Source organism: Nocardia sp. CC227C (genome assembly GCF_030767025.1).
Taxonomy (GTDB): domain Bacteria; phylum Actinomycetota; class Actinomycetes; order Mycobacteriales; family Mycobacteriaceae; genus Nocardia.
The window spans coordinates 346030-403700 of sequence record NZ_JASITE010000003.1; the positions used below are offsets into that span (position 1 = coordinate 346030).

Genomic DNA, 57671 nt, shown 5'->3' on the forward strand with positions numbered 1-57671 from the left:
GCGCGCGTGCTCGCCATCTGCAATACCAATGGCGCGCAGATTCCCCGGGAGTCCGACGCCGTGCTCTACACCCGCACCGGGCCGGAGATCGGCGTCGCCTCCACCAAGGCGTTCCTGGCGCAGATCACCGCCAACTACCTGGTGGGCCTGGCGCTGGCGCAGGCGCGCGGCACCAAGTACCCGGACGAGGTGGCGCGGGAGTTCGAAGAGCTCGAGGCCATGCCCAAGCTCGTCGACCGGGTCCTGGAGACCGCCCCGCAGGTGCGCGCCATCGCTCGCCAGCTGGCCGGGGAGTCGACGGTGCTGTTCCTCGGCCGCCACGTCGGATATCCCGTGGCGCTCGAAGGCGCTTTGAAGCTCAAGGAATTGGCGTACATCCACGCCGAGGGCTTCGCCGCGGGCGAACTCAAGCACGGCCCCATCGCCCTGATCGAGGAGGGGCTGCCGGTAATCGTCATCATGCCCTCGCCCAAGGGGCGAGCGGTGCTGCACGCCAAGCTGCTCAGCAATATCCGCGAGATCCAGGCGCGCGGCGCGCGCACCATCGTGATCGCCGAGGAGGGGGACGACACGGTGCGGCCGTTCGCCGACCACCTCATCGAGATCCCTTCCGCGCCAACGCTGTACCAGCCACTGCTGGCCACCGTCCCGCTGCAGGTGTTCGCCGCCGAGATCGCCATGGCGCGCGGCTACGACGTGGACAAGCCCCGCAACCTCGCCAAGTCGGTCACCGTCGAATAGGGCCGGTCTACCGGACGGTCACGGTGCCCTTCATCTCCGGATGCAGCGGGCACAGGTAGCGGTAGGTGCCGGGCACGGTGAAGGTGTAGCTCCACTCACCCTTGGTGAGGATCGGGCTGTTGATGCCCATGGCGGCGTCGCCGATGCCCTGCACCGAATGCGGTACGCGGTCGGAGAATTTCCAGGTGACGGTGTCGCCCGCCGTGATGGTGATGTCGGCGGGGGAGAACCGCATATCCGTGACGGTCACGATTGTGTCGGCGGGCGTCCGCGGCCCGGACGTGGTCGGGGCTGCCGAGTTCGACACGGTGGACGTCGGCGTGCCGTCGGCGTTCTCGCCGTCCGCGCCGCACCCGGCGGCAACCAGCGCACCCGCCACGGCGAACATGCTGATCAGGACACGCACGGACCTACCTCGGGAACCAGTCGACATGTCCGCCAGCCTAGACTCCGCCGGTAGCGGACCATTCGCGGCCGCCCCCGGGCCCGCCTCCGTGCGGAGGCGTCGGCCCCGGCGAAGAGACCCCATCCCGGTGTCTCCGTCTCGGACGCCTGATCGCGGGGAACCGGGTGGCGGCATCGTGCGAATGGTCGACGCCGTGAATTCCCCTCGTGGGTGACCGCCTGTGGGGTGACGGGCGGTGGCTGCGGGGCGGGCGGATTATCGTGGGGCGGGACGGTGGCTCGAGCGGGGATCGGAGGCGACCTGTGCGCGGATATTTCACGGCCGACGAGGTGCGGGCGGCGGAGGCGGAGTTGTTCACCCGGGTGCCCGCCGGAATGCCGATGCGGCGTGCCGCGTTCGGGCTCGCCGACGTGGTCGCGGGGGAATTGCGGGAGCGGACCGGTGGGGTCGCGGGGCGGACCGTGACACTGCTCGTCGGATCCGGGGACAATGGCGGCGACGCGCTGTGGGCCGGATCCATGCTGCGGCGACGCGGCGTGGCGGTGCACGCGGTACTGCTGTCTCCGGAAAGGGTGCATCGGGAAGGGCTTGCCGCGCTGCGGCGCACCGGCGGCCGGGTGCGCGAGGATCTGGGGACGCCGGATCTGGTGGTCGACGGCATCGTCGGCATCTCCGGCAGGGGGTCGCTGCGTCCCCGTGCGGCGGAACTCGTTGCCGCCGTGCAGGTTCCGATTATCGCCGCGGATCTTCCCAGCGGGGTGGACCCGGACACCGGAGCGGTCTCCGGCCCGGCGGTCCGCGCCGATGTGACGGTGACCTTCGGTGCGTACAAGCCGGTGCACGCGCTCGCGACCTCCCGGTGTGGCCGAATCGTGCTGGTGCCCATCGGATTACGTTTGCCGAAGCCGAATCTCGCGGCGCTGGAACCGGAATCGGTGGGAGCGGAGTGGCCGGTGCCCGGGGCGGCCGACGACAAGTACACACAGGGCGTGACCGGTGTCTGCGCGGGCAGCGCGACCTATCCGGGGGCGGCCGTGCTGTGCACGGGGGCCGCGGTCGCCGCCACCTCGGGCATGGTGCGCTACGCCGGCACCGGAGGCGAGCAGGTGCTCGCGCACTATCCGGAGGTGATCGCGGCCCCCTCGGTCAAGGAGACCGGGCGGGTGCAGTCCTGGGTGTTCGGTCCCGGTGCGGGCACCGACGCCGCCGCCCGCGACCGGCTCGCCGAGATCCTCGCCACCGATCTGCCGGTGGTGGTCGACGCCGACGGCCTCACCCTGCTCGCCCAGGACCCGAGCCTGGTCACCGGCCGCACGGCCCCCACCGTGCTCACCCCGCACGCGGGAGAATTCGCCCGGCTCACCGGCGCGGACCCGGCGCCCGACCGGGTCGCCGCCGTCCGGGAACTCGCCGATTCCTGGCAGGTCACCGTCCTGCTCAAGGGCCGCGCCACCCTCGTCGCCACCCCCGGCCGCCCGGTCCTGGTCAACGAGGCGGGCGGTTCCTGGGCGGCCACCGCCGGTTCCGGCGACGTGCTCTCCGGCATCATCGGCGCACTCCTCGCCGCGGGCCGCGACCCCTCCTGGTCCGCCGCCGCGGCCGCCCGCGCCCATTCCCTCGCCGCCAACCTCGCCGCCCATGCCCCGGCCACCGCCGGAACCCCCATCTCCGCCTCCCCCCTCCTCGCCCACCTCCGCCCCGCCATCGGCACTCTGCGCGACCTGGCCGCCCGCTGACGCCCGGCCACGGAGATCGGCGCGGCTTCGGGTTGGTGCCCGCGTGCCGCGTGACCCGGTGGTGCCGCCCGGCGACTTCAGGTTTGGGAGATCGGCGCGGCTTCGGGTTGGTGCCCGCGTGCCGCGAGACTCGGGCGGTACCGCCCGAGTCTCCCGGTGCGAGCAGCGTGCCGACGGACTGACGAGCGGCGGGTGTGAGCGGAAACGCAGCGGGCGGGATGGCAGGATCGAGGCCGTGAGTACGCCCGAACCGCAGGTGGAGACCGTCATCGATCTGGATGCCATCGCACACAATGTGCGCATCCTGGCCGAGCGTGCCGGGGACGCCGCCGTCATGGCGGTGGTCAAGGCCGACGGATACAACCACGGCGCGGTCGAGGTGGCGCGCACCGCGCTGGCCGCGGGGGCGCGGGAGCTCGGGGTGACCACGGTCGCCGAGGCGGTGACGCTGCGGGAGGCGGGGATCACCGCGCCGATCCTGTGCTGGCTCAATACCTCCGATACCGATTTCGCGCCCGCGGTGGCCGCCGATATCGAGATCGGGGTGTCGTCGGTGCGGCATCTGGAGGCCGTCGCCGACGCCGCGCGGCGGGTCGGGAAGACCGCGACGGTCACCCTGAAGGTGGATACGGGGCTCAACCGCAATGGCGTCTCGGTGTCGGAGTACCCCGAGGTACTGCGGCGGCTGCGGGAACTGGTGGACGCGGAGGTCGTGCGCTTCCGAGCGATATTCTCCCATCTGGCCCTCGCCGATCAACCCGACCACCCGGCCAACGACAGCCAGCGCGAACGCTTCCTGGAATACATCGCGGCCGCGAAAGAGCAAGGGCTGCAACCGGAACTGGTGCACATCGCCAATGCCGCCGCCACCCTCACCCGGCCCGACCTCGCCTTCGACATGGTGCGTCCCGGCATCGCCGTCTACGGACTGTCCCCGATTCCCGAACTCGGCGACTTCGGGCTGCGCCCCGCCATGACGTTGCGCGCCCGCGTCATCCTGGTGAAGAAGGTCGCTGCCGGAGAAGGCGTTTCGTACGGGCACGAATGGATCGCCGACCGCGACACCACCGTCGCGCTCATCCCCGCCGGCTACGCCGACGGCATCTGGCGACCGCTCGGCGGGCGGTTCGACGTCCTGCTCGGCGGCCGCCGCCGACCCAATATCGGCCGCATCTGCATGGACCAGTTCGTGGTCGACCTCGGTGACAATGCCGAAGGCGTCCGCGAAGGCGATATCGCGGTGCTCTTCGGCGGCGGCCCCGGCGAACCGCACGCCCAGGAATGGGCGGACGCGCTCGGCACCATCCACTACGAGGTGGTGTGCTCACCGCGCGGCCGCGTCGCCCGCCGCTACATCGGAGGAACCGCGCATGCATGACGCCCGTGGACACCGCACCCTACCCACGGTAAAGGACACCGAGGCGCTGGGGCGCGAACTCGCCGCACAGCTGCACGCCGGAGACCTCGTGGTGCTCGACGGTCCGCTGGGCGCGGGTAAAACCGCCCTCACCCGCGGCATCGCCGCCGGGCTCGGTGTGCAGGGCCGCGTGAGTTCCCCCACGTTCATCATCGCCCGCCAGCATCGCGCCGGCGCCGCACCGGGTGCGGTCGGCCTGGTGCACGTGGACGCCTACCGCCTCGGCGGCGACCTCGACGAACTCGATGCCCTCGACCTCGACACCGAACTCGATGACGCCGTCGTCGTGGTGGAATGGGGTCTCGGTGTGGTCGAGCACCTGGCCGAACGCCACCTGCGCGTGCTGCTGCGCCGCGAACCCGAATCCGACACCCGCACCGCCGAATGGGAATGGGTGGGGTAGGCACCGGCCCGCGCCCGCAGCAGCAGCTCTGCCACCACTCCGCTGGTTCGCGGCGCGTCCCGGTTCTGGACTGAGTGGAGCGGGGGAGCGAAGCGGAGGAGCGGAGGGAGGGAAGAATCGGGACCTTCAGCGCCGCGAACCCGCCGGAGCGAAGCGGAGGCAATTGAACACAGTACAGTTGGATCAATCATGTTGGTACTGGCTGTCGACACCGCGACTCCCGCCGTCACGGCGGGACTGGTGGAACTGGATCCGGCGGAGGCCGGTAGCACACCTCGAACAACCACGGTCGCCACTCGGGTGACCGTGGACGCCCGCGCGCACAACGAGGTGCTGACCCCGCAGATCCTCGCCTGCCTCGCCGAATCCGGGCGGGCCCGCGGCGATATCGGCGCGGTCGTGGTCGGGGTCGGCCCCGGACCGTTCACCGGGCTGCGGGTCGGCATGGCCACCGCCGCCGCGTTCGGGGACGCGCTCGGCGTACCGGTGCACGGGGTGTGCAGCCTGGACGCCATCGCCGCCGACACCGAGAGCTATCTCGCCGAGGCGCAGGATCCGGTCGAACTGCTGGTCGTCACCGATGCCCGCCGCCGCGAGGTGTACTGGGCCCGCTACCGCGCCCTGTCGGCGGAGAATCCGCGCGGCCGCGTCACCGGGCCGGAGGTGTGCAAACCCGCCGACCTGGACACCAGCGGCGCCACCGTGATCGCCGGATCGGCCTCGCATGTGGACTACTTCGATCTGCCGGTGCTACCGGTGGAGACGCCCTCCCCGGCCGGGCTGGTGCGCTGCGCCGCCCGCGACCTGCTCTCCGGAGCGGCACCGGAACCGCTCACCCCGCTCTACCTGCGTCGGCCCGATGCGGTGGAACGCAGCTACGCGCAGGTGGGTCGATGATCCGCGTCGAACCGATGCGGCCCTCCGATATCCCCCGCTGCGTCGAACTGGAACACCTGCTGTTCCCCGAGGACGACCCGTGGCACGAGGTGGCCTTCCGCTCCGAGCTCGCCGGACCGCACAACCGCTACATCGTCGCCCGTGACGGCGACGGCCGCATGGTCGGCTACGCGGGCATCGCCCTGCTCGGCAACCGGGAATACCCGGAGGCCGAGGTGCACACCATCGGCGTCGACCCCGGACAGCAGGGGTTCGGCATCGGCACCGCACTGCTGGAGGCCCTGCTCGGAGAGGCCGGGCGGCGCGGCGGACCGGTCTTCCTGGAGGTGCGCACCGACAACGCCGCCGCCATCGCGCTGTACGAGAAGCACGGTTTCCACATCATCGGCCTGCGCAAGAACTACTACCAGCCCAGTGGCGCGGACGCGTACACCATGCGTCGCCCCGCCATGACCGGCTTCCCGCAGCCGCAGGACACAGAGGTCTTCTCATGATCGTGATGGGTATCGAAAGCTCCTGTGACGAAACGGGAGTCGGCATCGTGCGCTGGCTGCCCGACGGGAGCTGCGAACTGCTCGCCGACGAGGTGGCCTCCAGTGTCGACCAGCACGCGCGCTTCGGCGGCGTGGTGCCGGAGATCGCGTCACGCGCCCATCTCGAGGCCATCGTGCCCGCCATGCGCCGGGCGCTGGCGGCCGCCGGTGTGGACCGGCCGGACGCCCTCGCGGTGACCATCGGCCCCGGCCTCGCCGGTGCGCTGCTGGTCGGGGTCGCGGCCGCGAAAGCCTATGCGGCGGCGTGGGATATCCCCTTCTACGCGCTCAACCACCTCGGCGGGCACGTCGCCGTGGACACCCTCGAGCACGGCCCCATGCCGCCGTGCGTGGCGCTGCTCGTCTCCGGCGGGCACACCCACCTGCTGCACGTGACCGACCTGGCCGCGCCCATCGCGGAACTCGGCAGCACCGTCGACGACGCCGCCGGGGAGGCATTCGACAAGGTGGCGCGACTGCTCGGCCTCGGCTATCCGGGCGGTCCGGTGCTGGATCGCATTGCGGCGGAAGGTGATCCGCACGCCATCGGCTTTCCGCGCGGCATGACGGGGCCGCGCGACCCGCGCTACGACTTCTCGTTCTCCGGACTGAAGACCGCCGTCGCGCGCTATGTCGAAGCGGCGCAACGGGAGAACCGCGAACTGCCGATACCCGATATCGCCGCCTCCTTCCAGGAGGCCGTGGCCGATGTGCTCACCATGAAGGCCGTGCGCGCCGCCCAGGATGTCGGCGTCGACACCATCGTGCTCGGCGGTGGCGCGACCGCCAACTCCCGCATCCGCTCGCTCGCCGAAGAGCGTTGCACCGCCGCCGGTCTCACGCTCCGCGTACCCAAGCCGCGATTGTGCACCGACAACGGTGTCATGATCGCCACCCTGGGCGCGCACGTGATCGCCGGCGGCGCGCGGCCCTCCGAGCTCACCGTGGCCACCGACCCGGGCTTGTCGGTCGCGACCAGCCAACTCTGACGGTCCGCCTGCCCCCAGTCATCTGGGCAGGGGATCTGCTGTCTGGGAGCGTGATTCCGGCACCGATACCGTGCGACCTACGTGGGTACCGAGGTGTCTGGAGTCGGGATGTGGTTCAAACGTGTGGTGGCCGCCGTGCTGGCGGGTGGGGCGCTCGCGCTGCCGGGATTGCTGGGGTCGCCGACCGCGCCCGGTGACACACCGGTCGAGCGGGACGCGGTGGTGGAGATTCGGATCGGGCGGTGAAGCGGTCGCGTCGGGACCCGGCGACCAGGTGATCGCCGCTGTCGACTGCCGCGTTCAGTGACCGGTTTCGAGCGGGGCGTTGACGCTGCCCGCGCCCGCGGAGCCCGAGTTGGATCGCGGGATTCGCGGCGCGGCGGGCGTGGTGGGGGCCGTCGTGCCCGGGCTCGTGGTGCTCGGGCCGGTCGTGTTCGGGGTCGTCTCGTTCGGGTCTGGTTCGTCCGTCGGGCTGACGGGGGTGCCGAGGAACGGGCCGAAAATGCGGGGGAGCTCGGCCGGGAAGGGAATCTGCGGTAGACCGGGATCCGGGCGCAGCGGCGGGGGCGATTGCGCGGGCGTGGTGGGCGTCGGCCGCGGACCGGTGGAGGTGGCGGGGTCGTCGTCCGCATCCGGTGTGGTCGCCGGTGTGCCCGTGGTGGGCCGGGTGTCGTCGCGGTTCTGGGTCATGGGGGCGGTGCCCGGTGCGGTGGTCGTCGGCGTGGTGGGGTCCAGCTGTTCGCCGCTGGTGGTGCCGACGGGGGAGTAGTCGCGGTCCTCGGGGACGAGTTCCTTGACGCCGTAGCCGACGACCAGGCCGACCACCACGATCGCCCCGGCCAGCGTGCCCGCCAGTTTGGTGAAGGTGCCGACCGACGCGTCGGTGCCGCGGCCGATCACGGTGAGCGCCGTCGGCTGCGCCGAATCCGCCACCAGCGCGGCGCCTTTCGCGATGGCCGCCTCCGGCTCCGGCACGGTGCACACCGGCACGTCGAGCTGGCCTTCGAGCTCCCGCACCACGGCCGGGACATTCGCGCCGCCGCCGATCACCGCCACGCACTGCGGGAACTTCGGGGCCCGCGCGAAGACGCCGCGCGCGAACACCGCGAGCTCCCGCAGCAGATCGGCGATGAGTTCGTCGAAATCCTTGCGGGTGAGCTTGAGCGGCTGCCCGGCCACATGGTCGATGGTCACGGCCTGCGCGATGGCCAGATGCTCCTTGGCGGCCCGGCTGCGGTTGAGCAGCATGCCGCGATTGGGGCGGGTGCCGCGCCTCGCCAGATGGCAGTCCAGCAGATGCTGGAGGATCAGCTCGTCGATGGCGTTGCCGCTGATGGCGGTGGTGCGCTCGGAGCGGAGCACGGTGTCGTCGGCCTGATCGGCCACCGTGACCGTCGCCCCGGCCGCGCCGAGATCGATGATGGCGATCGTCTCGTAGCGCTCCAGCATGCCGGTGTGCCGCAGATAGGCGAGCGCCGCACCGGATTCCGGGATGAGCCGAACGTCGCGGCGCTGCCGCCCGATGGCCGAGCGAATGGTCTGCGCCTGCTCTCGGTCGCGGTAGGCCACCGCGATGTCGCCGGGCGGGGTGTGGTCGCCGTGCCGGGTGGCCGAGAGTGCCGAGGAGTGCGTGCCGACGGGATGGACGATGTCGCGGGACAGCTGATGCGTGGTCATCAACTCGATCGAGGACGCTACGAGATCGCCGAGATCGGAGTGGGCCGTATCCGCGGTGACGACGCGGTAGTCGAAGTGCAGCACGCCGTTGGGAGCGGTGGCGACCGTCGCAGAGCACACCACTTCACTCCCGGCCGAGATGCCGAGGGATGTTCGCATGTTCACCTCCCTTCGAGCGGATGGTCCTGGTGTCGCCGACCATCTCGAACGGACTGCGGAGCCGTCGCGTGGATGGCGAGCGACCCCGAGCTACGGATCCGGCGGGTCCGTGTCCGATGGGGCATCGGAACCAGCCGTCGATCACTTGCGGTCTTGCTCTCGTCTCAGGTTTCTGCGCGTTGCCGCGCAGGGGGTGAAGCACTCTGTAACTCTCGTCGGAACGCAGGATAGGGGCCGTACCGTGCCCCTCTCGAGGCCGTGCGGTGCCCTTGTCTCGCGACCGTCGTCAATAATGTCACGATCCGTTATCCGAACGTTACAGATTTTCGTTTTTCTTTGAAAGACCTCAGATTCCTCGGCCCGTGGCTCGGTGTGTCGCGTTTTCGCTGGGCTGGCGTCCAGTCGGGTTCCCGGTGTTCGGCGACCGGTAGCAGAGCCCAGCCTTGAGCGCTGGCACTCGCGTGTATAGAGTGCTAGGTGGCACTCGCGCTTGTGCTTCGAGTGTCGGCATTGACTACTGAGCAGGGGCTCCGGCACCCGCGACGACGGCGCCGTGCTCGGCGGTCAGCAACGTGACCGAAACCGTGAGTCCGGGGAACCGCCCCGGGCGAAGAAGAATCCCCTGAAAGTGGAGGGCTCAACGTGGCGAGCGTGAACATCAAGCCGCTCGAGGACAAGATCCTCGTCCAGGCCAACGAGGCCGAGACGACGACCGCCTCCGGCCTGGTCATCCCCGACACGGCGAAGGAGAAGCCCCAGGAGGGCACCGTCATCGCCGTCGGCCCGGGCCGGTGGGACGACGAGGGTGAGAAGCGGATTCCGCTGGACGTCAAGGAAGGCGACGTCGTCATCTACAGCAAGTACGGCGGCACCGAGATCAAGTACAACGGCGAGGAGTACCTGATCCTGTCGGCGCGCGATCTGCTGGCCGTCGTCACCAAGTAACGCCCAACTCTCCGGGGCCCGCAGGGGCTCGCCCTGCACCCCGAGCGTTGCCGCCCCGGTGTCGCGGCTGGTCCCCAGCCACCGACCCGGGGCGGAGTGCGTTTCTCACGACCCACCCGACTTCCCTTCGGGGGCGCGGGGGCGACGCCCCCGAATACCTCCGACCCACAGGAGTAGGAACCACATGGCAAAGCAGATCGAGTTCGACGAGAAGGCTCGTCGGGCTATGGAACGCGGCGTCGACAAGCTCGCCGACGCCGTCAAGGTCACCCTGGGCCCGCGCGGCCGGCACGTGGTGCTGGCCAAGGCGTTCGGCGGCCCGACCGTCACCAACGACGGCGTGACCATCGCCCGCGACATCGATCTCGAGGACCCGTTCGAGAACCTGGGCGCGCAGCTGGTCAAGAGCGTCGCCACCAAGACCAACGATGTCGCCGGCGACGGCACCACCACCGCCACCGTGCTGGCCCAGGCCCTCATCAAGGGCGGCCTGAAGAACATCGCCGCGGGTGCGAACCCGATGGTGCTCGGCAAGGGCATGGAGAAGGCCGCGACGGTCGTCTCCGAGGCGCTGCTGGCCGCCGCCACCCCGGTGACCGACGAGAAGTCCATCGCGCAGGTCGCCACCGTGTCCTCGCGTGACGAGGAGATCGGCGAGCTGGTCGGCAAGGCGCTCACCACCGTCGGCAAGGACGGCGTGGTCACCATCGAGGAGTCCTCCTCGCTGCAGACCGAGGTCGTCATCACCGAGGGCGTGCAGTTCGACAAGGGATACCTGTCGCCGTACTTCGCCACCGATCCGGAGACCCAGGAGACCGTCTTCGAAGACGCCTGGATCCTGCTGAACCGCGAGAAGATCAGCTCGCTGCCGGATCTGCTGCCGCTGCTGGAGAAGATCGCCGAATCCGGCAAGCCGGTCGTGATCATCGCCGAGGACGTGGAGGGCGAGGCGCTGTCCACCCTGGTGGTCAACGCGATCCGCAAGACCCTCAAGGCCGTCGCGGTCAAGGCCCCGTTCTTCGGCGACCGCCGCAAGGCGTTCCTGGACGACCTGGCCATCGTCACCGGCGGCACCGTGGTCAACCCCGAACTGGGCATCAACCTGCGTGAGGCCGGACTCGAGGTGCTGGGCAAGGCCCGGCGCGTGGTCGTCACCAAGGACGAGACCACCATCGTCGAGGGCGCGGGCGCCCAGGACGCCGTGGACGCGCGGGTCGCCCAGCTGCGCAAGGAGATCGAGCACACCGACTCCGACTGGGACCGCGAGAAGCTCGAGGAGCGGCTGGCCAAACTGGCTGGCGGCGTCGCGGTGATCCGGGTCGGCGCGGCCACCGAGACCGAGCTCAAGGAGCGCAAGTACCGCGTCGAGGACGCGGTCTCCTCCGCCAAGGCCGCGGTCGCCGAGGGCATCGTCGCCGGCGGCGGTTCGGCGCTGGTGCAGGCGTCCACCAAGCTGGTCGAGCTGAAGGACTCGCTCTCCGGTGACGAGGCGGTCGGCGTCGAGGTCGTGCGCCAGGCGCTGCTGTCCCCGCTGTACTGGATCGCCAGCAACGCGGGCGTGGACGGCGCGGTCGTGGTCGCCAAGGTCTCCGAGGGCAAGGAGGGCTTCAACGCCGCCACCCTGTCCTACGGCGATCTGGTTTCCGAGGGCGTTGTGGACCCGGTCAAGGTGACCCGTTCCGCCGTCGAGAACGCCACCTCCGTGGCGCGCATGGTGCTCACCACCGAGAGCGCCGTGGTCGAGAAGCCGGTCGAGGAAGAGGCCGAGACCGGCCACCACGGTCACGCGCACTGAGCGTGACCCGCGTGCGCTGAGCACGCGCTGACGGATCGAGGCCCCCGAGACGGAATCCGTCTCGGGGGCCTCGTCGTCATCGGCCGTGCGGGGTTGTCATCGGCCGTGCGGGCAGCAGCGCGGCCGGAGCACGGAGAGCGAACTGGGCGGGCGACCTGTTTCGCGGGCAGCCGGATCAGTCGTTGACGGCGTGGTTGTGTCCTTTGCCGTTGCGGTCTGCGGCGCGGGTCAGGGAGATGACTGTCGCGGGGGCCTGGTCGGCGGCGATCGCGTGCAGGACGCGGTCACGGAGAGCGGCGGGTGGTGCGGTGGCCGAGGCGGCTGCGAACAGCGCCAGGGCTTCGCGTGTCTGCTGCACTTCGAGGGTGAAGTCCGCGCGCAGCGCCGGGTCGCCGGCATCCAATAGCCGCTGCACTGCGCGCTGATCTTCGTCGCCGATCGATCCGAGCGCGACAGTGTGCGCGAGATCGATCTGGCTTTCGTTCATCTCACGTCACTCCCAAACTTTTCTTGAGTCTCGTCAGTCCATCCCGAATACGGGACTTAACGGTAGGTAACCCTACGCCCAGATAGGCCGCCACCTCGGCATATGTCCGTCCACCGAAGTATGCGAGGGAGATCGCCTCCCGCTGGGTCTCCGTCAGTGTGGCAAGGCCCCGCAGCACCGCCTGCTGTTCGAGCCTTCGGCCTACTTCTTCGGTGACTTCATCGAATTCGTTACCGAGGGTGCTGGTTCCGTAGGCGACCTCGCGCTGGGCATGGGCCTGTTCGGCGCGGACGCGATCGACCGCGCGACGATGGGCGAGGGTCATCAGCCAGGTAACGGCCGAACCCTTCGCCGGATCGAAATTCGCCGCCGTGCGCCAGATCTGGAGGTAGACCTCCTGTGTGGTCTCCTCGGCGTAGCCGGGATCGTGCAGCACCCGTAGGACGAGCCCGAATACCCGCGCGCTGGTGCGGTCGTACAGCTCGGCGAACGCCTGCTGATCCGACTGCCCGCAGCGTTCGAGAAGTGCGGCGAGTTCGAGGCTTTCGGCTGCGCGAGCCGTCACCGCAGAGTCCACGCTGGGTGGGACGGCGCTCTGGAAGGAGTCGCCCTCTGCGGCCGGCGGCCGCGTTGTCACAACGCTCCGTTCTGTGTCATCGGCCACTACCGTAGCGTGCCGCTATGACCTCCTCTCGGCGGGGGTGGAGGCAAAATGGCTGTCGCCCAGCGTTTTTCGGACAATTCGCCCAACTCGCACTTCAACTTTCGATGACACGCCGTGAGCGTTGAGCCCAACCCGTCCGCGCTGAGCAGTGGCCGGTTGTTTGCTAGGAATTCGAGGCACCGCGGCGCGCGGATGGGAAAGAATCCGAAGTCACACGGTGTGCACAGCCGTCACGGAGCGCTGCGTCCGCCTCACGCGACAACACGTCGCCGATTCCGGCGCGCGTGCATCTCTCGTTCCGTTTCCGACATTCCGCCCCAGATGCCGTAGGGCTCGCTGACCTTCAGGGCGTGCGAGCGGCACTGCATGAGGACCGGGCAGGCGCGGCAGATCTCCTTCGCCCGCATCTCGCGCTGGGCGCGAGCGCGGCCGCGCTCGCCGTCGGGATGGAAGAACACCGACGAATCCTGCCCGCGGCAGGATCCCCGCATCTGCCAGTCCCAGACGTCCGCGTTCGGACCAGGGAGGTGGGTCGGCATAGGCATGTGAACTCCTCAGGTGCGAGCTCGTCGGCATTGTCGAGCGGGTGCTGGTGTGGCATAGGGCCGCATCACAATTCTTCGCGCGGCGCCGATGGCGGCGATGTCGTACGTTAGGACGAACAATGAAATGGCGTCAATAGCCTCACTCGCTGTATTGGGAATACCAGCACATTCGAGAATTAACGTGCCTGCTATTTACAAAGCGCGGTCCTACGGCGATACTGATCGGTTGCCCAAGTGACCGAGGAGCGCGGGGGCGGCGTTGATGGCGGTGAAACTGCAGCTCACGGCATATTTTCCGGCACGGTGAGCAACGTTGCGGTGTCATGTGCACATGTGGCTATGGGTGATCTCAACCATTGCGGGCCGCTTTATCGGTGGGGGTGAGATGGCCGCTTCGCGGCTGTCAGGTAAATAATGCGATACGCATACGAATTCCATACGAACGTGCTGGGGGATTGCGAGCACAGATTTACCCAACGGAAACAGAGCGGGTACTTCGAATGCTGAGAGTTAGCTGTCGGATTGTGCTATGTCGGGCATCGGCGGCCGCGCTCGGCCGCACCGATAGAGTGCGGCCGTGCCTGTGCTCGAAGTGAACTCCGTACTCGCCGAATCGGCTTTCGGCGGTACTCCCGGCCGCGCTGCCACCGGGTTGCCGACCCCGGCCGACGCGACCGAATCCTGGCTGCGCGCGGTGGCGCTCGCCGGCGTCGGGCACTACGCGGCGGCCCGCACCGAACTGGCCCGCACCCGGCGGCGCAGCCGGGATCCGATCCTGCGCTCCCTCACCCTCAGCACCGAAGCCTCGTTTCTGCGCCAACTCGGCTGGCACGCCCTGGCCGCCACGCTGGACGGCCGCGCCGCCGGCCTCGTCCTGCCCGATGCGGACCCGGCCGACCGCGGCCCGGACGATCACGGTCCGGGCCACCTGGAGGGTGGCGGCGACCGCGCGCTGGCGGACGCGGCCCGCCACGAGGCGGTTTGCGACGCGTTGACCGGTTTGGCCGCGGACGCCCTCGGCACCGGCCGCCCGGAGCTCGCCGCCCGGCTGCTGCGACGTAGCCGCCGCCACCTCGACGCCCTGCCCGCCGACTACCAACCCGCCTGGCGGCCCCGTATCCGCCTGCACTGGGTCAGCGCCGAAACCGCCCTCTGCGCCCCCGGCGCGGGCCTCGTCGCCGTTCCCGGACCGGTTGCCGACATTCCGGCGGCAGTCGATCCCGCCCTGGCGCACGCCGAGGCGGCCCTGGCGCTGGCGGAGCGGTCGCCGTCGGTTCGGCACCGGGTGAAGTCGGGTCTGCTCGTGGCCGCGGCGACGGCCGCCGGGGGTGATGTCGATCGCGCTCGGGAGATGGCCGGAAATGTCGCTGAGCGGAGTCGGATCTTCGGGTTGCTGCCGCTGCGATGGGCCTGCGCAATGCTGCTGTCGGGCCTGGATTCGGCCGGTCGTGGGGCGGATGAGGCGGCGGCGTGCGCGGTGTTGCTGGCCGCACGGGGCGGGCGATTGCGAACGGCCGCCTGACATCCGAACCTCGCACGCGAGTGACCCCGATCTCGCGCCGCCCGCTATTGTTGGACCGTTCCGCCCCCTCGCGGAAGCACGCGCCCAAGGCTGACGTGCCACTTCGTAACGCCAGGAACAGCTCTGACGATGAAGAACACGGGTGAGGAGTTGGACCCCGCCGTCGTCGCTGCCGCAGCGCAGGGCGACCGGTCTGCCCTCTCCCAGGTACTGGAGAGCATCCGCCCACTGGTGGTCAAGTACTGCCGTGCGCGAATCGGAGCCGCCGAACGCGGTCAGCTTTCCGCGGACGATGTGGCTCAGGAGGTATGTCTGGCCGTCATGACCGCCCTGCCTAGGTATCAGGATCAGGGCAGACCGTTCATGGCGTTCGTGTATGGCATCGCCTCCCACAAAGTCGCCGACGCCCATCGCAACGCCGCCCGTAACAAGGCGGACGCCATGGCCGAAGTACCGGATGTCATATCCACCGACCAGGGGCCGGAGCAGCGAGCTCTCGATTCCGAAACGAGTCGCCAGATGAACAAGCTGCTGGCGACGCTTCCGGAGAAGCATCGAGAGATTCTGATCCTGCGCTTGGTCATGGGTTTGTCAGCTGAAGAAACCGCAACCGCCGTGGGCAGTACGGCGGGCGCTATACGGGTCGCCCAGCATCGGGCGCTCGCGAAACTCAAGTCGCAAGTGGCGAGGGCAGGTGAAATGTATGGCTAGGGATGGCGAGCGCGGTCGGGGCGACTGGAAGGCGCGATCTGGATCGCAGAACAGCGGTCCCTACGCCGAGGCGTCCGGTGACACCGGGCCGGTGGACATCGCGGCGGTACGCCGTGATGACGAGCTGATCGAGGCCATTGCCGGTGACGGCGCGGTCCAGACCAGCAGCACGGACGAGTATCAGCTCGCGTCGCTGCTGGCCAACTGGCGGGCCGAGATCGTCAACGAGCCGATGCCGGCCGGACCGGACCTGGATGCCATCGTCGCCGCGGTGAACAAGGAGGTCGGCGTCCGGGAGGCGCGGATCGGGGCCTCGGGCAGCAGGCGACTACGGCTGGTTCGTCCCATCGCCGGTGCGGCGGCCGCCGTCGCCCTGATCATGGGCGGTCTGACGGCGTTCTCCTACGGCGCCGAGCCGGGCGACGCGCTGTGGCCTTTCAAGGAGGTCGTGTTCTCCGAGCAGGCCCAGACCACCGTGGTGAACCGGGCCGGCAACGATATGGCGCAGGCGCAGCAGTTGATCGACGAGGGCAAGCCCGAGGCGGCCAAGGTGCTGCTCGAGCGTGCCAACGGCAATGTCGGCCAGGTCGACGACACCGGCAAGCAGAACGATCTGCGGCAGCAGTGGGAGCGGCTGGTGGTGCAGTTGCAGCAGCGGGCCCCGGAAATCGCGGAGTCGCTGCTACCCAGCACCACCAAGGCGGCCGAACCGGGCGGATCGGAGCCGACGACGAAGCCGGGTGGCGGTGTCACCACGGCGCCGGACACCTCGGTGACCACCGAACCGTCCGTGGATCCCCGGATCCTGTCCACCCAGCCGGATACCGACGGCACGACGGAGCCGAGCGATTCCGCGACGACTCCGGACGAGCCGACCACGGATCCGTCGGTGCCGAGCACGGACCCGACGGAGCCGACGGACCCGACGACGGACCCGAACGTGCCTCCGACGACGGTCCCGACGGCACAGCCCACCACCACGGTGGTGGTGCCCACCGGTCTTCCGCAGCAGCCGACACTGCCGCCCACCGGTGGCGGCATCTCGGATCTGCCGTCGGTGCCGGGCACGGAGGTGGTGCCGACGGGCGGCGGGTTCGTCCCGCCGACCCAGCTGCCCACCCCTCCGGGCGGCACTCGCTGAGCGGTCGCCGCTGACAATCCGATAGGGGATCCGAGCCGCTCGCGGTGGGGATCCGCCGATTCCGACGCCGGGCTGTCCGTCCGGCGGATCGATTACGCACCACCCGATCGCCGACCGGCGGTCGGCTTTTCGTATCCACGCCGCGCTGCTCGTGGCGACACGATGCGGACCCGCGCCGTTCCCGAGTGGGAGGCGCGGGCCTACACCTGTATCAGTCGGTCCGGTGCACGGCCGGAATGCCCGCTTCGATCGGGAGGGTCACCCGGGGCGACCGTCGATTCAGACGTCGAACCCGTCGAACCCGTCGCCGTGCAGCGCCTCGTTCATCGAGGCATCGGCGTAACCGCGGCAGTAGTCCCACGTGACGTAGGCTTCCGGGGTCGGGTCGTACGCGGGTTCGTGCGGGCGCACCGTACCGTCCACCAGTAGCTGGAGCAGGTTGGCGCGCAACATATCCCAATCGTGGTAGTGATCCTGCCGACAATCCTCGCAGCTCACCACGAGTCCGCGGATGCCGCGGTGCGCCAGCAGCGCCTCGTACACCGCGAGATCGGCGAGATCTTCCTCGACCGCTAGGCGCTCGTGAGGATCCAACGGCTCCCCCGGCTCGATGGCATCGAGCGCGGCCGACGGGTCGGAGGGATCTCCGGCGAATGGATCCGGCGGCAGGCCAGGTGGTAGATGGTCACGCACAGGTCCACGGTACGCAGAGATGGCCCTTCCGCGCCAGCGCTGACACCCATTTGCCCTTACATAACTGGTTCCATCGCGCAAATCCGGCGCTATCGACACACCCCGCTCCGCCGCCCGCGGCGCAGCGGAGGGCACATCGAGCGCGACTTTGCACGACCGATACCATGGACGGGCAGATGCCGGGTAGCGATCTTCGGTATCGAAACCAATCCATTCGTCCGCCGGGTCCTGCTCCGGTGGGCATGCCGAGGTCCAGGAGGGGTCGATCCGATGAGCAGTCCCGTGACAGGCGGCGACGATCCGAACAAGATCGCCATGCTCGGGCTGACGTTCGACGATGTGCTGCTGCTGCCTGCCGCGTCCGACCTCATCCCGAGTTCCGTCGATACCTCCAGCCGGTTGACCCGGGAGATCTCGCTGCGTACGCCGCTGGTGAGTTCGGCCATGGACACCGTCACCGAGGCGCGCATGGCCATCGCCATGGCGCGGGCGGGCGGCATGGGCGTGCTGCACCGCAATCTCTCCGTCGAGGCGCAGGCCGCCCAGGCCGAGACCGTGAAGCGGTCCGAGGCGGGCATGGTGACCGATCCGGTCACCTGCCGACCCTCCGACACCCTCGCCGACGTGGACGCCATGTGCGCGCGGTTCCGCATCTCCGGTTTGCCGGTGGTCGACGACGCCGGAATCCTGGTGGGCATTATCACCAATCGGGACATGCGCTTCGAGGTCGACCAGAACCGCGAGGTCGCCGAGGTGATGACCAAGGCCCCGCTGATCACCGCGAAGGAGGGCGTGACCGCGGAGGCCGCGCTGGGCCTGCTGCGCCGCCACAAGGTGGAGAAGCTGCCGATCGTGGACGGCAACGGCAAGCTGCGCGGACTCATCACCGTCAAGGACTTCGTCAAGACCGAGCAGTACCCCAACGCCACCAAGGACCGCGACGGTCGACTGCTCGTCGGCGCGGCCGTCGGCGTCGGCGAGGACGCCTGGTCGCGCGCCATGACGCTGGCCGACGTGGGTGTGGACGTGCTGGTAGTGGACACCGCGCACGGCCACCAGTCGGGCGTGCTGCAGATGGTGCAGAAGGTCAAGGCCGAGGTCGGCGACCGGGTGCAGATCATCGGCGGCAATATCGCCACCCGCGCCGGCGCCAAGGCGCTGGTCGAGGCCGGTGTGGACGCGGTGAAGGTGGGCGTCGGCCCCGGCTCCATCTGCACCACCCGCGTGGTCGCAGGGGTCGGCGCGCCGCAGATCACCGCCATTCTCGAGGCGAACGCCGCGTGCAAGCCGCACGGTGTGCCGGTGATCGCCGATGGCGGCGTGCAGTACTCCGGTGATATCGCCAAGGCCATCGCGGCCGGTGCGTCGACCGTGATGCTGGGCTCGCTGCTGGCCGGTACGGCCGAGTCGCCGGGCGATCTGATCCTGGTGGGCGGCAAGCAGTTCAAGAGCTACCGCGGAATGGGTTCGCTGGGCGCCATGCAGGGCCGTGGCGAGGCCAAGTCGTACTCCAAGGACCGCTACTTCCAGGACGATGTGCTGTCGGAGAAGAAGTTGGTGCCCGAGGGCATAGAGGGCCGGGTGCCGTTCCGCGGCCCGCTCGACACCGTGATCCACCAGTTGGTGGGCGGCCTGCGCGCCGCCATGGGCTACACCGGCTCGCAGTCCATCCCGGACCTGCAGGCCGCCCAGTTCGTGCAGATCACCGCGGCGGGCCTCAAGGAATCGCACCCGCACGACATCACCATGACCGTCGAAGCCCCCAACTACACCACCCGCGCCTGACGCGGAACCACCCCACCCGCCGCAATGCTCCAACCCCACGGTGCAGCAACCCCCGTGCTCCAACCCGCGGTGCACGACCTCGCGATGCACACCAACCACGCGGCGCTCCACCCCGCAGTACTCAAAGATCGACAACCCTCGGTACTTCACCCCCAGTTCCCACCCCCGCAGTACTCCACTCCCGGCCCCCAGCCGAACGCTCCCGATTCGCGGCGCGTCCCGGTTCTGGACTGACGGAGCGGGGGAGCGAAGCGGAGGAGCGGAGAAGGGAAGAACCGGGACCTCCAGCGCCGCGAATCGGGAGCGAAGCGGAGGCAAAACAAACACAGCCGCGAATCCGCCCGGAGCGCAGCGGAGGGCAATCAAACACAGGAGGAAACCGATGCGCGATATGGTCGAGATCGGCATGGGCCGGACTGCCCGGCGCACTTACGAACTGGACGATGTCGACATCGTTCCCTCGCGGCGGACCCGCTCGTCGAAGCAGGTGTCGCTGGCGTGGCAGCTCGATGCCTACCGCTTCGAGATCCCGTTCCTGACGCATCCGACCGATGCGCTGGTCTCGCCGGAGTTCGCCATCGAGCTCGGTCGCCACGGTGGTCTGGGCGTCATCAACGGTGAGGGCCTGTGGGCTCGGCACGCCGATGTGGAGGCCAAGATCCAGCAGCTGACCGAGGTGGCCGAGAAGGAGGGCACGGAGGCCGCCGTCGCGCTGCTGCAGGAGCTGCACGCCGCCCCGATGCAGCCGGATCTGCTGGCCGCCGCGGTGGCGCAGGTGCGGGCCGCCGGTGTCACGACCGCGGTGCGGGTGAGCCCGCAGAACGCGCGCACGCTGACCCCGGCGCTGGTGCAGGCCGGTATCGACCTGCTGGTGGTGCACGGCACCATTATCTCGGCCGAGCATGTGGGCGATGGTGAGCCGCTGAATCTCAAGACCTTCATCGCCGAGCTGGATGTGCCGGTGGTGGCGGGCGGTGTGAGCGATCACCGCACCGCGCTGCACCTGATGCGCACCGGCGCGGCGGGTGTCATCGTCGGCTACGGCTCCATGCAGGGCGCGACGTCGACCGGCGAGGTGCTCGGTATCGGCGTGCCGATGGCCACGGCCATCGCCGACGCCGCCGCCGCGCGCCGCGACTACCTGGACGAGACCGGCGGCCGCTACGTGCACGTCATCGCCGACGGCGACATTCTCACCTCGGGGCACGTGGCCAAGGCCATCGCCTGCGGTGCGGACGCGGTCATGCTCGGCGTTCCGCTCACCCTGGCCGCGGAATCTCCCGGCAGGGGCTGGTTCTGGCCGTCGGCCGCCGCCCACCCGTCGGTGCCGCGCGGCGCCCTGCTGCCCTACGCCATCGACGAGGAGCGCGTCCCCCTCGCCCAGGTCCTCGACGGCCCCTCCAACGACCCCTTCGGTTCCCTCAACCTGGTCGGCGGCCTCCGCCGCTCCATGGCCAAGACCGGCTACTGCGACCTGAAGGAATTCCAGAAGGTCGGCCTGAACGTCAGGGCGTGAGCCCAGCCCGCCGAGCAACAGCCGCCCGGAGCGCGACACCAGTCCCGCTCCGGCCGCACTGCACCACACCCCTTCGACCGCCGCGCGGCTACTCGCGCTGAAGTCACGGAGTGGCGGACCAGCCCAGCTGGCGGAGGAAGTTCAGGATGGCGGTGTTCACCACGTCGGGGTGGGTCATGTTGACGGTCTGGCGGGCACCTTCGATTTCCAGGTAGCGGGCGTCGGGCAGGCGGGCGGCGAGTTCACGGGCGTTGGCGCGGGAGATTCCGCTGTTGGTGGGGTGGATAACCAATGCGGGACAGGTGATTTCGGGTAGTCGGTCGAGTACCGAGTCGCGGCCGAGCAGGCATCCGGCGGCGACTTCGGTGGCGTGGTGGTCGCGGGCGAGCCAGCGTTTCACCCAGACGGCGCGATACCAGGCGTCGTCGCCGATGAGCCACTCCGCGAGATGTTCGGCGAGGGCGCGGCGGGGGCCGTCCTCGTACCATTTGTCCAGGAAGCGACGGGCATTCGTGAGTTCCAGCGTGGAGGGTTCGTGTGCCTCGGTGCTGATGAGGATGAGTGCCGCCACGCGTTCGGGGGCCAGCAGTGCGGTGCGCAGTGCGGTGAATCCGCCCTGTGAGGTGCCGCCGATGACGGATCGTCGCACGCCGAGTTGGTCCAGTACCGTCAGCAGGTCGCGGGCGCAGGTCCAGTAGGTGAAGGGCAGGCCCTCGTCCCGAGTGCGTCCATGCCCGCGCGCATCCCAGGTCACGATGCGGAACTCGGGTGTCAGTGCCGCCTGCTGTGACGCGAACATCGTTCGGTCCATGAGGAATTCGTGCCCCAGCAGCACTACCGGTCCATTGCCCCCGCTGTCCTCGTAATGGATTTCGGCATCGATCGCATGGGCGAATGGCACGAACGATAAGGATAGTCACGGCCGGTGACAGAGATCGATGCTTTTGCCCCGTGCGGGGGGCGCGGGCGGCGTGCCGAGCCACCCGATTTGTGTGTCTTGAACTGAATGTGTCGATCATGGGGCGGGCCGGTGCGCCCGACAGATGTGTGTCCTGTATCGCTCACTAGACTGATCCGGTGGCAGAAACCCAGCGACCAGTCCTTGTCGTCGACTTCGGCGCGCAGTACGCGCAGCTGATCGCGCGCCGGGTGCGCGAGTGCAGTGTCTACTCCGAGGTGATTCCGCACACCGCGACCGTCGAGGAGATCGCCGAGAAGCGGCCCGCCGCCGTGATTCTGTCCGGCGGCCCGTCGAGTGTGTACGCCGAGGGCGCGCCGCGGCTGGACGCGCGGCTGTTCGACCTGGACGTGCCGGTCTTCGGTATCTGCTACGGCTTCCAGGCCATGGCGCAGGCGCTGGGCGGCACGGTCGCGCACACCGGAACCCGTGAATACGGCCGCACCGAGATCAATATCGACGGCGGCGTGCTGCACGGCGGCCTGCCGACGCACCATCCGGTGTGGATGAGCCATGGCGACGCCGTCACCGACGCCCCCGAGGGCTTCGACGTCACCGGCACCACGCCCGGCGCGCCGGTCGCCGCGTTCGAGGACCGCGCCCGCAAGCTGGCCGGTGTGCAGTACCACCCGGAGGTGCTGCATTCGCCGCACGGTCAGCAGGTGCTGAGCCGCTTCCTGCACGAGATCGCCGGGATTCCCGCCGCGTGGACGCCCGCCAATATCGCCGAGGCGCTCGTCGCCGATGTGCGCGAGCGGATCGGCGACGGCCACGCCATCTGCGGCCTGTCCGGCGGCGTCGATTCCGCCGTCGCCGCCGCCCTGGTGCAGCGTGCCATCGGTGACCGGCTGACCTGCGTGTTCGTCGACCACGGGCTGCTGCGCGCGGGTGAGCGCGAGCAGGTGCAGCGGGATTTCGTCGCCGCGACCGGCGCCAAGCTGGTGACCGTCGACGCGGTGGAGAAGTTCCTCGGTGAGCTGAAGGGCGTCACCGACCCGGAGGAGAAGCGCAAGATCATCGGCCGGGAGTTCATCCGCGCCTTCGAGGACGCGGTCGCCGAGGTGGTGAAATCCGAAGGTGAGGCGGCGGCCTCGGGGAGCTCCGCGGGCTCCGCTCCCGCGGTCGAGTACCTGGTGCAGGGCACGCTCTACCCGGATGTGGTGGAGTCCGGCGGCGGCGCGGGCACCGCGAATATCAAGAGCCACCACAATGTCGGCGGTCTGCCCGACGACCTGGAGTTCTCCCTGGTGGAGCCGTTGCGGCTGCTGTTCAAGGACGAGGTCCGCGCCGTCGGCCGCGAGCTGGGGCTGCCCGAGGACATCGTCGCGCGCCAGCCCTTCCCGGGCCCCGGCCTGGCCATTCGCATCGTCGGCGAGGTGACCGCGGACCGTCTGGAGCTGCTGCGCCAGGCCGACGCCATCGCCCGCGAGGAGCTGACCGCCGCCGGTCTGGACGGCCAGATCTGGCAGTGCCCGGTGGTGCTGCTGGCCGATGTGCGCAGTGTCGGCGTGCAGGGTGACGGCCGCACCTACGGCCATCCGATCGTGCTGCGGCCGGTGTCCTCGGAGGACGCCATGACCGCGGACTGGACTCGCCTGCCCTATGAAGTGCTGGAACGCATTTCGACTCGGATCACCAATGAGGTGGCGGAGGTCAACCGGGTGGTGCTGGACGTGACCTCGAAGCCGCCGGGGACCATCGAATGGGAGTGAGCGCCGGGCGCTGAGCACGGTGTGGGCGGGCCCTCGATCCGATGCGGATCGAGGGCCCGCTACGTGTACGCGGCGACGCCGACGACCACCAGGACGACGAACAGCACCAGCAGCGCCGTGGCGGTGTTCCGGTGGTCGCGAGGCGCGGTCGGATGCTGGTGTGCGGCCCGGATTTCCGGCAGTTCCCGGGTCAGCAGGTCGACGCGGGCCGCGTCCACCCATCCGCGCAGCCGGGGCCACGCGCCGGGCACGATGTCGTGGGTGAATCCGACCGCATCGCCGTCCCGGCTGATCAGGCGGGCGCGGCCGAACTCCGCGAGTACGGCGGCGGCCGCATCCGGATCGGCGGTGCGGCGCAACAGGTCCGGGTGCACGGCGCGGCGGCGGATGTCGCGGGCATCGCGCCGGATGGCGACGAGTTCCGGCAGTACCGCCGCGGCGGCCGCCTGCTGCTCGGCGGTGAGCGCGTCCCAGGCGTGTTCCGCGGTCGCGGCCACCGCACCCGGAATGCCGCCGGTGCTGCGGTATCCGGCGATGGTGAGGCGGTGGCCCGAGCGGTGCCGCCAGGTCGCGGCCAGTGCATGGGAGAACAGCGGGAGCGTGCCCGGGTCGTAGCTGTGGCGGTCGTGGTGGTCGCGGACGCCGCACAGGTCGGTGATGATCAGCTCGTCGAGCCCGGGTTCCAGTTCGAGTCCGGCGAGGCGGGCGGGGCCGGTGATGGCCTGGGCCAGTTCGTCGGGTCGCATCGGGCCGAGTATGTAGCTGCGTTTCTCCAGTGCGCCTTGCAGGCTCGAATAGGTGAGGCAGTGGGCGTAGAAGTCGGCGCGCAGGGCCAGTACCACGGCGGCGGTGTGCTCGGTGGCGCAGCGGTGCAGGGCGGCGAGGAATTCCGCACGGGCGCTTTCGCTCTCGCAGGCGGTGAAGAACTCCTCGAACTGGTCGACAATGAGCAGGCGCTGCCGGTCGAGCCGCTGGGCGGTGAGCGCGGTGACGATGTCGTCGGCGGTGAGGTCGGCGTCGCCGTCGATGCCGTAGGCGGCGGCCAGGGCGGTGATCGGGTCGGGGCCGGGGACGACGGTGGTGACGTCCCAGTCGCTCACCGCGGGGATCAGTCCGGCCGCCAGCAGTGACGATTTGCCCGCCCCGCTGGCCCCGATGAGGATCACCATGCCGCTCGCGTCACCGGCCGCCTCGCGCACCAGGTCGGCGAATTCCGCTGTGGCATGGGTGCGCCCGAAGAACAGGTCGCGGTCCCGGCGCTGGTAGGGGGCGAGCCCGAGGTACGGACAGTCGAACTCGTCGGCATCGTCGGGGGTCCGGGTGGGGGCCTCGTACTCCGTCGTGGTCTCGCCGCTCACCATGTTCTGTCCTCGATCTTCCCGAGTGCCGGTTGACCGGCCGTACCGCGTCGACCGCCCCAGTGTCGCATCCGTTGTCGCCTGGAATGCGAACGGCCCCTGAACCATTCGGGTCAGGGGCCGTACTCGGTGGCGACTACTCCCGGTGTTTGCGCGGTGAGATCACCAGCAGCACGCCGACCACGATGGCGGTGAGCACCACGATCCAGCCGAAGGACAGTCCCTCGGGCCAGGAGTGCGGGCCGATGAAGGCCCAGACGCTCACCAGCAGGCCGAGGACCCCGGCGAGGAGGAGTGAGAACGACGGACGGCGGGTCTTGTTGTCAGCCATGCTGCACCTCCACGGATCCCATGCTCATGTCAACGGTCAGGTCGAGAATCGGGCCCTCGGCGGGGCCGACGATGCCGGGGGGACAGTTCGCCTCGCCCATATTCGCCGAGCAGTCGAAGCGCACCCGCAGATCGTTCGGCACGATGACGCGGATCTCACCCATCGCCCCTTCGATCCTGGTGGCGCGGTCCTCGGTGAGGCGCAGGTTGTTCAGGTCCAGGGTGGCGGAGCCGAAGGCCCACGAGTACTCCGGGGCCAGTTCGGCGGCGTCCTGCACCACCCAGACCCGCTCGCCCATCCCGCCGCGGTCGAATTCGATCGGGCCGATGAGCGAGGCCAGCAGGACGAATCCGGCCAGTGGGGCGAGCACCACCATGAGTCCGTAACCGCGCCGGGCGAACGCGCCGACGATGAGGCCCAGCGCCACCACCGCCAGCGCGGCCGCGCCGATCCGGCCCGGGGTCATCCAGTCCACCCCGGCCGCGGCGGCCGCACCCGCGGCGGCCGCGGCGAGGATGGCCAGACCGATGACGGTGGGGGTCAGGCGGGAGCGCGGCCGCTTGGGCGGGGCCTGCACCGGCATCACGTGGGATGCGTTGGGCTCCGGGAGATCCCAGGCGAGCGGGGCCACGCCGAGCGGATCCCAGCCCGGCGGGGTGGGGCCGAAGTCCGGCGAGATGGGGGCGGGGCCGTAGGCGCGGCGCTCCGGCTCGGAGGCGGCGGGAATCCGGTGCGGGGCCGGGTCGTCGCCCTGGCGCGGGCCGGGCGGGTTCGTATCCGGCGCCGGATCATCCGGGTCCGACGGCTCGTCCGTGGCGGTCGCGCGATCTTTCCGCAGGATGACCGATTCCACCACGTCACCGTCGACGCGCAGCACCTCGGTGCGCGTCTCGCTCTCGGTCGGCGCGGCCGGTGCCGGATCGCCCTCGGACACGGCCGAATCCGCGGTGGGGAGCTTCGCGGTGGGGGTGGGCTCACCCTTGGACAGCTCGACGGTCGGGGTCGGGTCGCCGTCGGTCGTCGAGGAGGTCCCGCCGCCGGACCGTTCGGACTCGGCGGGCTTCGGCAGCACTTCGGTGCGGGCGGTGGCGTTCGAATCGTTCTCGCGCATCGGTGGTTCCGCGCGCAGTTCGCTGGCGGCGGCCTGCCGCGCCGGGTCGGGCTCGTAGTGGTCGGGCAGCGTGGTGTACGGCCCGTACGGTGAGGTGGTGCCCGGGTATCCGGTCCACTGCGGTGAGCCGGGGAACGCGGTGCCCGGGTAGCCGGTGGTCGTCGGATAACCCATCGCGGCGAATCCCGAATCCAGGCTTCCCACCGGCGGTTCCGGCTGCCGCTGGTAGAGCAGCCACCAGCCGCCCAGCATGAGCGCGAAGCTGATGAGTCCGGAGCCGCCGAGTCCGGTGCCGACGGGTCCGGCGGTCATGATCGCGATGCCCAGCGCCACCATCAACACGATGGTCTTGGTGTGCGACTGCGAACTGCTTCCCTTCCCGAACAGCGATTCGGCGGCCGACGCCTCGTCGCCCTCCTGTCGCATGAGCACCCAGCTCGCCAGGTACAGGACGATGCCCGCGCCGCCGAAGAAGGCCGAGATCACGAAGGCGACCCGCACCAGCACCGGATCGACGTTGTACCGCCGACCGAATCCGGCGGCCACGCCCGCGATCGGCCCCTGCCGCGGCATTCGTACCGGCCGGGTGTGCCAGAGATGATGAAGCTGATCGCTGAAGCTGCCCCGTCCGGCGCCACTGGACCAGTCGCTCGCTGAGTTCATGCTCCCATGGTCGCGCCGCCCGCCGCCCACCCGCATCGGGGTTCACCCTGAAAAAGGGCCTGAACTCCGCCGACCAGTCGCCGGATGGGCGGTAGGGCAGCCGCCACCAACCCCGACATCGCCACCACGGCGAGTCGGCGCAGACGCGCCTTGCTCACTTGATCCTCCAGCGTCGTCGCTCGTATCGCCGACATACTTACTCGGCGGTCAGATGCCAGCTCACAGCACATGACAGCAATGCGCTATCGGCAGCCGGCCGAGCATTGCCCGGTCCGGCTGTGCATGTGCACAAGCCCCTCGGCCTCAGGGTGTGAATCCGGGTGTTACCGGATGCCGCGGTGTCGGGTGTGCGTGCCACTATCGAAGGCATGTACCCACCGGTGCCCTTCTTCGACCCTGCCCAGGGGCAGGCCGTCGCGCCCGTGCCGCGGCTGACGCGGCGCTCCGGCGGGCGGATCGTCGGGGGCGTGGCCGGTGGGCTCGCCGATCATCTCGGTGTCGACGTGTTCAAGGTGCGGATGGCCTTCGTTCTGCTGTCCGCGCTGGCCGGGGCGGGAATCCTGGCGTACGGACTGCTGTGGATCTTCACCCCGGGCGGTGGGGACGACACCCCGCCGTCGGCGCGGGAGCGGCGGCAGGGCATCGGGTTGGCGCTGCTCGGCCTGGCGCTGTCGGTGGCCATGGCGTGGGTGTTCAGCGGGACCGCCGCCCAGGTGATCGGGCCGATCATCGTGGTGGCGGTCGGCGCGGCCCTGGTGTGGCGCGAATTCGACGAGGACGGCCCGCGCTCGGTGCTCGGCCTGCCCGCCAGGGCGTCGGTGGTGACCTGGGCGCGCATCGTCGGCGGGGCCACCCTCATCGTGGTCGGTCTCGGCGTGGTGGTGCTGGCGCGCATCGACCTGAGTTCGCTCGGTTCGGCGCTGCTGGCGGTGGCGGTCACCCTGATCGGTGCGGGACTGCTCACCGTGCCGCTGTGGCTGCGCATGATGCGCGCGCTCAACGACGAGCGCTCCGCCCGCATTCGCAATGAGGAGCGTGAGGAGATCGCCTCGCATCTGCACGATTCCGTATTGCAGACCCTCGCCCTGATCCAGCGGCAGGCCGACAATCCGCAGGAGGTGGTGCGGCTGGCCCGCAGCCAGGAGCGGGAACTGCGCAAATGGCTGTTCGACGACACCGGGCCCGCGCATTCCAGTCTGGCGGCGGCGCTGCGCACCATCGCCGGTGAGGTGGAGGACCAGCACGGCGTGAAGGTCACACCGGTGACGGTCGGCGACGTCACCATGGATCTCGACGACAGCGGCAGCGGGCTGCCCAAGGAGCATTTCACCGCCATCCTGGGGGCCACCCGGGAGGCCCTGGTCAACGCCGCCAAACACGCGGGCGTGCCGTCCATCGACCTGTTCGCGGAGGTCGAACCGCATCAGGTGAGCGTATTCGTGCGCGACCGCGGCAAGGGGTTCGACCCGGACGCCGTCTCCGCCGACCGGCAGGGCCTGGCCAAATCCATTCACGGCCGGATCGAACGCCGCGGCGGCACCGTCGAGGTGAAGTCGGAACCGGGCCGCGGCACCGAGGTGCGAATCTTCATGCCGCGCAAGGACGGAGCCGAGGAGCGGCTGGTCGTTCGCACCGACGACCCCGTGTCGGGCATGGAGCCGGACGGCGAATCGGACGCCGAGGCTGCCGCTGGACCAGCGGACGACGGCCGGGTGACCGGTGACGCGACCGTGGAGGGTCGGCGCTGACCGCCGCATCGGCGCAGCGTGTGGTACGGATGTGGGTGGGTTCGATCCGCTGGCAGCGTGAGGAGATGCAGTGAGTGTCCGGGTCTTTCTCGTCGACGATCACGCCGTATTCCGGTCGGGAGTGCGCGCGGAGCTGAGCCGGGAAACCGATATGCGGGTGGTCGGTGAGGCCGGTGGGGTGGCCGAGGCGATCGCCGGGATCAAGGCCAGCACTCCGGATGTGGTGCTGCTGGATGTGCATATGCCCGACGGCGGTGGTGTCGCGGTATTGCAGGGGATCGAGGCGGGGCCGGTGTGCTTGGCGCTCAGCGTCTCCGATGCGGCCGAGGATGTGATCGCGGTGATTCGCGCGGGGGCGCGCGGCTATGTCACCAAGACCATCTCGGGGCCGGAACTGGCCGACGGTATCCGCCGGGTGGCCGGGGGCGACGCGGTGTTCAGCCCGCGGCTGGCCGGGTTCGTGCTGGATTCCTTCACCGGCCGGTCCCAGGTGCCGGAGCCGCCGCTGGATCCGGAACTGGATTCGCTCACCCCGCGTGAGCTGGAGGTGTTGCGCCTGCTGGCGCGCGGCTACACCTATCGGGAGATCGCCGAGACTCTGTTCATCTCGGTGAAGACCGTGGAGACGCACGCCTCCAATGTGCTGCGCAAGACGCAGCAGTCAAACCGCAACGCCCTCACCCGCTGGGCGCATCGTCGGCGCATCGACTGAGCGGCACGCGCCATCCTGCCCGCCGGGTCCCCTCCGCTCGGCGGGCAGGATGCTGCGCGAACCGGTGGCGCGGTGCCGCCGATCCCGCTGGACTATCTGGGTGCTGAGCCGGACGACGGCCTCCTCCAGGGTGATTCCGAGATCCTCGGCGCGGGCCGCGGCCAGTTCGAAGGCGAGCAGCACATCCTCGGGTGGCAGGTCACCGGCCGCCGCCGTGGCCAGATCGAAGTCGCCGAGAAATTCGTCGAGCGCCATTCCGCTCATCGCCTGCACCTTGGTCAGGAAGCGTTCGGGCAGCCAGCTCAGGGTCCAGCCGTTGCCGCGGGGATCGTAGATCGCGATTTCCGGGGTGAGATCGCTGGTGATCGACCAGTCGGTGATCCGGAGTGTCATGGTGCTCGCCTCCTGCACAAGGTTCTCGTGACTTGGCTTGTTGGCGTGAATGTTTCGCGGGTAGGGCCGTAACTCAATGCTAAGAGTCGCCACTTCGAGTCGTCAATAAAGCTTTAGTGACTTGTGATGATAATTGATAAGCATTTCTGCTCTAATTTAGGCAGTAGGAATAGATTTCGGCGCGAGTAGGATGATAAATGTCCGGCGGGCGGCGCGAAGCGGTGTAAGAACACCACCGAAGGCCGCGTGGGCTACCGTGCATCCCGTGTCACCCGGATCGGGGCTTATGGCGCTGTGCCGCACGAAGTTCCAGGTGAAAGGGCATAACATCCGTCACTCGACAACCGATGACACATCGTGATTAGAATGTCGCCTCGTGACACTCTGTGTGCACGCGAATTCCGGGCGACCGACAGGAGGCGCCCGATGACCCGGCCCGCGGACAACGAGCGGATTGGCGAGCTGGTACGCCGCCTGCGTATCGAACGCGGCTATACCCAGGCGTCCCTGGCGGCCAAGGCGGACTGTTCGCGCAGCCTCATCCAGCAGATCGAGAACGGCACCCGCATCCCGCCGCTACCGCTGCGGGAGCGGCTGAGTCTGGCGCTGGGAGAGGAACTTCCGATGTCGGGCCCGGCCGAGCCCGGCGAGGCCGCCGGCAGCGAGTACTACGAGCTGCGCATGCGGTTCAACGTGCTGCTCGGCAAGGACCCGCAGCTGGTGGAGCGCGCCCTCGTCATCGCCCAGCGCCTCATCGACGCGGCGGGCGCGCGCGACGACATCGAACCGCTTCGCCTCATCGCCGACCGGCAGTTGGAACGCGCGGAAGAGATTCTGGCGCAGATACCCTCACGCAGCGCCACGGTGTGGGAGTGGAACACGGTGCTGGACTGGCTCACCATTCTCGGCCAGGCCACCCACTCCGTGCGCGCCATCCACACCGCGGACCTGGGCACCATCGGCGGCGACGTCGGCGACGACTACCACCAGGCCATTCTGCGGCTCGCCGACTCCGGACGGGATGTGCGGCGGATGTACGTGCTCGACGGCATCGACGATGTGGTGCCCTACGAGGACAAGCTCTGGCGGCAGGCGCGCGCCGGCGTGGTGAGCATCCTGGTCAAGCGCGAACACGCCCGCAACGCCCAGAGCATGCTGGTGGTCGACGAACGCTATGTGGCCGTCGGCGAGTACGACTACTCCCGGCAGGCGCGCGTCGCGACCCGCTTCTCCGCGCTCAAACACGATGTGGAATTCGCGGTGAAGCGGTTCGAGAAGCTCTACGACCTCGCCCGGGACGGCTCGGCCATCACCGTCAACGGGATCGTCGCCGCGCCGGAGTTGGCACGCTACGAGCGGCTCACCGACGACGGCTGCCGCGAGCTGTTCCGCGAAGCGCTGGAACGGCAGTGGCGGGAACTGTCCGCACCCGGGGAGGCGCTGCGAGGTGATCGGTGGTGAACCACCGGTTCGAACTGGGTGCCCGTACCAGCCGCTCGGAGGAGCGCAAGCGTGAGGTGCGGCGGTATCTGGGTGCGGCGCAGTGGTTTCCGGGTACCGATGGGCGAATCTATCCGGAGGTCATCGACGCCTATCACGGGGAGACGGGGCTGGCCCCGGACGCGAAGGCCGTCGCGGCACTGGACCGGGCCTGGAACGAGCTGCTGCGACTGGAACGCCCGGCGGAGTACCGCGACGGGGTGCTGTACGACAAACGCCAGCCCATGATTCTGCGAGAGTTGGCCGCCGACAAGCTGTTCGGGCGGCTGTGGCAGCCGACGGCCGAGGTGGACGGGGTGCGGGTGCGGCCGGAGGAGGTCGTGGTCTGCCCGTATTCGAGCACGGTGCTGCTGGAGGAGGCCGTGGCAACGCTGGCCCGGCCCGGCGGGGTGATCGTCTGCCCCGAGGGGTTCTACAAGAGCTCCAGCATCCATGTGGAGAAGTACGGGCTTGCCATCGTGACCTGCCCCGCCACCGCCGACGACGCGTTCCGGATCGACCCGGAGGCGCTGGCGCGCTGCCTGGACGGCTATGCGGCGCAGGGGCGGCTGTGCGGGGTGCTGCTGACGCTGCCCGGGAATCCGGTCGTCGCCGACTATTCGGCGGAACAGCTGGGCGAGATCGCGCGGGTGCTGTTGGAACGGGACGTGCCCGTCATCTGCGATATGGCCTTCGACCGGCTGGTGGAGCACATCCCGCTGGCCGCGGTGCGCGTCGCGGGCGCCGACGGGGTGCGGCGGATGTACGACCGGGTGCTGACCGTCACCGGTAATTCCAAGGGCTACAACGCCTTCGGGCCCTGCAAGTTCGGTGCGGCCTGCACCGGTGACGCGGTGTGGCTGCGGGAGGTCAGGGATCGGCTGACCATCGCCTTCCAGCGGGAGACCACCCATCTGGTGCGCGCCACCCTCGAGCACACGGGGGAGGAGTACTTCAGGGTCAATCGGGCGCGCATGCGGGCGCAACTGGAGCGGGCGCGGGTGCGGATCGAAGGTCTCAACGCCCGGGTCGGGGTACCGGCGCTGCGACCGCTCGGCAGTCCGCAGGGCATGTTCCTCACCGTGGCCTTCGACCGCGCCATCCTGGAATCCGCCGGGGTGCACAGCAGTGCGCAGCTCGAGGATGTGCTGTTGGTCGCCGCCGGAATCGACAGCGTGGCCCTGGACCGCACCGGGTCGCCGCGGCTGGGGGTGCGGCTCAATGTGCTCGCGCCGCGCAAGGCTCCCGGCAGCGAATCCGCCGATCTGCTCGACGAATTGTTCGACCGGATCGAACGATTGGTGCTGGATATGGTGTCCGGTCTGACGTATCGGCAGGTGCTGGCCGGGCGGGGGCTGCCCGATCTGCCCGAGTTCGCGGCGGCATCGTGATCGTCGGCGTACTGCGTGAGACGGCTCCCCGGGAACGGCGGGTCGCGCTGACCCCCGGCGATATTCGGGGATTGGCGGCGGCGGGCGTCGAGGTGGTCGTGGAACGCGCGGCCGGGCTCGCGGCCGGATTCGCGGACGCCGACTACACGGCGGCGGGTGCCGGCGTCGTGGCCGACCGGCAGGTGGTATTCCGCCGCTCCGACGTGGTCGCCTGGGTGAAAAAGCCCGCGTTCGAACTGGATTCGATGCCGCTGCGCCCGGGGACGCGATTGGTCGGATTCCAGGATCCGATCGCCCGCCGCGACGAGATCGCCGCCCTGCGGGCGCGCGGCATCGACTCGGTGGCCTTCGAACTCGTCCCGCGCACCGATCCGCCCGCACCCCATGACGCGCTCTCCGCCATGAGCCGCTTCGCCGGGCGGCTCGCCTATGCCGAAGGGCGGGAACTGCTTTCGCCCCGGAACCGGCCGCTGCGTGCCCTGATCCTCGGCTGTGGGCAGGCCGGGCTGGCCGCCATCGCCGCCGCCGTCGAGTGCGGTGACGAGAAGCCGACGGTCTTCGGCAACCGCATCGAGCAGGAGCCCGCCGCATTCGCCTGCGGCGCAGGGGCCTTCGTCGCGGATACGAACCCGGACCGCATCCGCGGCCACATCGGGCGCGAAACCCCGGACCTGGTCTTCTGCGCGGCCGTGCACCGCGGTGAGCGCGCACCCTCGCTGCTCGATGCCGACGCGTTGCACGCTCTCGGTGCGGGTGCGGGTGCGGGTGCGGGTGCGGGTGCGGGTGCGGTGGTGGTCGATCTCGCGGCGAAGGCGGGCGGGAACTGCGTCGCGACCCGCGTGGACACCACGACCACCCTCGCCCATGGCGTTGTGGTCACCCACCGTTCGAACTACCCCGCCGCACAACCCCGCGCTGCCAGCGTGGCGTACGGCGCGGCCACCGCCGCCATGATGCTGCGACTCTGCGGCTCCGCCCCGTACCGCTAGGGCCTCCGCCCCGTACCGCTAGGGCCGGTTGCCGGATGCTCGGCCGCAGTGGATACCGCCGCGGTGGATACCGCCGCCCCGGCGCATGCCGTGTGACCGAGGCGCGGACCCGGGCACGCCCGTGGTGCGGGGCGGCTACATCACCGCCACGAGGATCACGATGATGATCAGCAGGCCGATGAGCAGGCCGATGGCCACCGCGAGCGGGCCCGCATTGGGGCCGAGGCTGGCGAAGTCGATGCCCTTCGGCTTGCGCTGTGCCGCTGCGGGAGCGGCGGTTTGGGCGCGGGGCGGGCGGGGGAGCGGGGTGGAGTGCGGGCTGCGCAGACCCGCGGCGGAATTGCGGGCCGCCCAGGCGGGGATGGTGCCGTCCTCGGTGCGCACGGGTGCGCCGAGGATGTAGGGGGCGGTGCCGGGACCGAATGCGGCGGTGAGGATCTCGTTGCGGGCCTCGGTCATGGTGGGGCGGCGCTGCGGGGCCGGTTCCATCATGTGCAGCAGGGCCTGGGTGAGCGGCCCGGTGCGCTCCGGCGGAATGATCTGCGCCATGGCGGCTCGCTGCACCACCGCGTCGCTGTCGTCGGAGAAGCCGTAGGGCGGCTGCCCCTCGATGGCGGTGTACAGCGTCGCGCCGAGCGAGAACACATCGCTGGCGCTGGTCGGCTGCGCCCCGCGCGCCACCTCCGGCGGCAGATAGGCGGGGGTGCCGGTGATGACATCGGGATCGTCCATGCCGTCGCCGACGCCGCGGGAGATGCCGAAGTCGCTGAGCTTCACCATGCCCACCTCGTCGCCGCGGTCGGCGACGAGGATATTGCCGGGCTTGATATCGCGGTGCGTGATCCCGGCGGCGTGCGCGGCCGCGAGCGCGTCGGCCACCTGCGCGCCGATCTGCGCCACCTCGATGGGGGAGAGCCGGTCCACCAGCGCCAGCGCCTTGGCCACACTGCGCGAGGGCAGGTACTCCATGACCAGCCACGGCTCGCCGGCCTCGAGCACCACGTCGTACACGGCGATGGCGTGCTCGTGCGAGAGCTTGGCCGCCACCCGGCCCTCGTGGACGATCTGGTTGCGCACCGCCTCGGCCTGTTCCTCGCTCAGTCCGGCGGTGGTGAGCACCTGTTTGATGGCGACGTCGCGGTGGAGTAGGCGGTCGGTTGCCAGCCACACCGCGCCCATGCCGCCGCCGCCGATTTTGGACTGCAGACGGTAGCGGCCGGCCACCAGGTAATCGGGGCCGACGATGGGACGGGCGCGTTCGGTCACGGGTGCAGGGTAGCGGAAAACCATCCCGACGGGCCTGCTTCGAAACTCGTCGTGTGCGCCACTCCCCCTTGACGTGACCGAGGTGTCGGGTTCTACTGGATTGAACTCGAACGTATATTCGAATTTTGTGGGTAGCTGGATCGGTGCTGGGTATGGGATCCGGTAGCGGCGGATCCATCGGTGGGAGAGGTGGACGATGATGGGTTCGGCTGGGCAGGTGCGGGGGCAGCAGCTCGAGCAGCTGCGGCGGCGGATGGCCGCGATCCCGGCCCGCGGCGCGGACCCGGCCGGACGTGTCCCGGTTTCCGGTGCGCCGCGGCGGGAGGCGCTGCCCGTCCCGCCCGCGCTGGCAGGCCTGCTGCCCGAGGGCGGGTTGGCCAAGGGGTCGGTGGTCGCCTACACCGGCGCCAGCTCCCTGCTCTCCGGTTTGCTGGCCGCCGTGACCGGTGCCGGTGGGCATGCCGCCGCGGTCGGGCTGCCCCGTCTCGGCCTGCTGGCCGCCGCCGAAATGGGAGCCCAGCTGGGTCGGCTGGCCGTGGTGGCGGATCCCGGCCCCGACCGCCTGGAGGTGGCCTCGGTACTGCTGGACGGTCTGGACCTGGTCGTCCTCGGCCTCGACGGAGCCTCCGTCCCCCCGTCGCGGGCCCGCGTGCTCTCCGCCCGCGCCCGCAGCCGGAGTTCCACCCTCGTGGTCACGGGCGGCTCCTGGTCCGGCCCCTCCCTGCGCATCGACACCAAGGTCACCGGCTACGACGGCCTCGGCCGCGGCTGTGGCCGCCTGCGCACCGTCCGCCTCGACGTCGCCGTCCGCGGCCGATCCCTCCCGCCCCGCCACGGCAGTCTCGCCACCTTCCCCCGCAACGGCCGCGTCGAATGGGAGCACGCACCGGTCGAAACCCTCCGCCCCGCCCACCCCGAACCCGCCCGCCCCACCGGCACCGCCGCGGAATCCCTCCGCGCCCCGGCCGATCCGACCGCGCGCCATGCGGCTTCGTGAACGGGAGCGCACCGGCGCGGGAATGCGCGCGCCGAATTGCCGGCGGTTGTCCCGGGATGTCGGCGCTGCGGGCTGTTCGCGCCGGACCGGCACGGCCGCGGTGCTTTTCGCCGTGATGGGGGTCGGAGTGCTCGGATGGCCGGGGTGAGTGGGCGGGCTGCGTCTCGGGTGCTGGCGGTGTGGTGCCCGGATTGGCCCGCGGTGGCGGCGGCGGCCGTGGCGGGGGTGCCGGTGACTCGGCCGGTGGGGGTGTTCTCGGCGAATCGGGTGGTGGCCTGTACGGCGGTGGCTCGGGCCGAGGGGGTGCGGCGCGGGTTGCGGCGACGGGAAGCGCAGGCTCGGTGCCCGGAACTGTTCGTGGTGCAGGATGATCCGGATCGGGATGCGCGGGCGTTCGAGCCGGTGGTCGCGGCCGTGGATGCGACGGTGCCGGGGGTGGAGGTGCTGCGGCCGGGGCTGCTGGTGTCGGCGGCGCGGGGCGCGGCGCGGTATTTCGGGTCGGAGGAGGCGGCGGCGGAGCGGCTGGTGGACGCGGTGGCGGCGATCGGGGCGGAATGCCAGATCGGGATCGCCGACGAGCTGTCGACGGCGGTGTTCGCCGCGCGGCGCGCCACCCTGGTGCCGCCCGGACGCGGCGCGGACTTCCTCGCACCGCTGCCGGTGGGCGAACTCGCGGTGGAACCCGCCCTGTCCGGCCCGGGCCGCGCGGATCTGGTGGATCTGCTGCACCGCTTGGGATTGCGCCGCATCGGCGACTTCGCGGCGCTCGCGCCCGCCGAGGTGTCCTCCCGCTTCGGCGCGGATGCCATTGCCGCACACCGCTGTGCGCGCGCCCGTCCCGAACGCCGCCCGGGCGCCCGGCCGCCCGCCGCCGACCTCACCGTGGCATACCGCTGCGATCCGCCCATCGACCGCGTGGACGCCGCCGCCTTCGCGGGCCGCATGCTCGCCGCCCGGCTGCACGAGCGCCTCGCCGCCGCCGGGGTGGCCTGCACTCGCCTGACCATCCAAGCGGAAACCGCTGCCGGAGAACGCCTCTCCCGCACCTGGCGCTGCGCCGAACCCCTCACCCCCGACAGCACCGCCGACCGCATCCGCTGGCAACTCGACGGCTGGCTCACCCATCGCGCCCATGGCGGCGACCCGGCGGACCCGCCCGCGGACGCGTGGTCCCGCCCGATCGGCCGTGGTGCACAGGCGATACCGCACGCCGCCGGACGCGATACACCGGCCGCACCCGAGCAGCCCGCGGATGCGGTCGCGCGTGATCGGTTCCCCGAGACCGCTGGGCGCGGGTGGCCTTCCGATACGGCTGCGCCGGGGCAGTCCGTGTCGGGAGTGAGGGGGCGGTCCGAGCAGCACCCGTACGGTACGCACGATGCTCGGTCCGGACGAGGTGCGGCACGGGCGCGGTTCGCTTCCGGTGCAAGCGATGCCGCAGCCGGGCGTGGTCCGGATGCGCCGCGTGCGGGAGTGGGGAAGTCCGGGCCGGTCGATACCCCTTTCGGACGTGGTCGGGATGCGCCGCGTGCGGGAGTGGAGAAGTCCGGGCCGGTCGATACCCCTTTCGGGTGCGGTCCGGATGCGTCGCGTACGGGCGCGGAGGACGCCGGGCCGGTCGATGCGCGCGGGCGCACCCCACGTGCGGGGCGGCGCGGTGCCCGGCGGGAGGCCGCGCCCACCGCCCCCATCACCCTGTTGCGCCTGGAACCCGTCGAGGTGGTGTCGGTGGGTGCGCTGCAACTCGGCCTGTGGGGCGGGGTCGGGGAAGAGGAGGCGCGGGCACGCCGGGCGCTGGCCCGTGTGCAGGGACTGCTGGGCGGGGAGGCGGTGCGGGTGGGGGTGCTCAGCGGCGGCCGCGGCCCCGAGGAGCGGATCACCATGGTGACCCTCGGCGAGGAACCGGTGCCCGCGGCCGATCCGGCGCAACCGTGGCCGGGTCGGCTGCCCGAGCCCGCCCCCGCCGTCATCCTGGCCCATCGCCCGCGGGTCCGGCTGGAGGCGGCCGACGGTACCCCGGTCTGGGTCACCGACCGCGGCCTCTTCACCACCGATCCGGCCCACCTGCACTGGGGTTCCCGCAGCTGGAGGTTGCTCGGCTGGGCCGGACCCTGGCCCCTCGACGACCGCTGGTGGACCCACCGGTCCCAGCACGGCTACGTGGCCCGCGCCCAGGTGCTGCTGGACGGCGACACCCGCGCCCTGCTCCTGCTCGCCTACGACCACGCCTGGCATGTGGAGGGCCTCTACGAGTGACTCGGACCCGCTCACGCCGAACGCGGCGGATCGAGCACGACCTCGTCGCCCATGTAGATCCCGGCTTGCCCATATAGATCCCGGACTGGGCGAGGTATATCCCGGACTCGACGAGCCGTGCCGCGACCGTGGACACCGCGTACAGCATGGTGAGCGTGGCGAGCACCAGGCGGACTCCCGCCGTCACCACGCGGACTTCCGCCGTGAACTCGATGCCGTCCATCCGGTGGGTCCGGAGCGTCGCGCCGATGGTCACCGCGACCAGGGTCAGGCCGAGGACGGTGTTGCCGAGCACGCCGAATCGGGGTCGGGTGAGGGCGTTGTCGGGCCGGTATTCCGCCGGTAGCGGCACGGTTCTCCGCATATCCGGAATCCGGGCAGGGATATGGTGCCGCACACAACCGGCGGCGCGGTGCGAGCGTGCCCCGTAGGCTGGCTGATCGTGGAGTCGACGGTCACCCGGGTCGCGTTCGAGGACGTGCTGATCGCCTATCGGGATTCCGGGGCGGCGTGGTCCGCGAATTCGGCCCTCGACGCATCGCCCGGCCGGACTGACAACGGTTCGGCGAGCGAGGTGCCGGTGGTGCTGGTGCACGGCATGGGCGGCGACGGCCACACCTGGGATCGGTTCGCGCGGCAGTTGGCGCGGCGCGGGCGGCGGGTGATCGTTCCGGATCTGCGCGGCCACGGGCGCAGTGCGCACGCCGACTCGTATCTGTTCGCCGAATTCGGTGGCGACCTGCTGCGGCTGTGTGACCGGATCGGTCTCGAATCGGCGGATTTCGTGGGTCATTCACTGGGCGGCTACGCGGTGTCGTGGCTGGCCATGCAGCGCCCGGAACTGGTGCGCCGCTTGGTGATCGAGGAGCAGCCGCTGCCGCTGCGCTCCGGTGACGAACAGGTGACGCTGACCCGGCGGCTGCCCTCGGTGCCGGAGCTGTGGCACGCCACCACCAGCCTGCTGCGCCATCCGCGCGCCGTGCTCGCCTTCGACCGGTCCATGACCCGCACCGCCCTGGAACAGTTCCGCAAGCCGTATCCGGAATGGTGGGAGGGTCTCGCGGAGATCACCGCCCCGACGCTGTTCCTGCGCGGCGGCCCCGGCGGCATGGTCGACCCGGACAAGGTCGAGCAGCTGCGCGCCGGCATCCCCGACTGCACCGTGCACACCTTCCGCTGCGGGCACAGCATCCACCGCGACCGCTACCACGAGTTCGAGGCGGCGGTGTTGCCGTTCCTCCGGCACTGACCACGAGTGGGCGGCTCGCTCGACGGCATCGGCCACTGTTCCCCCGGCGTCGACCGGGATCGTGCGAGCGCGTCCGATTTCCGCCGGTGCTGCGCTGTCCGGGGCGGGACGGGTGGCCCGTTCGCGCCATGTGTCGGCGGCGTTTTCTACAGTGAGGTCGTGTCCGCATCAGATCGCCCGATCCTGTTCTTCGCCGGGGAGGCGGAGTTCCGGGAATGGCTGATGGCCAATCACGCCGCGATGGACGGGGTCTGGCTGAAATTCGCGAAGCGGGGCACCGGCCACATATCGCTCGACTATGCCGGTGCGCTGCGGCAGGCGCTGTGCTTCGGCTGGATCGACGGGCAGGCGCGGCGGCTCGACGACGAGTTCTATCTGCAGAGCTTCACGCCGCGGCGGCCGCGCAGCCCGTGGTCGCAGCGCAATGTGGGCTATGCCGAGGAATTGATCGAACAGGGGCTCATGCATCCGGCCGGGCAGGCCGAGATAGACCGCGCCAAATCCGACGGCCGCTGGGACAATGCCTACGGCCGGGAGCTGCCCCAGGACTTCCTGGACGAGCTGGCGAGGCATCCGGAGGCGGCGGCGTTCTTCGAGACGCTGCCCGATCAGATCAGCGTCGAGATCGGCCAGCAGCTCGGGAGCGCGGTGCGGCCGGAGACCCGGGCGCGGCGGTTGGACCAGATGATTCGCAAACTCATCGACGGGCAGCCGCTGTGACCGCATTCGAGGGCCTGCCGTGTACGACGGCGGCGTGGGAGGTGCCGCTGCCCGGCAGCGCCACCCATGTCACCGGCTGGCTGTGCGTGGAGCAGCCCGGGGCGTGGGGGCGCGATGTGATCGGCGACGAGGTGCTCGGCCCCGACATCACCGCCGAACTGGCCGCCCGCACCAAGGCGGCCCATGTGCGTCCGACGCTCATCCGCAGGCCGGGCCGCCGCGAGTTCACCGGTGTCCGAACGGTATTGATCGCCAGCTCGCGTCCGGAGCACTCCTGGTGCGAGCGTTTCGAGATCACCGACCTGAAGCAGCTGCTCGACTTCGACCCGCATCTGCTCAACGGGCCGCCCCCGGGAATCGGTGTGCCCGTTGCCGATCCGCCGGTGCTGGTCTGCGCCCACGGCAAACGCGACCAGTGCTGTGCCCGCCTCGGCCGTCCCGTCGCCGCCCGCCTGGCCGCCGCCCACCCCGGCCGCGTCTGGGAGTGCTCCCACACCGGCGGCCACCGCTTCGCCCCCGCCGTGGTGCTGCTCCCCTCCGGCCTCACCTACGGCCGCCTGACCGCCGCCGACGCCCTCGAAACGCTCGCCGCCGCCGACCGGAACATGCTGTCCCTGAACGGCTTCCGCGGCCGCAGCGGCCACACCCCGGTGCAGCAGGTGGCCGAGATCGCGGTCCGCGAACACCTGCTGGACACGGGCGACGACACCGCCGCGGCACTGGACGCCCTCACCGTGGCGACCGTTCCGGACCCGGAAGCGGTCGCCGCCCGCACCGGGGCATCCGGCCCGATGACGGCGGACGCCGACCACTCGATACCGCGGTGGCGCACCGCCGAAGCGGCCGACCCCGCCACCTTCGCGGGCGCGGCGCAGGTCGTCCACCGTGACGGCCGTCGTTGGCTGGTCACCGTCCACACCTCCGCCTACGCCCCACGTCAGGCCAGCTGCGGAGCCGCCCCCAAACCGGTCAGAGCACTACACGCCGCCGAGATCCACCGGCTGGTGTGAGCCTCACCCCGGGCGCCACGACGACCTGTGCCGCACCGCTGCCGGTGCACCCGCTCACCGGATGGGCCGCCCCCGCACCTCGCGCCGGGACGGCCGCCCCCACCGGTTCCCCTCGCCGGGCTACCAGTGGGTGCCGGGGACGAGGCGGGCGGCGCGGCGCAGGGCGGTGCCGGTGGCGCGGACGGCGGGGGGCACTTCGCGGCGGTGGCGTTTCGGGGGCAGGATTTCCAGTTCCGTCGACTCCTCCGCTTGTTCGCCCTTGGCGGCGGGGGAGTCGGGCAGGGCGCGGTAGTAGCGGTGGAGAATGCGGTCCTTGATGCGCGGGGTGATGAGGGTGCCGTATTCGGCGAGGGTGCCCAGGGGGACGTCGATGCGCTTGGGGCGGTCGGTGAGGGCGCGGACGATGGTGGCGGCGGCCCATTCGGGGGATTCCGAGGGGCCCTGCTTGCCGCTCGGGGCGATCATGGGGGTGCGCACCAGGGGCATGTGGATGGTGGTGAAAGTGATGTTGTCGGCCAGCATTTCGGCCGCGGTCACCTCGGCGAACTTGTCGAGGGCGGCCTTGGAGGCCAGGTAGGCGGCGAAGCGCGGCGTGGCGACCTGCACTCCGGCGCTGGAGATGTTCACGATGTGGCCGAACTTGCGCTCGCGCATCCGCGGCAGCAGGGCCAGCGTCATGCGTACCGCGCCGAAGTAGTTGACCGCCATGGTGCGCTCGAAGTCGTGCATGCGGTCGGTGGAGCGGTGCACGGCCCGGCGGATGGAGCGCCCGGCATTGTTGACCAGCATGTCCACGTGGTCGTGCGTGTCGAGGATCTGGGTGACCGCTTTCTCGACGGAGTCCTCGTCGGTGACATCGCACCGGTAGGCGTAGGCGTCGCCGCCCTCGGCCCGGATCTTCTCGACCACCGCGGCCAACTCCTCGGCGCGGCGGGCGAGCAGGAAGACCGTCGCCCCCTTCTCGGCCACCGCGAAGGCGGCCGCGCGGCCGATGCCGGAGGACGCGCCGGTGATGATGACGTGTCTGCCGGACAGGTCCCGGCGAGCGCGTCGACGGGCCCGGTAGCCGTCACCTGTCGTTTCGCTCATGACGCCCCCTCGCTGGCGCTCGGCGGCGTCACGAGCGAGCGCTCGGCGGTGTCTTCTGGTCGCTCGCTTCGCTCGCTCATGACTGCTCCTTTGCAAGTCGGTTGGCTCGAACTTACTTCAAAGTAAGTTCTGATGCCAGGGCGAATTCCGAGGTTGGCGCAATGGGCTCGAGTTAATACAAACCGCCCGGTTGGAATGCGTGTACAGTCGCTGATCATCGAACACAAGTTCGATTTCTGGAGGCTGTGCGGAGGAGGTGTCGTGGGCTGGCACAACGGGCCGCCGACCTGGTCGGAGCTGGAGCGGGTGCTCTCCGGTCGGCCCAACCGAGCCGTCCCGGCAGGCGATGGCGGCGACGGCCCGGCCTGGTCCCGCAAGCGCGAGCCCTACCGCGCCGCACCGCTGCGCCGCCCCGACTCCACCGTCCCCTACGCCGAACTGCACGCCCATTCCGCCTACAGCTTCCTCGACGGCGCCAGCCAGCCGGAGGAACTGGTCGAGGAGGCCGTCCGTCTCGGCCTCGAGGCCCTCGCGCTCACCGACCACGACGGCTTCTACGGCGTCGTGCGCTTCGCCGAGGCGGCCCGCGAATGGGGTATGCCCACCGTCTTCGGCGCGGAACTCTCCCTCGGCAGTGCCGCCCGACCCGGCGCACACCTCGCCCCGCGCGGCGGGAGTGGTTCGCGCCCAGGCCATACCGCAACGGCGCACGATTCCGAACCGCGCACGGGCGCACCCGATCCGGCCGGACCGCATCTGCTGATCCTGGCGCGCGGACAGGAAGGGTACCGGCGGCTGTCCCGGGAGATGGCGGCGGCGCACATGGTGGCGGGGGAGAAGGGCATTCTGCGCTACGACCTGGACCGGCTCACCGAGGCGGCGGGCGGGCACTGGCAGGTGCTGACCGGCTGCCGGAAAGGGCAGGTGCGCCAAGCCCTGCAGCGCGGCGACGCGGAAGCCGAAGCGGCACTGCGGGATCTGCTGGAACGGTTCGGGCGGGACCGGGTGAGCGTGGAGCTCACCCACCACGGCATACCGGAGGACGACGAGCGCAATGCCCGCCTGCTCGCCCTCGCCGACCGGCTGGGCCTGCCGGTGATCGCCTCCACCGGAGCGCATTTCGCCGCCCCGCCGCAGCGTCGCCGTGCCATGGCACTGGCCGCCGTCCGGGCACGGCGGAGTCTGGACGAGATGGCGGGCTGGCTCGCCCCCACCGGCGGCGCGCACCTGCGCTCGGGAGCCGAGATGGCGCGGCTGTTCGCGGCCTGCCCGCACGCGGTGCCCAATGCCGCCGAGCTGGCCCGCGAATGCGCCTTCGACCTGCGCCTGATCGCGCCGCGGCTGCCGCCCTTCGACGTGCCGGAGGGCCACGACGAGAACTCCTGGCTGCGCGAACTCACCTACCGGGGAGCCGCCCGCCGCTACGGCCCCCCGGCCGAGAACCCCCGGGCGTACCGCCAGCTCGAGCACGAACTCGAGGTGATCGAGCGGCTGAAGTTCCCGGGCTACTTCCTGGTGGTGCACGACATCGTCAGCTTCTGCCACGACAACGACATCCTGTGCCAGGGCAGGGGTTCCGCCGCCAACTCGGCCGTCTGCTACGCCATCGGCATCACCAATGTGGATCCGATCGCCAATCAGCTGCTGTTCGAACGCTTCCTCTCGCCCGAGCGCGACGGTCCGCCCGATATCGACGTGGATATCGAATCGGACCGCCGCGAGGAGGCCATCCAGCACGTCTACGCCGAGTACGGGCGCGAGTACGCGGCGCAGGTGGCCAATGTCATCACCTACCGGGGCAAGTCCGCGGTGCGCGATGCCGCACGCGCCCTGGGTTTCTCGCCCGGACAGCAGGACGCCTGGAGCAAGCAGGTGAGCCGCTGGACGGGAGTCGCGAAGGGGGAGCACGCCGACATCCCCGACGACGTCCTCGCCCTGGCCGGGGAATTGGAGGGTCTGCCGAGGCATCTGGGCATCCACTCCGGCGGCATGGTGATCTGCGACCGCCCCATCGCCGATGTGTGCCCCACCGAATGGGCGCGCATGCCGGGACGCAGTGTGCTGCAGTGGGACAAGGACGATTGCGCCGCCGCCGGGCTGGTGAAGTTCGACCTGCTCGGCCTCGGCATGCTCTCCGCCCTGCACTACATGATCGACCTGGTGCGCGAGCACAAGGGCGAGACCGTGCGGCTGCATCAGCTGGATCTCACCGAAACCGCCGTGTACGAGATGCTTTCGCGCGCCGATTCGGTGGGTGTATTCCAGGTGGAGTCGCGGGCGCAGATGGCGACGCTGCCGCGCCTGCGGCCGCGGAACTTCTACGACCTGGTGGTGGAGGTCGCCCTGATCCGCCCCGGCCCCATCCAGGGCGGCTCCGTGCACCCGTACATCCGCCGCCGCAACGAACAGGAGCCGGTGACCTACGATCATCCCGCGCTGAAGAACGCGCTGGAGCGCACCCTCGGCATCCCGCTGTTCCAGGAGCAGCTCATGCAGATGGCCGTCGACGTCGCCGGATTCACCGCCGCCGAGGCCGATGAGCTGCGACGCGCCATGGGCTCCAAGCGGTCACCGGAGAAGATGGGGCGGCTGCGGGAACGCTTCTACCGGGGCATGCGGGAACGGCACGGCATTACCGGCGAGGTGGCCGACCGCATCTACGAGAAGGTCTACGCCTTCGCGAATTTCGGCTTCCCGGAAAGCCATTCGCAGAGTTTCGCCTCGCTGGTGTTCTATTCGGCGTGGTTCAAGCTGCATCATCCGGCGGCGTTCTGCGCGGGCCTGCTGCGGGCGCAGCCGATGGGGTTCTACTCGCCGCAGTCGCTGGTGGCGGACGCCCGGCGGCACGGGGTGGTGGTGCACGGCCCGGATGTCAATCACAGTCGCGCCGACGCGACGCTGGAGCGGCGGGGGATGGAGCTGCGGCTCGGGCTGGGCGCGGTGCGGCACATCGGCGACGAACTGGCCGAGCGGATCGTCGCCGCCCGGCTGTCCGGCGGACCCTACCGCTCCTTCCTCGACCTCACCAACCGCGTGGAACTGACTGTCCCGCAAGCGGAATCACTGGCCACGGCGGGGGCGCTCGGCAGTCTCGACATCACCCGCCGCCAAGCCCTGTGGGCCGCCGGGGCCGCGGCGGGCGAACGCCCGGACCGCCTCCCCGGCACCGGCGCGGCCACCGCCGCGCCCGCCCTGCCCGGTATGAGCGAGCTGGAGTTGGCCGCCGCCGACGTCTGGGCCACCGGTGTCTCACCCGGCAGCTATCCCACCGAGTTCCTGCGCGCACGTCTCGACGCGCTGGGAGTGGTGCCCGCCGCCCACCTCGCCGATATCCGCGACGGCACCCGGGTGCTTGTCGGCGGCGCGGTCACGCACCGGCAGCGCCCCGCCACCGCGGGCGGCGTCACCTTCCTCAACCTGGAGGACGAGACCGGCATGGTGAACGTGGTCTGCTCCGTCGGCCTCTGGGCCCGCTACCGCCGCCTCGCCCAGAGCGCGCCCGCCCTGCTGATCCGTGGGCGCCTACAGAACGCCGAGGGGGCGATCACGGTGGTCGCCGACCATCTGCAACGCATGGACCTGCGCATCGAGGCAAAGTCCCGCGACTTCCGCTGACCGCCGCGGCGTGGAGCGCGCCGTCGCCCGTTCGGTCAGTATGCGAGTTCTTCCCACGGGATGCGCACGGGGAAGGGGAAATCGAACTCGATGCCGCCGGTGTCGGCCGCGGTCCACTCACCGGCCATGAGGTAGTTCGCGGAATGCAGCAACTGCACGCCTTCCGGGACCAGGTGGCCGTGTTCGGTTTCCAGCGCGTAGGCGCGCACCTTCTCGATGGCGCTGGCCTCGCGGGCGAGCGTCACCTCCCAGTACAGCGGAATACCGGCCTTGGCGTAACGCGCCTTCTTCGCTTCGATGTCGGATGCGGAGTTGCCGGGGGAGAGCACTTCGCCAACGAGGTGGACGTCGGCGGCACGCACATCCTGGTACGGAGCTTCGAGGCAGCGGTGGATCAGGAAGTCCGGTGTCACGAAGTCGGATTTCCCGCCGACGCCGAAGAAGACATTCGTCTCGGTGGTGACACGCCAGCAGTGATCGGGATTGCGGGTCACATCCGAGCGTGCGCATCTGCGCAGTGCGCTCCACAGCAGATTGGTGAACGTCTGATGCTCGGCCGGGCCGCGCCGCATCCACATCACCCGCCCGTCCCACAGCTCGATCTGCTCGGCGATCTCCTCGGGTAGCCGCTCGAGTTCTTCCCACGTCATGTGCTCGGGGATATCGGGCTGCTCGAGGTGGGGCACGGACATGTCCTCAGGATGTTTCGTCATGCCCACGGTCTCCCGGATTCACGAGAAGCGGACGGTTTCGTCCGCGATGTCGGGTGCTGTCGGTGTCAGTAGACCGTGTGGGCGCGCGTCTGTCACTACACCGCGCCCGGGAAGCCCAGTTGCCGCCAGGCTTCGTAGACGGCGACGGCGGCGGCGTTGGAGAGGTTCATGGAGCGGCGGCCGGGGAGCATGGGGATGCGGACCTGGGCGGTGACGTGCGGGTCGGCGAGGACTTCGGCGGGCAGTCCGGTGGGTTCGGGGCCGAAGAGGAGGGTGTCGTGCTCGCGGTAGGCGACGGCGGTGCTGTGCGTGGTGGCCTGGGCGGTGAAGGCGAAGACGCGTCCGGGGCGGATGGCGTCCCAGGCGGCGGCCAGATTCTCGTGCACGGTGACCGAGGCGAGGTCGTGGTAGTCCAATCCGGCCCGCCGCAGTTTGGGCTCGGACAGGTCGAAGCCGAGCGGCTCGATCAGGTGTAGTCGGCATCCCGTTCCGGCGGCCAGCCGGATGGCATTGCCGGTATTCGGCGGGATGCGGGGAGAGAAGAACACCAGATGGAACACCTCGCCAGTCAACCAGACAGGAGTGCGGAGACCGCGTCGGGTTCGCAGCGCCACTAGACTGCGCCGCGTGAGTGCCCACGCCGCCCCCGAGAGCCGCAGCAGCCGCATCGGCGCATCCCTTCGCACCAATCTGCCGCTCGTCCTGGTGGCCGCGGTGCTGGTGGTGGCGGTCGTTTTCCTGGCCTGGGATCGCTGGCGGCGCGGTGCCGTGTTCATCGGCGGCGCGGCCCTGCTGGCCGCCGCCTTCCGCATGCTGCTGCCCACCGAGCAGGTCGGCCTGCTCGCGGTGCGCGGCAAATGGTTCGACGTGATCGCCCTGACCGCACTGGGTTCGGCCATCATCGTGCTGGCCGCCACGGTCAATCCGCTCGGCATCACCTAGACCGGTCGAATCCCGCGTACGACCGCCGGTGCACGGCGAGCGCCCGTCAGGCCCGGCATCGCTTCCTCGCGCGGCTGGCCGCAGGGCGGGCGCGACCGGTCGTTCGACCTCGACGCGCGGGGTGGGGTGTTGTGGCGCGGCCGTGCGTGGTCGTCGCGTACGACGGGGTGCTGCCGCGACGGTCAGCCGTTGTCGCGGGCGGCGCGGGCCAGGTCCATGGTTTCGATGAGGAGTTTGCCGACCGCTTCGGTTTCGGTCAGGAAGCCGTCGTGGCCGTCGCGGGAGCGGACGATCTCCAGGCCCTTGCAGCCGGGTAGGAGGTCGGCTAGTTCCTGTTGGGTGCGCAGCGGGTAGAGGCGGTCGGAGTCCACGCCGCCGACGACGCACGGCACCGGGGTGGAGGTCAGGGCGGTGGCGATGCCGCCGCGGCCGCGGCCCACGTCGTGGCGGTTCATGGCCTCGGTGAGCAGGACGTAGGTGCCGGGGTCGAAGCGGGAGACGAGTTTGTCGGCCTGGTATTCCAGGTAGCTCTGCACCGCGTAACGGCCGCCGTCCCACGGGTTCTCGTCCCCCTGGGCGTGGTTCTCGAAGCGGTGGTCGAGTTCGAATTCGGTGCGGTAGCTCAGGTGCGCGATGCGGCGGGCGATGCGCATGCCGGTCATGGGCGCGCGGCCGGTGCCGTGGTAGTCGCCGCCCTGCCAGTCCGGGTCGGCGGTGATGGCGGCGATCTGGGTGGTCTGGGTGCCGATCTGGTCGGCGGTGGCGCGCGGGCCGACGGCCAGCACCAGGGCGGAGCCGACGCGGTCGGGGTGGCCGATCATCCACTCCAGCACCCGCATGCCGCCCATGGAGCCGCCGACCACCGCGGCCAGCCGCTCGATGCCGAGCAGATCGAACAGCCGCACCTCCGCGGTCACCTGATCGCGAATGGAGATGTCGGGAAATCGTGAGCCCCAAGGTTTTCCGTCGGGGGCCAGGGACGCGGGCCCGGTCGAGCCCTGACAGCCGCCGAGCACATTGGTGGCGATGACGCACCACTCCCGGGTGTCGATGGGCGCGCCGGGTCCGACAGTGCCCTCCCACCAGCCGGACGGCGAACCCGCCGACCCGACCACATGCGAGTCACCGGTCAGCGCGTGCTCGACCAGCACCACGTTGTCCAGATTCGCCGAGAGTTCGCCCCAGCGCTGCACGGCCAGCCTCACGTCGGGGACGACGGCCCCGTTCTCGAGTTCGACGTCCCCGATCGCAATGCTGCCGAGCGTCCCGTCGGACGGTGGAAGCAGCGCCTCCACCGTCTCCCGGGACGTGCTCGATTCGATGTTCACGGTCAACGTGCCGCCGCCGTCAGTCCGGCCGTGAGATCGGCCAGGATGTCGTCGATGCCCTCGATACCCACGGCCAACCGCACCAGACCCGGAGTGACACCGGAGGCCAGTTGCTCCTCGGGCGTCAACTGCGAATGCGTGGTGGAGGCCGGATGGATGACGAGGGAACGCACATCCCCGATGTTAGCGACATGGCTGTGCAGCTCCAGCGCGTCCACGAACTTCTTGCCCGCATCGACGCCCCCCGCGAGCTCGAAGGACACGATCGCGCCCACCCCCTTCGGTGCCAGCTGTTTGCCGCGCTCATGCCAGGGTGAGGACGGCAGCCCGGCGTAGGACACCGACAGCACCTCCGGTCGCCGGGTCAGGAACTCCGCGACCGCCTGCGCGTTGGCCACGTGCCGCTCGATCCGCAGGCTCAGCGTCTCGATGCCCTGTGCGATGAGGAAGGCGTTGAACGGTGACACGGCCGCGCCGAGATCGCGCAGCAGTTGCACCCGCGCCTTGAGCGCGAAGGCGGGCGCGCCCAGATCCGCGTACACCACGCCGTGGTAGCTCGGATCGGGGGTGGTGAAGCCCGGGAACCGCGACGCACCGGATTCGTCGCGCCCGGTCCAGTCGAAGCCGCCGCCGTCGACGATCACGCCCGCGACCGCGGAGCCATGTCCGCCAAGGTATTTCGTGGCCGAATGCACCACGATGTCGGCTCCGTGGCGCAGCGGCTGGATCAGATACGGGGTCGCCGCGGTGTTGTCCACGATGAGCGGCACCCCGGCGGCGTGGGCGACCTCGGCGACGCCGGGGATGTCCAGCAGCGCGCTGCTGGGATTGGCCACGGTCTCGCCGTAGAACGCCTTGGTGTTGGGTCGCACCGCGGCCCGCCACTGTTCCAGGTCGTCGGGATCGTCGACGAAGCCGACCTCGATGCCCAGCTTGGGTAGCGAGTAGTGGAAGAGGTTGTAGGTGCCGCCGTAGAGGTGCGGGCTGGAGACGATGTGGTCGCCGGCCGAGGCCAGATTGAGGATGGCGAAGGTTTCGGCGGCCTGCCCGGAGGCCAGCAGCAGCGCCGCGACGCCGCCCTCGAGGGCGGCGATGCGCTGCTCCACCACATCCTGGGTGGGGTTCATGATCCGGGTGTAGATATTGCCCGGCTCGGCCAGCCCGAACAGCGCGGCGGCGTGGTCGGTGTCGCGGAAGGCGTACGAGGTGGTCTGGTAGATCGGCAGCGCGCGGGCCCCGGTGGTGGCGTCGGGAGCCTGTCCGGCATGCACCTGTTTGGTCTCGAAAGACCAGTCGGCCGGGTCGATGGGCGCGGTCGAGTCACTCATGTCCTGCTCCAAGAAAAGGTCGCCGAACGGCGGGAAGTCTGACGTTATCGGAAAGCGAACGGGCTTCGACAACAACACATTTCGGTAGACCTCCTACAGTGCGCTTGCGCTCGGCCTTCGAGCGCCCGGTCCTCACCCGGAGCACCCCACCGCAGCTGGAGGGTTGCCGATCAGCAAGCCGGGGCTTGACGCTGATGCTCTTGACCTGTTGCGAGATTCTAGCGGGCGGAGGGGCCGGAGTCCGAAGTGGGGCTGGACACACAGACGTTTCCGCAGATACGCCGGAATTCGCGATAGGCGGCGACCACGGCGTCGGCCATGCTCGGCCAGCACCTCGCCCATCTGCTGGGTCTTGTGCTCGCCCGCGTCGAGACTGCGGGCGCTGGGGGTCTGATCCTCGTATGCTCGACCAGAGGCCACATGTTTCCTACTTGTGAGTAGCCTCCGCTGGTCCCGCACAGCGGGGGCTACCTGCGCGGTGAGGTTCATAGCAGCAGTACGCTTGTCTTGCTTGACGCCACAGCGTACGTGGACCTGGCACCACAGGCCCCGTGCCGCGCGCCATGCGTATACGTTGTCTGTTGAACAGCTGGGGTCCGCTACAAGCGGTGCTCACCGGCCGTGCAATGGGAGCACCACCTTCCTAGGAGGACACGAAGATCCATGTCCAAGATCAAGGTTGAAGGCACCGTCGTCGAGCTCGACGGCGATGAGATGACCCGGATTATCTGGCAGTTCATCAAAGACAAGCTGATAAATCCGTATCTCGATGTGAACCTCGAGTACTACGACCTCGGCATCGAGTACCGCGACAAGACCGACGATCAGGTCACGATCGACGCGGCCAACGCCATCAAGAAGCACGGCGTCGGCGTCAAGTGCGCGACGATCACCCCCGATGAGGCTCGCGTCAAGGAGTTCGGCCTCAAGAAGATGTGGCGGTCGCCCAACGGCACCATCCGCAACATCCTCGGTGGCACCATCTTCCGCGCGCCGATCATCATCTCCAACGTCCCGCGTCTGGTTCCGGGCTGGACCAAGCCGATCATCATCGGCCGCCACGCCTTCGGCGACCAGTACCGCGCCACCGATTTCAAGGTGCACCAGGCGGGCGCCGTCACCCTCACCTTCACCCCGGAGGACGGCTCCGAGCCGATCGTCCACGAGGTCGTGAAGATGCCGGAGGACGGCGGCGTCATCATGGGCATGTACAACTTCCAGGAGTCCATCCGGGACTTCGCGCGGGCCTCGCTCAACTACGGCCTGCAGCAGAACTACCCGGTGTACATGTCGACCAAGAACACCATCCTCAAGGCATACGACGGCATGTTCAAGGACACCTTCCAGGAGGTGTACGAGACCGAGTTCAAGGAGGAGTTCGACGCGGCCGGTCTCACCTACGAGCACCGCCTCATCGACGATATGGTCGCCTCCGCGCTGAAGTGGGAGGGCGGCTACGTCTGGGCCTGCAAGAACTACGACGGCGACGTGCAGTCCGACACCGTGGCGCAGGGCTTCGGCTCGTTGGGTCTGATGACCTCCGTGCTGCTCACCCCGGACGGCAAGACCTGCGAGGCCGAGGCCGCGCACGGCACCGTCACCCGGCACTACCGCCAGCACCAGCAGGGCAAGCCCACCTCCACCAACCCGATCGCCTCGATCTTCGCGTGGACCCGCGGCCTGGCCCACCGGGGCAAGCTGGACAACACCCCCGAGGTGATCGGCTTCGCCCAGGCCCTCGAGGACGTCGTCATCAAGACCGTCGAGGACGGCCAGATGACCAAGGATCTCGCGCTGCTGGTCGGCGGGGATCAGGGCTACCTGACCACCGAGGAATTCCTCGGTGTGCTGGACGCCAACCTGGCGCGCGAACTGCGCTAGGCCCGGTCTTCCGGAACCCCGGGCGGATGATTCCGACACCGGGGGCAACGACGTCCGCGCCGCGGTGCGGCGCGCACCGGCGAACGATGGGGGGCCGGGACAGACCGTCCCGGCCCGTAACCATCGTCGCCGGACACTTCGGGCACATGCTCCCGCACGACAGGCGGTGCGGCAGGTGCCCGAGTTCTTTACGCCCTATGGTCCGCTGGGCCGGTGGCTTTCGGCCCGGCACACGTCGCCGCGGTGGGACCCGGCGGTCGGGCGATCAGCAGAACTGTGGATTCCCGCAGGGGGCGGCGGCACTGAGGGTGCCGATCAACGCGAACGGCAGCGCCACCAGGTCACTGCTGCCCGAGCTGACCGGCAGCGGGACGGCGATCCCACCGGCCCCGAAGGCGGCGTCGACGGGTGTCGCGGCCGGATGGTCACCGCCGGTGGTCACGGGCGTCAACTCCAGGGGCGCCGCCATGGCGCCCCCGGCCGTCGCGGTGAGCGCCGCGGCCACAGCCGCGGTCGCGATGCCGATCCGCAAGATATTCTTCATTGGCTATACCTCCTGGTCCAGTGCAACGTCACTTCCCGTGAATGCTTGCGGTTCACGGAGTTTCGACAATGCATGAGGGTGGCAGCGCTTGCGAGCCCCCAGTTATCCGGTCCGGTGCGGACTTCCGGAATCCGGGCGGGGCATGTCAGGATGCGAGACAATGTCTGCGACACAACGCCTTTCAGGTGCCGCCGGGTCGGGTCGGCGTTCGCCGTCTTCCACGACTGGGAACTGGACTGCCGCACCGACGGCACCGGCACCACCCGCGACCACACCATGGCGGAACTGCGCCGACTCGACATCGGGTACGGCTACACCGCCGACGGCGGTAAGACGTACCCGTTCCGGGGGAAGGGCGTCGGTCTCATGCCCACCCTCGACGAGGTGCTGGCCGCCTTCCCCACCCGGTCGCTGCTGATCAATATCAAGAGCAGCGACCGCGCCGAGGGGGAGGCGTTGGCCGCCCGGCTGGCCGCCGAGCCCGCGGAGCGGCTGAGCGCGCTCACCGTATACGGCGGGGACGAGCCGATCGCGGCGGTACGCGAGGCGCTGCCCGCGGTGCGCGTCATGTCCAAGCGGATCATGCTGGAATGCCTCGGCGCGTACGCCGCCATCGGCTGGACCGGCACCGCCCCCGCCACCTGCCGCCATACCCAGCTGCACATTCCCGAGGGCTACACGCGTTTCCTGTGGGGCTGGCCCGAACGGTTCGTGGACCGGATGGCCGCCGCCGACGCCCGCGTGGTGCTGGTCGCCGGGGACGGCGGCTTCTCCGAGGGATTCGACACGCCGGAATCGCTGGAGCGGATTCCGGACGGGTTCACCGGTCTGGTGTGGACCAACCGGGTGGACGTCGTCGCGCCGCTGCTGCGCTGACATCCGGTGCGCGATGCCACGCCGGTCGCGCGCGGAGTTGCGTTCCGCCCGGCTGGCGATGGGTCGACGACATCGTGCGGCACCGGATGGAGAACGTGCGGTGCCGGCGATATCCGCGTCGCTCGGCCGTGGGCGGCGCACACGCCATCTGGCTGTTGGGCGATGCCGAGACTGTGGTGAGCGGCAGTGGCGGTCCGGCTGGTCGATGCCGAGCGAATCCGCGTGAGTGGGATCACGCGGTGCGGGAAGCTGCGGTGCGGTAGGTAGAAAGCTCTGCGGGGCAATGTATTTCGAGCCGGGATGACAATTCGCGCCCGGCCGTGAGTGAGATCACCCGATCTTCGGGTGGCAGCGGGGTTCGCGGCGGTGTTGCCATGGACTGTGACCGAACCCGGGATTGCCGCCGAGACGCCCGCCGCCGCGACCGAGGGGAGCCCGTCCTCCGCGCGGAGCGCGCGGGCACCCGGGACACCCGCGCATCCCGGCGACGCGCAGGCCGCCGCGTCGGAAAGCCGGGCACGGTCCGGCTCCGGCGCGGCCGCGCCCGAGGCGCCCGGTGGGCGCGGTTGGCATATTCCGGCCATGCTCGCGCTGGCGCTGGGTGGATTCGGCATCGGCACCACGGAATTCGTCACCATGGGTTTGCTGCCGGATATCGCGTGGGGCATGAATGTTTCCGAGCCCACCGCCGGACATGCGGTGTCGGCGTACGCGCTGGGTGTGGTGGTCGGCGCTCCGGTGATCGCGGCACTGTGCGCGCGGGTGCCGCGCAAGCGCCTGCTGATGGCGCTCATGGCGGCGTTCACGCTGGGCAATGCGGCGTCGGTGCTCGCGCCGTCGTTCGGGACCTTCGTGGCGGCGCGCTTCGTATCCGGCCTGCCGCACGGGGCGTATTTCGGCGTGGCGTCCCTGGCGGCGGCCACGCTCGCGCCGGTGGGCCAGCGCGCCAAGGCGGTTGCCGCGGTTATGCTGGGTTTGAGCGCCGCCAATGTTGTCGGCGTTCCCGCCGCCACCTGGATGGGCCAGCACCTCGGCTGGCGGGACGCCTACATCGTGGTCGCCGTGATCGGCCTGGCCACCGTCGCCGCCATCGCGCGCTTCGTGCCGGAACTCACCGGCATTCGCATGACCGATCCCCGCACCGAACTCGGCGCGCTCGGCAAATCCCAGGTCCTGCTGACGCTGCTGGTCGGCGCGGTCGGCTTCGGCGGCATGTTCGCCGTGTACACCTACATCACCACCACGCTCACCGATGTGGCGGGCATGCGCCTGGGCTTCGTCCCGATCGTGCTCATGCTCTTCGGACTCGGCATGGTCGCGGGCAATATCATCGGCGGCGTCCTCACCGACCGCGGCGTGAACCGCGCGGTCTTCGCCGCCCTGCTGTCCATGGTGGTCATCCTCGCCGCCTTCATCGCGGCCGCCCACAATCCCGTCACCGCGGGTCTCGGCGCGTTCCTGGTCGGAGCATCCGGCGCGGCCCTGGCCCCGGCCCTGCAAACCCGCCTCATGGACGTCGCCCACGAGGCCCAGACCCTGGCCGCCGCCCTCAACCACGCCGCGCTGAACATCGCCAATGCCGCCGGAGCCTGGCTCGGCGGCGTGGTGATCGCCGCGGGTCTGGGCTACACCGCTCCGGCCGCGGTCGGAGCCGGGTTGGCGATCCTGGGTGTGCTGCTGTTCGCGGTGACGGTCGCGCTGGCCCGCCGTACCGAAGCGCGGTGAGCCGACGCTGAGCCCTTCGGGCGGTGGGTCGACGCTGAGCCTTCGGGCGGTGTTTCCCCAGTCCGGGGTTGACCCTGACGCAGCGTCAACCCCGCAGCATTGTCGGTATGGCTACCACTACCGATCGTCACACGGTCACCCATGACGGAGTCGCCATCCCGGTGTCGCGTGGCGGTACGGGCCGCCCGCTGGTGCTGTGTCCGGGACTGACCTCCACCCAGGCCGAACTGTCCGGGCTGATCGGATTGTTGCGGCGCGACCACGAGGTGGTGAGCTTCGACCTGCGCGGTCACGGCCACACCTCGGCGGGCGAGGAATACGCGTTCGAGGCGTTTCTCGGTGACTTCCGCGCCGTGATGACGGAACTCGGACGCGATGGCCTGACCGAGCCGCCCGTTCTCGTCGGTCATTCGTACGGTGCGGACCTGATCGTGCACTACGCCGCCGAATCTTCCGGCCCGATTGCGGGACTCGTTCTCATCGACGGCGCGAACCCGATCCCCGCGCCGTTCATCACCGCCGCCGATCTGCCGGGCTTCCGTGCGTTGTGGGAGAGCGTCGCGCGCGAGCGGCAGCTCGTGGCGGATCCCGCGCGCCGGGTGGTGCTCACGGCGCAGGAGATCCTCGAACTCAATCTCGAGGTGGACAGGATGCGGTCCGGAATCGATCTCGACACCGCTGTGGCCGGATCCGGCATCATCGATCGATACCGCTCGATCGGCTGTCCGATCAGCATGATCATGTCGACCTCGATGGCCGGTGACGGCGACGACGCCGGGTCGCGGCGCTACAACCGGCTCTGGCGGGCGGGTGCGGAGCGACTGGTTCGCCAGTTCCCGCGCATCGCCACGACCTGGCTCGACGCCGATCACGGGCTGGTCGTGACCCATGCCCCGGAGATCGCGCGGATCATCCGGGACACGCGGGCTGCCCGCGTTCGGCAGTCAGCGTGAGAGTGGCGGCAGACGTGCGAGCGGCGGCAGAGCCGGAAGGCGGATCCGATGTTGACGATCGGCGAGTTGGCGTCCTACGCGGGCGTGACGGTACGGACGGTGCGGCACTATCACGCCGTGGGGCTGTTGCCGGAGCCGGAACGCGACCACTCCGGCTACCGCAGATACGACGCCGGCGCCGTCGTCGAGCTGATCAGGATCCGAACTCTCGCCGAGGCCGGGGTCCCGCTGGCGCGGGTGCGCGGGTTGCTGCGGGCGGAGCCGGCGGAATTCGCCGCGGCGATCGCGGATATCGACCGGCGACTGCGTGCGGAGATCCGGAAGCGGCAGCGATACCGGGCACGGATCGCTCGCCTGGCCGCCGGTGAGGAGGTGGCGCTGCCGCCGGAGGTGGTCGAATTCCTGGACCGGCTGCGGGCGCTCGGGGTCGACGAGCGGATCGTCCGGGCCGAGCGCGACGGCTGGATCCCCCTGGCAGCTCGCTCGCCCGCGCTGGTCCCGGTGTTGCTGGCGCGCAAGCGTGAGCACCTGACCGAACCCGAGCTCGTCGACTTCTATCTGACCCTCGGCCGGGTCTTGGACCGGCCGGACGACGAGACCCTGCTGACCGCGTTGGCCGACCGGCTGGCCGCCTATTTCACGCGCCTGGCCGATGCCGAGGGAGTGGAGTATGTGGGCGGCGGTATCGAGCAACCGCTGGTCGACCTTATCGACAGCCTGGCGCGGGAGGCGGCCGCACCGGTGCGCCGTATGACGGAACTCCTGACCGAGCGCGGGTGGTCGGGGTGGACCAGGCTGGAGCGGGTCGACCCGGCGTAGTCGGCGCGGGGCGTCGGCATCGGGCTGATGGCGGTGCGATGGGATCGGGCAGTTACGTACAGATCTGCATGTAAGTGTAGAATCGTCGGAATGACCAGCTCCGCAGTCTCCAAACCGCCGCGCCGCACGCAGGAGCAGCGCAGCAGTGAGATGCGGACGAGGCTACTCGACGCGACGATCGACTGCCTCGTCGAGTACGGGTATGCCGGGACCACCACCCCGCGTGTGGCCGAGCGGGCCGGGGTGACGCGGGGTGCGCAGGTGCATCACTTCGGGTCCAAGAACGATCTGGTGGTCGCGGCGGTGAACCATCTGGCGCAGCGGCGTACCGAGGCGGCCATGCAGGAGCTCGGGAAGATCAAGTCGGGGCCGGATCCCATTGCCACGGTGCTGGAATCGCTGTGGGAATTGCATCAGGGGCCGCTGTTCATCGCCGCCATGGAGCTGTGGGTGGCGGGGCGCACCGATCCGGAGCTGGCGGCCGAGGTGCGCAAGGTGGAGCCGTTCGTCAACAATGCGGTGCTCATGGCGTTGAGCCGGTATGTGCCGGATGAGGTGGAGCGCAAGGACGCCCGGGATTTCGTGTACACGGCCATGGACGCGCTGCGCGGCATCCTGGTCTCCAGCTTCGTGGACCCGGACACCGAACGCGCGCACCGCCGCTGGCAGCGCGCCTCGGAGCATCTGCGCACCGCCGCCCAGGTGGCGCTGCCGGGAATCCGGCTCACCGACTGAGCCGCGAGCATGCCGTCC

Annotated in this window: 52 protein-coding genes and 1 riboswitch (1 of these 53 running past the window's edge); of the genes, 34 read left to right on the top strand and 18 right to left on the bottom strand. The window is 70.0% G+C overall.

Annotated features, from left to right (window positions below; all coding sequences use genetic code 11):
* Positions 1–741, top strand: the final stretch of a protein-coding gene (gene glmS / locus QMO76_RS07410) for a glutamine--fructose-6-phosphate transaminase (isomerizing) (RefSeq protein ID WP_306360434.1). 1128 nt of this gene lie to the left of the window's left edge; the window shows 741 of its 1869 coding nt (coding positions 1129–1869); its start codon lies off the left edge, out of view; its stop codon occupies positions 739–741.
* A 7-nt stretch (positions 742–748) separates the two neighbouring features.
* On the opposite strand, the gene QMO76_RS07415 is transcribed toward glmS, so the two are convergent.
* Complete coding sequence (locus QMO76_RS07415) at positions 749–1147, bottom strand: plastocyanin/azurin family copper-binding protein (protein ID WP_306360435.1); 399 nt, start codon at positions 1145–1147, stop codon at positions 749–751.
* A gap of 302 nt (positions 1148–1449) precedes the next feature.
* On the opposite strand from QMO76_RS07415, the gene QMO76_RS07420 reads away from it, so the two are divergent.
* From QMO76_RS07420 to QMO76_RS07450, 7 genes are all read left to right on the top strand, one after another.
* Positions 1450–2883, top strand: a complete 1434-nt coding sequence (locus tag QMO76_RS07420; protein WP_306360436.1) for an NAD(P)H-hydrate dehydratase — start codon at positions 1450–1452, stop codon at positions 2881–2883.
* A gap of 226 nt (positions 2884–3109) precedes the next feature.
* Entirely contained in the window at positions 3110–4261 is a 1152-nt protein-coding gene (gene alr, locus QMO76_RS07425) for an alanine racemase (protein ID WP_306360640.1), read from the top strand.
* The gene (tsaE, locus tag QMO76_RS07430; RefSeq protein ID WP_306360437.1) at positions 4254–4703 is read left to right on the top strand and encodes a tRNA (adenosine(37)-N6)-threonylcarbamoyltransferase complex ATPase subunit type 1 TsaE; all 450 of its coding nucleotides are present in this window, start codon (positions 4254–4256) and stop codon (positions 4701–4703) included. The genes alr and tsaE overlap by 8 nt, the downstream gene beginning before the upstream one ends.
* 189 nt (positions 4704–4892) lie before the next feature.
* A complete protein-coding gene (gene tsaB, locus QMO76_RS07435; RefSeq protein ID WP_306360438.1) occupies positions 4893–5600 on the top strand; it encodes a tRNA (adenosine(37)-N6)-threonylcarbamoyltransferase complex dimerization subunit type 1 TsaB in 708 nt (235 codons plus the stop codon).
* Positions 5597–6094 (top strand): ribosomal protein S18-alanine N-acetyltransferase, encoded by a 498-nt coding sequence (gene rimI, locus QMO76_RS07440; protein WP_306360439.1) that lies wholly within the window; start codon positions 5597–5599, stop codon positions 6092–6094. The genes tsaB and rimI overlap by 4 nt, the downstream gene beginning before the upstream one ends.
* Entirely contained in the window at positions 6091–7122 is a 1032-nt protein-coding gene (gene tsaD, locus QMO76_RS07445; RefSeq protein WP_306360440.1) for a tRNA (adenosine(37)-N6)-threonylcarbamoyltransferase complex transferase subunit TsaD, read from the top strand. Before rimI ends, tsaD begins: the two co-directional genes overlap by 4 nt.
* A gap of 108 nt (positions 7123–7230) precedes the next feature.
* Positions 7231–7368 (top strand): hypothetical protein, encoded by a 138-nt coding sequence (locus QMO76_RS07450; protein ID WP_306360441.1) that lies wholly within the window; start codon positions 7231–7233, stop codon positions 7366–7368.
* Positions 7369–7422: 54 nt separating this feature from the next.
* Here QMO76_RS07450 and QMO76_RS07455 read toward each other — a convergent pair whose 3' ends face one another.
* A complete protein-coding gene (locus QMO76_RS07455; RefSeq protein ID WP_306360442.1) occupies positions 7423–8958 on the bottom strand; it encodes an Hsp70 family protein in 1536 nt (511 codons plus the stop codon).
* A gap of 642 nt (positions 8959–9600) precedes the next feature.
* Between QMO76_RS07455 and groES the strand changes: the two genes are divergently transcribed.
* Both groES and groL read left to right on the top strand, forming a co-directional pair.
* On the top strand, positions 9601–9903 hold the full coding sequence (gene groES, locus QMO76_RS07460; RefSeq protein ID WP_029923772.1) for a co-chaperone GroES: 303 nt from the start codon (positions 9601–9603) through the stop codon (positions 9901–9903).
* A gap of 184 nt (positions 9904–10087) precedes the next feature.
* Entirely contained in the window at positions 10088–11698 is a 1611-nt protein-coding gene (gene groL / locus QMO76_RS07465) for a chaperonin GroEL (RefSeq protein ID WP_306360443.1), read from the top strand.
* Between the two features lie 175 nt (positions 11699–11873).
* Here groL and QMO76_RS07470 read toward each other — a convergent pair whose 3' ends face one another.
* The 3 genes from QMO76_RS07470 to QMO76_RS07480 form a co-directional block, all read right to left on the bottom strand.
* Entirely contained in the window at positions 11874–12185 is a 312-nt protein-coding gene (locus tag QMO76_RS07470; protein ID WP_306360444.1) for a hypothetical protein, read from the bottom strand.
* Between the two features lies 1 nt (position 12186).
* A complete protein-coding gene (locus QMO76_RS07475; protein ID WP_306360641.1) occupies positions 12187–12762 on the bottom strand; it encodes a sigma-70 family RNA polymerase sigma factor in 576 nt (191 codons plus the stop codon).
* A gap of 338 nt (positions 12763–13100) precedes the next feature.
* Positions 13101–13394 carry a WhiB family transcriptional regulator gene (locus QMO76_RS07480; RefSeq protein ID WP_029923776.1) on the bottom strand — a complete coding sequence of 98 codons (294 nt, stop codon included), beginning with the start codon at positions 13392–13394 and terminating at the stop codon, positions 13101–13103.
* 577 nt (positions 13395–13971) lie between these two features.
* On the opposite strand from QMO76_RS07480, the gene QMO76_RS07485 reads away from it, so the two are divergent.
* The 3 genes from QMO76_RS07485 (at position 13972) to QMO76_RS07495 (ending at position 16768) form a co-directional block, all read left to right on the top strand.
* The gene (locus QMO76_RS07485) at positions 13972–14916 is read left to right on the top strand and encodes a hypothetical protein (RefSeq protein ID WP_306360445.1); all 945 of its coding nucleotides are present in this window, start codon (positions 13972–13974) and stop codon (positions 14914–14916) included.
* A gap of 129 nt (positions 14917–15045) precedes the next feature.
* Entirely contained in the window at positions 15046–15627 is a 582-nt protein-coding gene (locus tag QMO76_RS07490) for a sigma-70 family RNA polymerase sigma factor (RefSeq protein WP_143982713.1), read from the top strand.
* A complete protein-coding gene (locus tag QMO76_RS07495) occupies positions 15620–16768 on the top strand; it encodes an anti-sigma-D factor RsdA (RefSeq protein WP_306360446.1) in 1149 nt (382 codons plus the stop codon). Before QMO76_RS07490 ends, QMO76_RS07495 begins: the two co-directional genes overlap by 8 nt.
* A 279-nt stretch (positions 16769–17047) precedes the next feature.
* Here the strand turns inward: QMO76_RS07495 and QMO76_RS07500 are convergent, their stop codons facing one another.
* Positions 17048–17461 carry a DUF5319 domain-containing protein gene (locus QMO76_RS07500; RefSeq protein WP_029923780.1) on the bottom strand — a complete coding sequence of 138 codons (414 nt, stop codon included), beginning with the start codon at positions 17459–17461 and terminating at the stop codon, positions 17048–17050.
* Positions 17462–17731: 270 nt separating this feature from the next.
* Between QMO76_RS07500 and guaB the strand changes: the two genes are divergently transcribed.
* Positions 17732–19246: an IMP dehydrogenase gene (gene guaB / locus QMO76_RS07505; protein ID WP_306360447.1), complete on the top strand. Its 1515-nt coding sequence runs from the start codon at positions 17732–17734 to the stop codon at positions 19244–19246.
* Positions 19247–19628: 382 nt separating this feature from the next.
* Entirely contained in the window at positions 19629–20762 is a 1134-nt protein-coding gene (locus QMO76_RS07510) for a GuaB3 family IMP dehydrogenase-related protein (protein ID WP_306360448.1), read from the top strand.
* A 103-nt stretch (positions 20763–20865) separates the two neighbouring features.
* Here QMO76_RS07510 and QMO76_RS07515 read toward each other — a convergent pair whose 3' ends face one another.
* Complete coding sequence (locus QMO76_RS07515; RefSeq protein ID WP_306360449.1) at positions 20866–21663, bottom strand: alpha/beta fold hydrolase; 798 nt, start codon at positions 21661–21663, stop codon at positions 20866–20868.
* A gap of 176 nt (positions 21664–21839) precedes the next feature.
* Between QMO76_RS07515 and guaA the strand changes: the two genes are divergently transcribed.
* Positions 21840–23432, top strand: a complete 1593-nt coding sequence (gene guaA / locus QMO76_RS07520) for a glutamine-hydrolyzing GMP synthase (RefSeq protein ID WP_306360450.1) — start codon at positions 21840–21842, stop codon at positions 23430–23432.
* A gap of 59 nt (positions 23433–23491) precedes the next feature.
* Here the strand turns inward: guaA and QMO76_RS07525 are convergent, their stop codons facing one another.
* The 3 genes from QMO76_RS07525 to QMO76_RS07535 all read right to left on the bottom strand — a co-directional run bounded on the left by QMO76_RS07525 (position 23492) and on the right by QMO76_RS07535 (position 26895).
* Complete coding sequence (locus tag QMO76_RS07525; protein ID WP_306360451.1) at positions 23492–24793, bottom strand: hypothetical protein; 1302 nt, start codon at positions 24791–24793, stop codon at positions 23492–23494.
* A 133-nt stretch (positions 24794–24926) separates the two neighbouring features.
* Complete coding sequence (locus QMO76_RS07530) at positions 24927–25121, bottom strand: hypothetical protein (protein WP_306360452.1); 195 nt, start codon at positions 25119–25121, stop codon at positions 24927–24929.
* Positions 25114–26895 (bottom strand): PspC domain-containing protein, encoded by a 1782-nt coding sequence (locus tag QMO76_RS07535; protein WP_306360453.1) that lies wholly within the window; start codon positions 26893–26895, stop codon positions 25114–25116. Before QMO76_RS07535 ends, QMO76_RS07530 begins: the two co-directional genes overlap by 8 nt.
* 368 nt (positions 26896–27263) lie before the next feature.
* Here QMO76_RS07535 and QMO76_RS07540 point away from each other — a divergent pair, with 368 nt between their 5' ends.
* Positions 27264–28643 carry an ATP-binding protein gene (locus tag QMO76_RS07540; protein WP_306360642.1) on the top strand — a complete coding sequence of 460 codons (1380 nt, stop codon included), beginning with the start codon at positions 27264–27266 and terminating at the stop codon, positions 28641–28643.
* A 70-nt stretch (positions 28644–28713) separates the two neighbouring features.
* A complete protein-coding gene (locus QMO76_RS07545) occupies positions 28714–29355 on the top strand; it encodes a response regulator transcription factor (protein ID WP_306360454.1) in 642 nt (213 codons plus the stop codon).
* On the opposite strand, the gene QMO76_RS07550 is transcribed toward QMO76_RS07545, so the two are convergent.
* Positions 29305–29748 (bottom strand): hypothetical protein, encoded by a 444-nt coding sequence (locus QMO76_RS07550; protein WP_306360455.1) that lies wholly within the window; start codon positions 29746–29748, stop codon positions 29305–29307. The two genes, QMO76_RS07545 and QMO76_RS07550, sit on opposite strands and share 51 nt — an antisense overlap.
* 426 nt (positions 29749–30174) lie before the next feature.
* Here QMO76_RS07550 and QMO76_RS07555 point away from each other — a divergent pair, with 426 nt between their 5' ends.
* Genes QMO76_RS07555 through QMO76_RS07565 form a run of 3 tightly spaced genes read left to right on the top strand, consistent with a single transcriptional unit; the run spans position 30175 to position 33607 of the window.
* Positions 30175–31209: a helix-turn-helix transcriptional regulator gene (locus QMO76_RS07555; protein ID WP_306360456.1), complete on the top strand. Its 1035-nt coding sequence runs from the start codon at positions 30175–30177 to the stop codon at positions 31207–31209.
* Positions 31206–32618, top strand: coding sequence for an aminotransferase class I/II-fold pyridoxal phosphate-dependent enzyme (locus QMO76_RS07560; RefSeq protein WP_306360457.1), 1413 nt, complete (start codon positions 31206–31208; stop codon positions 32616–32618). Before QMO76_RS07555 ends, QMO76_RS07560 begins: the two co-directional genes overlap by 4 nt.
* Positions 32615–33607: a hypothetical protein gene (locus QMO76_RS07565; RefSeq protein ID WP_306360458.1), complete on the top strand. Its 993-nt coding sequence runs from the start codon at positions 32615–32617 to the stop codon at positions 33605–33607. The genes QMO76_RS07560 and QMO76_RS07565 overlap by 4 nt, the downstream gene beginning before the upstream one ends.
* 135 nt (positions 33608–33742) lie before the next feature.
* Here the strand turns inward: QMO76_RS07565 and QMO76_RS07570 are convergent, their stop codons facing one another.
* Positions 33743–34873, bottom strand: coding sequence for a serine/threonine-protein kinase (locus QMO76_RS07570; RefSeq protein WP_372341915.1), 1131 nt, complete (start codon positions 34871–34873; stop codon positions 33743–33745).
* 199 nt (positions 34874–35072) lie between these two features.
* Between QMO76_RS07570 and QMO76_RS07575 the strand changes: the two genes are divergently transcribed.
* From QMO76_RS07575 to QMO76_RS07595, 5 genes are all read left to right on the top strand, one after another.
* Positions 35073–35870 (top strand): hypothetical protein, encoded by a 798-nt coding sequence (locus QMO76_RS07575; RefSeq protein WP_306360643.1) that lies wholly within the window; start codon positions 35073–35075, stop codon positions 35868–35870.
* A gap of 135 nt (positions 35871–36005) precedes the next feature.
* Positions 36006–38126 carry a DNA polymerase Y family protein gene (locus QMO76_RS07580; RefSeq protein ID WP_306360460.1) on the top strand — a complete coding sequence of 707 codons (2121 nt, stop codon included), beginning with the start codon at positions 36006–36008 and terminating at the stop codon, positions 38124–38126.
* Positions 38127–38568: 442 nt separating this feature from the next.
* On the top strand, positions 38569–39375 hold the full coding sequence (locus tag QMO76_RS07585; protein WP_306360461.1) for an alpha/beta fold hydrolase: 807 nt from the start codon (positions 38569–38571) through the stop codon (positions 39373–39375).
* 159 nt (positions 39376–39534) lie between these two features.
* Positions 39535–40095, top strand: coding sequence for a YdeI family protein (locus QMO76_RS07590; protein WP_306360462.1), 561 nt, complete (start codon positions 39535–39537; stop codon positions 40093–40095).
* A complete protein-coding gene (locus QMO76_RS07595) occupies positions 40092–41105 on the top strand; it encodes a sucrase ferredoxin (RefSeq protein ID WP_306360463.1) in 1014 nt (337 codons plus the stop codon). Before QMO76_RS07590 ends, QMO76_RS07595 begins: the two co-directional genes overlap by 4 nt.
* Before the next feature lie 120 nt (positions 41106–41225).
* Here the strand turns inward: QMO76_RS07595 and QMO76_RS07600 are convergent, their stop codons facing one another.
* Positions 41226–42194 carry an SDR family NAD(P)-dependent oxidoreductase gene (locus QMO76_RS07600; RefSeq protein WP_306360464.1) on the bottom strand — a complete coding sequence of 323 codons (969 nt, stop codon included), beginning with the start codon at positions 42192–42194 and terminating at the stop codon, positions 41226–41228.
* Positions 42195–42455: 261 nt separating this feature from the next.
* Here QMO76_RS07600 and QMO76_RS07605 point away from each other — a divergent pair, with 261 nt between their 5' ends.
* A complete protein-coding gene (locus QMO76_RS07605; protein ID WP_306360465.1) occupies positions 42456–45809 on the top strand; it encodes an error-prone DNA polymerase in 3354 nt (1117 codons plus the stop codon).
* Between the two features lie 35 nt (positions 45810–45844).
* Here the strand turns inward: QMO76_RS07605 and QMO76_RS07610 are convergent, their stop codons facing one another.
* Both QMO76_RS07610 and QMO76_RS07615 read right to left on the bottom strand, forming a co-directional pair.
* Positions 45845–46501: a Uma2 family endonuclease gene (locus tag QMO76_RS07610; protein ID WP_306360466.1), complete on the bottom strand. Its 657-nt coding sequence runs from the start codon at positions 46499–46501 to the stop codon at positions 45845–45847.
* Between the two features lie 116 nt (positions 46502–46617).
* Positions 46618–47082: a tRNA (cytidine(34)-2'-O)-methyltransferase gene (locus QMO76_RS07615; protein ID WP_306360467.1), complete on the bottom strand. Its 465-nt coding sequence runs from the start codon at positions 47080–47082 to the stop codon at positions 46618–46620.
* A 67-nt stretch (positions 47083–47149) separates the two neighbouring features.
* Here QMO76_RS07615 and QMO76_RS07620 point away from each other — a divergent pair, with 67 nt between their 5' ends.
* Positions 47150–47464 (top strand): DUF3017 domain-containing protein, encoded by a 315-nt coding sequence (locus QMO76_RS07620; RefSeq protein ID WP_306360468.1) that lies wholly within the window; start codon positions 47150–47152, stop codon positions 47462–47464.
* Positions 47465–47646: 182 nt separating this feature from the next.
* Here QMO76_RS07620 and QMO76_RS07625 read toward each other — a convergent pair whose 3' ends face one another.
* Both QMO76_RS07625 and QMO76_RS07630 read right to left on the bottom strand, forming a co-directional pair.
* Complete coding sequence (locus tag QMO76_RS07625) at positions 47647–48798, bottom strand: homoserine O-acetyltransferase (RefSeq protein ID WP_306360469.1); 1152 nt, start codon at positions 48796–48798, stop codon at positions 47647–47649.
* Positions 48795–50120, bottom strand: a complete 1326-nt coding sequence (locus QMO76_RS07630; protein WP_306360470.1) for a bifunctional o-acetylhomoserine/o-acetylserine sulfhydrylase — start codon at positions 50118–50120, stop codon at positions 48795–48797. The genes QMO76_RS07625 and QMO76_RS07630 overlap by 4 nt, the downstream gene beginning before the upstream one ends.
* 95 nt (positions 50121–50215) lie before the next feature.
* Positions 50216–50326: riboswitch (SAM riboswitch) on the bottom strand.
* 457 nt (positions 50327–50783) lie between these two features.
* On the opposite strand from QMO76_RS07630, the gene QMO76_RS07635 reads away from it, so the two are divergent.
* Complete coding sequence (locus QMO76_RS07635; RefSeq protein ID WP_306360471.1) at positions 50784–52001, top strand: NADP-dependent isocitrate dehydrogenase; 1218 nt, start codon at positions 50784–50786, stop codon at positions 51999–52001.
* 265 nt (positions 52002–52266) lie between these two features.
* Here the strand turns inward: QMO76_RS07635 and QMO76_RS07640 are convergent, their stop codons facing one another.
* Positions 52267–52545 (bottom strand): hypothetical protein, encoded by a 279-nt coding sequence (locus QMO76_RS07640; protein WP_306360472.1) that lies wholly within the window; start codon positions 52543–52545, stop codon positions 52267–52269.
* 150 nt (positions 52546–52695) lie between these two features.
* On the opposite strand from QMO76_RS07640, the gene QMO76_RS07645 reads away from it, so the two are divergent.
* The 5 genes from QMO76_RS07645 (at position 52696) to QMO76_RS07665 (ending at position 57653) form a co-directional block, all read left to right on the top strand.
* On the top strand, positions 52696–53421 hold the full coding sequence (locus tag QMO76_RS07645) for a glycerophosphodiester phosphodiesterase family protein (RefSeq protein ID WP_306360473.1): 726 nt from the start codon (positions 52696–52698) through the stop codon (positions 53419–53421).
* A gap of 582 nt (positions 53422–54003) precedes the next feature.
* Entirely contained in the window at positions 54004–55146 is a 1143-nt protein-coding gene (locus tag QMO76_RS07650; RefSeq protein WP_306360644.1) for an MFS transporter, read from the top strand.
* Positions 55147–55253: 107 nt separating this feature from the next.
* A complete protein-coding gene (locus QMO76_RS07655; RefSeq protein WP_306360474.1) occupies positions 55254–56099 on the top strand; it encodes an alpha/beta fold hydrolase in 846 nt (281 codons plus the stop codon).
* A gap of 48 nt (positions 56100–56147) precedes the next feature.
* Positions 56148–56918 carry a MerR family transcriptional regulator gene (locus QMO76_RS07660; RefSeq protein WP_306360475.1) on the top strand — a complete coding sequence of 257 codons (771 nt, stop codon included), beginning with the start codon at positions 56148–56150 and terminating at the stop codon, positions 56916–56918.
* A 90-nt stretch (positions 56919–57008) separates the two neighbouring features.
* Entirely contained in the window at positions 57009–57653 is a 645-nt protein-coding gene (locus QMO76_RS07665; protein ID WP_306360476.1) for a TetR/AcrR family transcriptional regulator, read from the top strand.
* Positions 57654–57671: the final 18 nt, after the last annotated feature.

Excerpts from the sequence above, each read along its gene's own strand:
- tsaE (WP_306360437.1), top strand. The coding sequence starts at position 4,254 with ATGCATGACGCCCGTGGACACCGCACCCTACCCACGGTAAAGGACACC.
- tsaB (WP_306360438.1), top strand. The coding sequence starts at position 4,893 with ATGTTGGTACTGGCTGTCGACACCGCGACTCCCGCCGTCACGGCGGGA.
- rimI (WP_306360439.1), top strand. The coding sequence starts at position 5,597 with ATGATCCGCGTCGAACCGATGCGGCCCTCCGATATCCCCCGCTGCGTC.
- tsaD (WP_306360440.1), top strand. The coding sequence starts at position 6,091 with ATGATCGTGATGGGTATCGAAAGCTCCTGTGACGAAACGGGAGTCGGC.
- QMO76_RS07450 (WP_306360441.1), top strand. The coding sequence starts at position 7,231 with ATGTGGTTCAAACGTGTGGTGGCCGCCGTGCTGGCGGGTGGGGCGCTC.
- QMO76_RS07455 (WP_306360442.1), bottom strand. The coding sequence starts at position 8,958 with ATGCGAACATCCCTCGGCATCTCGGCCGGGAGTGAAGTGGTGTGCTCT.
- groL (WP_306360443.1), top strand. The coding sequence starts at position 10,088 with ATGGCAAAGCAGATCGAGTTCGACGAGAAGGCTCGTCGGGCTATGGAA.
- QMO76_RS07470 (WP_306360444.1), bottom strand. The coding sequence starts at position 12,185 with ATGAACGAAAGCCAGATCGATCTCGCGCACACTGTCGCGCTCGGATCG.
- QMO76_RS07480 (WP_029923776.1), bottom strand. The coding sequence starts at position 13,394 with ATGCCTATGCCGACCCACCTCCCTGGTCCGAACGCGGACGTCTGGGAC.
- QMO76_RS07490 (WP_143982713.1), top strand. The coding sequence starts at position 15,046 with ATGAAGAACACGGGTGAGGAGTTGGACCCCGCCGTCGTCGCTGCCGCA.
- QMO76_RS07495 (WP_306360446.1), top strand. The coding sequence starts at position 15,620 with ATGGCTAGGGATGGCGAGCGCGGTCGGGGCGACTGGAAGGCGCGATCT.
- guaB (WP_306360447.1), top strand. The coding sequence starts at position 17,732 with ATGAGCAGTCCCGTGACAGGCGGCGACGATCCGAACAAGATCGCCATG.
- QMO76_RS07510 (WP_306360448.1), top strand. The coding sequence starts at position 19,629 with ATGCGCGATATGGTCGAGATCGGCATGGGCCGGACTGCCCGGCGCACT.
- QMO76_RS07525 (WP_306360451.1), bottom strand. The coding sequence starts at position 24,793 with ATGGTGAGCGGCGAGACCACGACGGAGTACGAGGCCCCCACCCGGACC.
- QMO76_RS07530 (WP_306360452.1), bottom strand. The coding sequence starts at position 25,121 with ATGGCTGACAACAAGACCCGCCGTCCGTCGTTCTCACTCCTCCTCGCC.
- QMO76_RS07535 (WP_306360453.1), bottom strand. The coding sequence starts at position 26,895 with ATGAACTCAGCGAGCGACTGGTCCAGTGGCGCCGGACGGGGCAGCTTC.
- QMO76_RS07540 (WP_306360642.1), top strand. The coding sequence starts at position 27,264 with ATGTACCCACCGGTGCCCTTCTTCGACCCTGCCCAGGGGCAGGCCGTC.
- QMO76_RS07550 (WP_306360455.1), bottom strand. The coding sequence starts at position 29,748 with ATGACACTCCGGATCACCGACTGGTCGATCACCAGCGATCTCACCCCG.
- QMO76_RS07555 (WP_306360456.1), top strand. The coding sequence starts at position 30,175 with ATGACCCGGCCCGCGGACAACGAGCGGATTGGCGAGCTGGTACGCCGC.
- QMO76_RS07575 (WP_306360643.1), top strand. The coding sequence starts at position 35,073 with ATGGGTTCGGCTGGGCAGGTGCGGGGGCAGCAGCTCGAGCAGCTGCGG.
- QMO76_RS07580 (WP_306360460.1), top strand. The coding sequence starts at position 36,006 with ATGGCCGGGGTGAGTGGGCGGGCTGCGTCTCGGGTGCTGGCGGTGTGG.
- QMO76_RS07600 (WP_306360464.1), bottom strand. The coding sequence starts at position 42,194 with ATGAGCGAAACGACAGGTGACGGCTACCGGGCCCGTCGACGCGCTCGC.
- QMO76_RS07610 (WP_306360466.1), bottom strand. The coding sequence starts at position 46,501 with ATGTCCGTGCCCCACCTCGAGCAGCCCGATATCCCCGAGCACATGACG.
- QMO76_RS07630 (WP_306360470.1), bottom strand. The coding sequence starts at position 50,120 with ATGAGTGACTCGACCGCGCCCATCGACCCGGCCGACTGGTCTTTCGAG.
- QMO76_RS07635 (WP_306360471.1), top strand. The coding sequence starts at position 50,784 with ATGTCCAAGATCAAGGTTGAAGGCACCGTCGTCGAGCTCGACGGCGAT.
- QMO76_RS07640 (WP_306360472.1), bottom strand. The coding sequence starts at position 52,545 with ATGAAGAATATCTTGCGGATCGGCATCGCGACCGCGGCTGTGGCCGCG.
- QMO76_RS07645 (WP_306360473.1), top strand. The coding sequence starts at position 52,696 with ATGCGAGACAATGTCTGCGACACAACGCCTTTCAGGTGCCGCCGGGTC.
- QMO76_RS07650 (WP_306360644.1), top strand. The coding sequence starts at position 54,004 with ATGCTCGCGCTGGCGCTGGGTGGATTCGGCATCGGCACCACGGAATTC.
- QMO76_RS07655 (WP_306360474.1), top strand. The coding sequence starts at position 55,254 with ATGGCTACCACTACCGATCGTCACACGGTCACCCATGACGGAGTCGCC.
- QMO76_RS07660 (WP_306360475.1), top strand. The coding sequence starts at position 56,148 with ATGTTGACGATCGGCGAGTTGGCGTCCTACGCGGGCGTGACGGTACGG.
- QMO76_RS07665 (WP_306360476.1), top strand. The coding sequence starts at position 57,009 with ATGACCAGCTCCGCAGTCTCCAAACCGCCGCGCCGCACGCAGGAGCAG.